Genomic DNA, 57,671 nt, shown 5'->3' with positions numbered 1-57,671 from the left:
TACCGAGGAGGATCAGGAGAGAGGGAAGGAGGCAGGCGAGCCAGAGCATCTTGCGATCAGTCGCCGGCTGCTCCCGGTAGGGTCGGGTCAGGTGGATGTAGTGCCCATCGCAGTAGAGGGCGTAGTGGAGCTGCCCATCCGCGGTGTCGCTCTCCTCTGTGGGGCTGAGGTGGTCGCCGCTGTGGTTGTAGTAGGCGAGCCTAAGCTCTGGGTCCTCCGTGAGGGTGAGCTGTCTCCCCACCCGTGTGGTGTCGGTGGCGGCGGTGATGCGGAGGGAGGAGTCGACCAGCTCAGCCTCTATCCCATCGGGGAGTAGGGCGAAGAGGTCATCGACGGGAAGGGTGTGGTGACTCTGCGCTATGAGGTCAGCATAGGTGGCGAGAGTGTTGCTGCTCTCCCTGAGGTGCTGCTTCTCCGCGAAGGAGGCATCTCTATACTTGCTCCAGCAGAGGAGGGTGAGGGCGAGACAGAGGAGGGTGAGGACAAAGTGGAGCCCATAGCTCCTCTTCGTAGGGAGGGATGTGGAGCCGCTCATGGTGTCTCTCTATTGCTTGGAGCGCTGCTCGGCCTCCTCGCTATCCTCGTCAGCGCCCTCGAGCTCTGCCTCGATCTCATCCAGGGTCATCGGTCGGAGACCGTAGCCAAAGCCGACTCGATTGTAGAGCATCGTGCCGTACTTGCCGAGCTTTTTCCGGAGGCGGGCGATGTGCACGTCCACCGTGCGGTCGAGGACTAAGCTCTCGCGGCTCCAGACGCGGTCAAGGATCTCCTGTCGGGTGAAGGTCCGGCCGGGAGCAGTGGCGAGCATCCTGAGGAGGTCGTACTCCGTCTTGGTGACGTCAAAGGGGTGACTGCCGTCGGAGACGGTCATAGCGATCTCATCGATGACGAGCGGTCCCACCTCGATCCGGTCGCTCTCTACTGGCTCATGCTCGGCAGCAGCGGTGCGGTGGAGGACGCTCTTGACACGGGCGACCAGCTCCTTGACTGAGAAGGGCTTGGTGAGGTAGTCGTCCCCGCCGACGGTGAAGCCGTGTAGCAGATCGTCCTCAGCACTCTTGGCAGTGAGGAAGATTATGGGGATCTCGCACCCCTCACTGCGGAGTTCCTCCGCCATCTCAAAGCCTGACATCCCCTCCATCATCACATCAAGGACAATGAGGCTAAAGTAGTGTGGGTCGTCCTCTGCCTGCATCAGCCGCAGCGCTTCCTCAGCACTCGAGGCGGAGGTGGTCCGGAGGCCTATCCGCTCGAGGTGAAAGGCGACGATCTCGCAGATATCGTCCTCGTCATCGACGATGAGGATCCGTGCCGGGCTGTCGGTCTCCGAGAGGGAGCGGGGCGTGTTGTCTCTCTTCATTTCACTCCTCAAACTCGTGTCGTACGTCCGTCCCCTCGACTAAGTAGATGGTCGACTCGGCGAGGTTGGTGGCGGAGTCCCCGATGCGCTCGAGGTTATGCGCCACGGTGTGGATCTGCAGGAGGGCCCGGATCTCCGCCTCGCTGTGCACCCTGTCGGCGCCCTCGGTGGTGATCAGCTGGATGATCTCGCGCTGCTGGCGGTCGATATTGTCGTCCGCATCGATCACCTGATGCGCCACCTCGGTGTCCATGGTGGAGAAGGAGATGATCGCCGACCGGATCATCTCGGTCGTGTCGTCGAGCATCTGCAGCAGCCGCCGAGAGTACTCGTGCATAAAGTCGGAGGTGAAGTCGAGGTCGCGGGCGATATAGACGCCATTCATCACCATATCGCCGACGCGCTCCAGATTGGTGGTGAGGTCGGGGTAGGCGATGATGCGCCGGAGGTCCTCCGCCTTGGGGGCAAACATATATATGGTGTACGCCACCTCCTCGCGGATGCGGATCTCGAGTCTGTCGATGACGTGCTCATTGGTGTCCGCTTCCTCGAAGAGCTCCTCGTCAAAGGGACCGGCAAAGAGCTTCCGCAGGATAGCCAGCTGCAGGAGGGTGACCTTAGAGATAAGCTCGTACTGGCTGTGGACGATCTCGAGCTTTCGGTCCTTAATGATACTGGTACTCATGGTGTGTGGTGCTTAGCTAAATACTCCGGTGAGGTAGTCCTCCGTGCGCTTGTCGCTCGGGGTGGTGAACATCTTCTGAGTGTCGTCGTACTCGATCAGCTCACCGAGGTACATAAAGGCAGACTTGTCGGAGATGCGGGCCGCCTGACCCATATTGTGTGTCACGATGATGATGCTGTAGTGCTCCTTCAGCTCGAGGATCAGCTCCTCGATGGTATTGGTGGATATGGGGTCGAGGGCGGAGGTGGGCTCGTCCATCAGCAGCACCTCGGGCCGGAGGGCGAGGGCGCGTGCGATGCAGAGTCGCTGCTGCTGTCCTCCAGAGAGGAAGGAGCCTCTCTGGTGGGTCACATCCTTCACCTCCTCCCAGAGGCCGACGCTCTCGAGGGAGGTCTGCACCACCTCCTCACGCTCATCCTTGGAGAGGTGGATGCCATTGAGCTTATACCCGGCGAGGACATTCTCCGCGATGGACATGGTGGGGAAGGGGTTGGGCCGCTGGAAGACCATCCCCACCATTCGCCTCGCCTCCATAGGGCTCATCTGCATCAGGTCGCGGTCGTGGAGGAGGATCTGACCCTCGGTACGGATCTCGGGGTAGAGGTCGTGCATGCGATTGATCGCCCTGAGGAGGGTACTCTTGCCGCACCCGCTCGGGCCCATGACGGCGGTGACGAGATGCTCATAGAAGGAGCAATTGATGCTCTTGATCGCCCGCTTCTCCGGCGTGTACGAGACGGAGAGGTCGCGCACCTCGATGATTGGGGTGAGGTCCTCCTCTTGGTTCGGCCGGTGGGTCGAGAGGATCTTGTCGGCTATGGGGATCTGACTCCCGGGCTGTCTCATGACCTTCGTGGAGCTATTGGTGGTAGTGGACATACAAATCTAAGATTATTTCATTTATCTCTTCACGCCCCGCTTTGCCGCAATCGTCTTGGCGGTCAGGTTGAGAGCCAGGATGAGGATCAGGAGGAAAAGGGCGGTGGACCAGATCAGGTCGACGAGATTGGGGTCGTTGTAAAACTCCCAGATCAGGAGGCTGACGGCGGAGGTGGGGCTGGTGACGTCGAGATTGACATACGTGGCGCCGAGGGCGGTGACCATCAGCGGTGCCGTCTCCCCCATCACGCGGGAGATGGAGAGGAGGATCCCGGTGATGATCGCTCCGATGGCGGAGGGGAGTAGCACGTGAAGCATGACGGAGGTGTAGGAGCTGCCGAGGGCGAGCCCCGACTCGAGGAGGGAGCCGGACAGCATATTGAGCGCCTCCTCAGTGCTACGGGTGATCATCGGGATCATCATCAGTGCGAGGGCGACCGCTCCAGCGACGGCACTGTAGCTGTGCATGGCGCGCACCACCCACATGTAGACGAGGATGCCGCAGATGATCGACGGCACGCCCTGGAGGATGTCGGCAAGCGTGCGGACGAGGGTCGCCATCTTTTTCCCCCTATGGAGGTGGAGGTAGATGCCACCGAGGAGTCCGAAGGGGATCGAGATGAGCGAGGCAAGACCCACCATAATGAGGGTGCCGACGATGCCATTGAGGATACCCCCGGGGATCGGCTGACCGCTCTGCTTGGCCAGCATCGCCTCGATAGAGGAGGGGACGACGCTGGTGAAGAAGTCGAGATTGAGCTGATGCCAGCCCTTGGTGATCAGTTCGATCAGGATTGCCAGGAGCGGGATCGCTGTGGCGATGCTGAGGAGGCAGACGAGGACAAAGGCGACCCGGCTTGCTACCCGGCGGCGCTGCTGGTGTGTCGGCCTCTGGGCGTAGCTCTCGAGGGAGTTGTGGCTGTTGCTCATGGCTTAAGTCTGGAGATGATGACCTTGGCGGCACAGTTGATCAGCGCCGTAATAAGGAAGAGGATCAGACCGATGGCGAAGAGGGCGCTGAGCTTCAGGCCTGTCGCTTCGCCAAATTGGTTGGCAATCACCGATGCCATCGTATTGCCGGTCTCGATCAGGTCGCCGCTCTCACTCAGGGTGAAGGGGATGTTGCTCGTATTCCCGATCAGCATCGTCACCGCCATCGTCTCACCGAGGGCGCGGCCAAAGGCGAGGGTGTAGGCGGCAAAGATGCCCGACGCAGCACCGGGGAGAGAGACGCTCTTGATCACCTCGAAGCGGGTCGCCCCGAGGCCATAGGCGGCCTCCTTCAGCTCTCCCGGCACCATGGAGATGAATTCGGTCGAGAGCGACGAGGCGTAGGGGATGATCATGATCGCGAGGACGATCGAGGCGAGGATGACACCGAAGCCCTGCTCGCTCCACCCCCAGACGATCATCAGGTGGCGGATGGTGTAGAAGCCCCAGAGACCATAGACGATCGAGGGGATCCCCGCCAGCATGTCCACGACGGAGCTGACGACGGCGGCGATCTTCTTTCCCCTAAAGTACTCGCCGGAGAAGAGCGCCACGGCGAGGGAGAAGGGGATGCAGAGGAGCAGTGCCAGGAGCGAGGTCTCCAGCGTGCCGACGATGAAGGGCCAGGCGCCGTAGCTCTGTGTCTTGTCGCTCCACTCGCTACCGGAGAGGAAGTCGAGGAAGCCGAAGTGGCTCACTGCGGGACCGCTCATCGAGGCGAGCGTGTAGATGATCGCGGCAGTCAGGAGGATGAACCCGATGCCGACGATCGTCAGCAGGGTGTTGAAGAAACGGTCTTTTTTCATGGTTCGCTCAGGGGCTTACCCTGGTAGGTCATGGAGGCGATGACGGCTCTCGCCTTCTCAAGGGCAAGGGGCGGGAGGGAGGCGTAGTGGGTCTTGCGCGCCGCCTCGTGGGTCTCCTCGCCGACGATGTAGTAGAGGAAGTCCTGCAGCAGTCGGGCGCTCTCGAGGCTCCTGTGACCGTAGGACTGCTCCTTGTAGACGATGAGCCAGGTCATCGTGCTGATGGGGTAGGCGTCAGGGTCGGGACTGTCAGCGATCATCACCCGCGTGTCATCGGGGAAGTCGCTTAGGTTGGCGGAGAGGGAGATGCTCTCCATCGTGGGGGCGATGAAGTGCCCCGAGCGGTTGCGGATCGCTGCTGCGGGGATGCCGAGAGCCATGGAATACTCCGAGCCGATATAGCCGATCGCACCGGGGGTGGAGGAGATCACGCCGGCGACGCCGGGATTGCCCTTGGCGGCATTGCCCACCTTGATATCCAGCGTCTTGGCAGCACCAAGCTCCTCGCGCCACACCGAGTCGACCTTGCTCATGTAGCTTGAGAAAACGAAGGTGGTGCCGCTGCCGTCCGTGCGGTAGATTGGGATCACCCTTTGGTCGGGCAGGGTGATATCGGGATTGAGCTCCCGGATCGCTGGGTCATTCCACTCCGTGATCCGCCCGGTGTATATCCCCGAGATCACCTCAGGCGTGAGCCGAAGCTCCTCGATGCCCTCGAGGTTGTAGGCGATGACGATGCCGCCGATGCAGGTGGGGATGTGGATGATCGGCATAGGCATGGCCTTGGCGATCTTTTCGTCGGAGAGGAACTCGTCGGTGCCGCCAAAGTCCACCGTCGTCTCGGCCAGATTGCGCTGACCGGCGCCGCTGCCGACACCGCCGTAGCTCACATGGATGCCCTCCGCATCGCCATACTGCTTCGCCACCTCGATGTAGAAGGGGGCAGGGAAAGTCGCTCCGGCACCGCTCAGGGTCTTCGAGCCGGCGCAACCGCTCAGCCACGGAAGAAGCGCCAGACCCAGCAAGGAGTAGATCAGAAATTGCTTTGCCACAATATATGATATATGAGTATCTGTCTCTTTGCGACAAAGGTACCGAGGCGGTTATACCTTGCCGTTACGCTCGTGTGACATTGCTGTTACGGAAGAGGGGTGATCCCACCGGGATCGGCAGGCGGAGAGGCGATTTTCGTTGCCCGGGTGTCGGAGGGGCTTATCCCATCCGACCACCTGCAAACGATAGCCCTCTTTATCCCCACGCCCCATCAGGGCGTCTCTCGTAATGGTGATCGTAAGAGGGACCGACACCCTATCGGGGTCGTATATATAGGGTATATCTCAAGTGACCCGGGGTCTTCGGCACTTCGTGCCTCGACCGCCGGGCTATGCAGAACGGACCCCTATCGGGGTCCCCTGCCGGGACAGCAGACGGGGCAGCATCTCTGGGCTGCACCCTTAGGGTGCTCTCTCCTTAGGCATCGGTCATCCGCGAAGCGGTGACCGATGTGCAGCGACCACCCCCAATACCACGACCCCGATAGGGTGTCGCCGAGCGGACATTTCCATCTCGGCGACCCGCAAGGGATCGAGGCATATATATGTTTGCTTAGGCATCGGTCGAGACACGAAGTGCCGATGACCGATGCCTATGGAAGGAGCATCCTCCGGATGCAGGCATGCCATCTATTGATGGTTATTCTTTGCGCCGTCCGACTCGTCCGACAGGTTGCGCATGGGGCTGAGACAACCCCCCCTTCAAGCAAATTTCTAATACCGATATTAGGCGACACTAATATCGGTATTAGGGAAATCTAATATCGGTAATAGGAAAACCTCTCATCGGGCGGGGTACACTGCATCTAAATCCGAGGGGGGCTCCTCGTCGTTGGTCCGACCGGTCGGTATGTCGGTGTGTCGGTATGTGAAGATCAATTATTAATGGTACCTTTGAGGCATCAAAAAAAGACATCAACCCGTGACACACGTGAGGGACTTACATCATCAGGATAAAGCATTCTTTGGCGCTGATCAGAATTCCGGATTGGTCGGTTCTTCGTGTGGTCAAAGCAGGGTCGTGAGGTCTTTCGTCTTATTAGACAATAGGTGGTTATGAAAGTATTAGTTACCGGGGGAGCAGGGTTTATCGGATCTAATCTGTGCGAGTTTCTCCTCGGAGAGGGGCATGAAGTTCGCTGTATGGACAACTTCTGCACCGGGAAGCCGGAGAACGTCATCCCCCTGCTTGAGAAGTTCCCTAACTCCTTTTCCCTCGTGGTTGGTGACATACGGAGTCTTGAGGATTGCCGCAAGGCGGTCGATGGTATGGAGTATGTCCTTCACGAGGCGGCCTTAGGGTCGGTTCCTCGGTCCATCAAGGATCCGATCACCACCAATGATACCAATATCGGAGGGTTCCTCAATATGCTTGTCGCCGCTCGAGATGCCGGTATTAAGCGCTTTGTCTTCGCCGCCAGCTCCTCTACCTATGGGGATAGTGAGTCTCTGCCTAAGGTGGAGGAGGTGATCGGTCGCCCTCTCTCCCCTTACGCCATTACCAAGTATGTAGACGAGCTCTATGCTGATGTCTTTGCGCGGACGTATGGTATTGAGTTCATCGGTCTCCGGTATTTCAATGTCTTTGGTCGTCGCCAGGACCCCCATGGGGCATACGCTGCGGTGATCCCGCTCTTCGTCAAGAAGCTGATGGCGCATGAGCAGCCTGTCATCAATGGCGATGGCGAGTACAGTCGTGACTTTACCTATGTCGACAATGTCATCCAGATGAATATGCGTGCACTCACCACGACCAATCCAGAGGCGGTTAATCAGATCTATAATACCGCCTACGGCGAGCGCACGACTCTCAATCAGCTGGTCTCTTACCTGAAGAAGAATCTCTCAAAGATGGATCCGGAGATCAAGTCCATCGATGCGATCCATGGACCTAATAGAGTCGGAGACATTCCTCACTCCCTTGCCTGCATAGATAAGGCAAAGCGCCTCCTTGGCTACGATCCCAAGTACTCTATGCGTCAGGGACTGGAGGAGTGCTGCAGGTGGTACTGGGAAAACCTCTAAGCGACAGTCGCAAAATGATCGAGAAGGTAGACCTCCTGGATTTTACAGCCTTTGGGGAGCTCCATGCGGAGCTTGCCCCCGGACTCAATGTCTTCATCGGTGAGAATAGCACAGGCAAGACCCACTTGATGAAGCTCCTCTACTCCGCTCTGATCTATGCTAACGACGTCGAGACAAGGAGCATCGAGCAGCTCCTTATGGAGTACTTCCTCCCTGATAGTATCGGTCGCCTCGTGAAGCGGTCTGTGGGTCGCGGATCCGGCTCCTTCAGCATCACGAGGCGTGATGGGGACGAGGTCTCACGATCGCTCAAGGTGCGGCTGACGACGCAGCAAGGCGTGACGGAGGAGGCAGAGGACTGGCGCACAAGCACGCCCCTACCGGCGGTCTACATCCCCGTCAAGGACATGCTGGCCAACGCCCCCGGCTTCCTCTCCCTCTACAGAGATCACACCATCCACTTCGAGGGGATTTACCCCGACATCATCAGTAAGGCTCTCTATCCCGCCACACGGGGGAGGAGAGGCGCGCTACAGAGGGAGCTTCTAGACTTCATCGAGCAGGAGATCGGAGGCACGATCGCCATAGAGGGGGAGGAGTTTTACCTCCGTTCTCGCGACGGCTCCGGCAACCTTGAGTTTACCCTCCTCTCAGAGGGCTACCGCAAGCTGGGGCTACTCTTCTGCCTGATCCAGAACGAGCGCCTCGCTGAGGGGTCAATCCTCTTCTGGGACGAGCCGGAGGCCAATCTCAACCCCAAGATAATGGGGCTCCTCGTGGAGATGCTCTACAAGCTGGTGGAGATGGGCGTGCAGATCTTCATCTCCACGCACAATAGCATGCTCACCTCACAGATACGTCTTCGCGAGGATGAGGGGGACACAAGGTATCACCTCTTCCAGAGGAGAGCGGACGGAGAGATCCACTACTCCGCACATGACCACCTGACAGATATGGAGGCGAATCCCATCCGACGGGCGTATGACGACCTGCTACTCCGTCAGATAGAGAGCGAGCTACAGCCATGAGAGCAGAGATAGAGGGATACAGTTACGACTTCCCTACGGCAGAGAGCATCGTCAAGTTTGACGGCCCGGAGCACCGTATGTCGAGTGCGATGAAGGCGGTCGATGTGGTGATCGAGATGCCGGGCCGCAGGCTCTATATCGAGGTGAAGGACTTCGATGCACACCGTACGGAGATGCAGAGGGAGGGACGGGATGTCTCCAACAAGGAGTGGCAGAGAGACCTGAGAGCCGAACTGGTATATAAGTTTCGCGACTCCCTCCTCTACCACTGGTGCCAGAAGAAGCCCGAGAAGAAGAGTATCTTCCTCTTCCTCACCGACTTGACCGACTCCGCACTACTCAATGCACTGAGCCAAGACCTCGATCAGAGATTTCCCCGCAAGAGACACGCTAAGACCTGGTCGACCGTGTGGCAAAGGACCTTTGTCGAGACGCTCCTTGTCCTCAACGAACATCTGTGGAATCAAAGTACCCTGCTCCGCGCAATGGGGACCATAAGTCGCATCAAATAAGCAAATCAAATAACATCTCATATACATTATGAACTCACTCAAAGACACTAAGATAGCCGTCATCGGCCTCGGCTACGTCGGTCTGCCCCTCGCACGCCTCTTCAGCACGAAGTACAAGACCATCGGCTACGACTACAACCCCGCTCGGGTAAAGGCTCTGATGGCGGGTCACGATGCCACCCTGGAGGTGTCGGATGAGCTCCTGCAGACCGCCATCAAGAATGGCTTCATCTGCACCTCGGATCTCGATGAGATCAGGGAGTGCAACTTCTATGTCGTGGCTGTCCCCACGCCCGTGGATGAGAATCACAACCCCGACCTCTCTCCGCTTATCTCTGCCAGTGAGGTGGTAGGTAAGGTCATCAGCAAGGGCGATGTGGTCGTCTATGAGAGTACCGTCTACCCGGGCGTGACGGAGGAGAGCTGTATCCCGGTCGTGGAGCGTGTCTCCGGGCTGAAGTTCAATGAGGACTTCTTCGGTGGCTACAGCCCTGAGCGCATCAATCCCGGCGATAAGCAGCATACCGTGGAGCATATCAAGAAGGTTACCTCCGGCTCCACGCCCGAGGTGGGCGAGTATGTCAATGCCGTCTACAGCTCCGTCATCACTGCCGGCACTCATCTCGCACCCTCTATCAAGGTGGCTGAGGCGGCCAAGGTGATCGAGAACTCCCAGAGGGATATCAACATTGCCTTTGTGAATGAGCTGGCTAAGATCTTCAATCGCATGGGCATCGATACTCAAGATGTGCTGGAGGCAGCGCAGACGAAGTGGAACTTTCTCCCCTTCCGTCCCGGTCTCGTAGGCGGTCACTGCATCGGCGTTGATCCTTACTACCTCGCACAGTGTGCCATGAGGTACGGGTACAATCCCGAGATCATCCTTGCCGGTAGGCGTATGAACGATGGCATGGGCGAGTATGTGGCGGATCAGGTGGTCAAGCTGATGCTTAAGCGGGGCATACAGGTGCTTAACTCCAGGATCCTCCTCCTCGGCTTTACCTTCAAGGAAAATTGCCCCGATGTGCGCAATACCAAGGTGATCGACATCGTGAAGACTCTTAAGTCTTACAACACCAACGTCACCATCTACGACCCGTGGGCCAACCCTGAGATCGTCCGGCGGGAGTATGGCGTGGAGGTGACCAATCAGCTCCCCTCAGAGAAGTATGATGCGGTCATCCTCGCTGTCGCCCACAGAGAGTTTGAGAAGCTCTCCGTCCGCGACCTGACAACCGACAAGGGAGTGGTCTACGATGTCAAGGGCTTCCTGAAGAGTAATGAGTGTGACGCCAAGCTCTAACCAACTGCTTTTTTTGAGGCTCCCCAGTAAGTCTCCTTAGCGATCGAATGGTCTTCCCATCACTTATGTACCTTGTAGTATGAGTAAATTGCAGATACAGATCTCGAATTTCCGAGCCATCCAAGAGGCGCGGATCGATCTCAATGGCATCACCGTACTGACAGGACTCAATGCCACAGGGAAGAGCACCATCGGCAGGATGATGTACTATACAGGGTATTATGCCAGCCACTACAGCCGACTGCTCGATGATTACCTTAATCGACGGATGGGTGGTATCTCGGAATACCTCAAGAATTACTTCAATAGTCTCCCAGAGCCGGTCAAGTTTGATCTTCTTTTTAAGGGTTACGTATTTAGCCATAAGCCCTATGCTGAGGCTGATGCTTATGTGATTATTGATGAGCTGAAAGCGTATTACGAGGGTGGTGCACAGGTCAAGTCCCTTGACAGAGAGCGGCTGGGAAAGGTATTAGGTCGCCAAATTAAGAGTAGAAGCTCTTTCTTTGTAGGACTTAGAGACCTGAGAGACTTAGTCGAAGTCATTTATAAGGAATACAATAGACTGATCCATGAACGCCCTCCCCTATATCTGAGAAATAGACTGAACGAACTCTTCAATACCTCTAATGAGACTCTGATGAAGAGCCTTATAGTAAAAGAGGGGACAGAGGAGATCATTAGTCCCAATCGAAAGAATATAGGTGTCTTCTCTACGTTTGACTCTGTATTCTATATTGACACCCCCATGATTGCCAATTTTCCCGGCGAGTTACCAAGTGGGATATTGGATCAGAATTGGGAGGAGCTGATACGGATTTTCTATGACGGAAGCACTCGGCCATTAGAGCCGAAAGAGGAGGAGGTCGTGGAGAAGCTCGTGCAGATCACTCACGGAACGATTGAGCTGCCGTCCAAGGATCAGGAGGGGACGATGCGGACACGCAAAATACTCTTTAGGGAAGCAGACGGACAGAGCTACCCGCTCAAGGAGGTGGCTACGGGGATCAAGAGCTTTGCGCTGATACAGTCACTCTTGCTTAAGGGGCGGTTGAGTAAGAATACACTCCTTATCATTGACGAGCCGGAGGCTCATCTCCACCCTCAGTGGGTGGTCGAGTATGCTCGCATGATCACGCTCCTGAATAGGGAGCTGGGGGTTCGCTTCTTGCTGGCCACCCATAGTCCTAAGCTTGTCCAGACCCTTTATCTTCTTGCTGAGGATGAGGATCAGGAGGAGCCTACTCTTAAGTATTACCTAAGTGAGAGATCGGACGCAGGTAATCCATCCGCCTATCGCTTTAGGGAACTGACGGACGAGGAGGGAATAGAGCCTATCTTTGCCTGCTTCAATACCGCTTACGACCTTATGGGTACCTATGTCGAGGAGTAAGGAATGAAGAGAAAGGCAGTATACTTCTTCACCGCTTACGACAAGTCTCTCACCGATCAGCTGATCGGCTCTGTGGGGCATAGGATGGGTCTTGGCGATCTCCTGCAGAGGGAGGGAGCCAAGGCGTGTGTCTCTATCCAGTCAGATGTGGTAGATATGGATGCGGTCGCAGTGGATAATGCCGGCTCTGAGATCCCGAGCAGCGTGGATATGGTCTTTGGTTGCGAGCGTAATCGGGTGCAGCTTGCGGAGTGTAAGTATCGTGTCGGTGGATCCGGTAAGCAAAGGAAGAAGCTCACCCCTCCCTCGCAGAGTGAATTCAAGTCTAAGGTGGCGGATACAAGGGCTCTCTTGCAGTCCGCTGAATACACCAGCCTTGCTCCTACTCTGGCAATCCTCTTCGCAGACAATCACATCGAGCAGGCTCGAGCCTGGGTAAACGATTACAATGCCGGGAAAAAGCAGCCGCTCTACAAAGAGATGACTACCGCTGAGTTTCTCAGCACCTTCTTTACAGAAGACATAAACTCAAGGGGGTAAGTGGTTTGTTTATGATTTGGCTTATATCAAATAGGTCTATGATTGAACATGAGTTGTTGTATTTATTTCATCCGTTATGCCGTCATTTCCTGATGTGGGTGAGAGCGATGTCTCTTTGATATTCTTAAATACTCCGACTCTTTGTAGTTGTTGTAATAATTACATCCTTTCAGGCAATGTATTGTGTCGTCACACTTTTTGAACTCTGATAGATTGTGAAGCAGCCATTTGTCTTTGTTCTTCATCACCTAGGAGTTGCCTGGGAGTTTGTTCGTGGAGCTATTTGGTCTGTTATTCTTACTAAGTCGTATAGAAAGCTTCGGGTTGGCAGGAATTTACAAACAATAGGCACTGTGCAAATTGATAGCTCCGTGGTAGTAGGTAGTAACGTGAAGCTGTTCGAAAATATTACTATTGGTGGTAATACAATTATAGGTGATAATGTAGAGTTGAGATGTAACAAGAATCAAAAAATAGTTGTAGGACAAAGGTGTACAGTTAATAGAGGGTCTGTAATTATTGGGAATGTATCAATAGGGGATGATTGTCTAATAGCTCCAAACAGTGTATTGGCTGGTGGAAATCATGTATTCTCAGATACATCTATACCTATAAACACGCAAGGTGTACATAGCAAGGGTATTATCATTGAGGAAAATGTATGGGTGGGCGCAGGCTCAGTAATTTTAGATGGCGTTACGATTGGTGCCGGGAGTGTTATTGGTGCGGGATCGGTCGTTACCAAAGATATTCCAAGGGGAGTTGTTGCTGTAGGTAATCCCTGTAAGACAATAAAGCAATTGCAGAGATGAATGATCTCAAGGCCAAAACTCTAAAAGGTGTGCTTTGGAACTCTTTTGGGACTATTGGTGCGGGTATTGCGAGCTTTCTCGTAACAATAGTTTTGGCTAGGTTGCTGTCCCCCTCACATTTTGGGGTTTTGGAATTGATGATGGTGTTTGTTTATATTGCTGACACCATTGTTGATAGTGGATTCAGTCAGGTGCTGATTGCAGACAAGAACGCCGGATCATGTGATTTTACGTCGGTTTTTTATGTAAATCTAATCATTGCAGTACTTGTCTATTTAATCCTATTCTTTATTGCCCCCACCCTATCCCGCTATTTTCTCATCCCTGATTTCCATCGTTATTCTAGAGTTGTATTCATAGCTATTATTTTGAATTCATTTACGCTGATACAGAATACACTTTATTCCAAGGAAATGAGGTTCCGCGAGCTCTCTATGGCAATCTTTCTATCAACTTTGATTGCTGGAGGTATTTCCATCTATTTAGCTTACATTGGTTTGGGTATTTGGTCTCTAGTGGCAAATTACGTCCTAATAGCCCTCTTTAAGACGATCTTCCTTTGGTCTAAAAGCAACTGGCGTCCCCAAGGCGGGGTAGTCTCGTATAGTATTCGTAAATACATCAAGAGTGGAGGCAATCTTCTTGTGCAGGGAATGACAGATAAGATTGTTACTAACTTGGAGTCGTTTTTCATTGGGAAAAAGTATAGTAGTGATGCCTTGGGATTCTTTTCCCAGGCTCGTAAAATAAATTCATACTCTACACAGACATTGGTTTCCATAGTACAGCGTGTGACTTTCCCTGCGCTGTCTACGATAGAATCGGACGAGCAATTGCTGTCAGCTTATAGAAAGGTATTAAGAATGACAATGTTTATAGTTGTACCTCTTGCATCATTTTTGGTGGTGGTTGCACCTTCTTTTATATATGTCTTATTGGGCGAAAAATGGATGGGGTCTGTTCCTTTTCTTCAACTATGGAGTATTTGCTCTCTTCTCGTGGCATTTTACTCCATCTTCGTCAATATCTTCTTAGTTAAGAACGAAACTAGGAGGCTATTGCATCTTTCGTTGATTCGTCAAGGATTGAGAGTCGTAGCCATTATCCTTCTTGTTCGTTTCAGCATTGAACTTTTGATTGTAGGGTTAATTGCAGTAACCTTGATTTCTGCCATTCAATATTGTATAGAGGGAGGGAAGCTTATTTCATATACTCCAAAGTTAGTTGTAGCGGATCTCTCCGCTACAGTTATGTCATCGATAGCTTCTTCCGTTGTCGTTTTCACCATCTCTACTGTGTTCCCGTCCTCGTCATATTCACTCCTTACCTTATGTCTTCAAACCACCATTCTTTTAGCTGTCTACCTGCTCGGCTGCTATTTGTTTCACAACAAGGCGTTATACGAGTTTAGGGAAATTGCGACTAGGGTTTTTCATTAATCCTGTAACAGATATGGCAAAAAGCAGCATCGAACTAAATAAGGCAATGGTTGGCGTATTATGCTTCTACCTATTGTCATTGCTTGTCTCACTTACAACACAAATAAGTGTGCAGGCTTTTTATTTGTATTCAGGGGGGTTCCTATTGTGTTCTCTTTTTTTTGTTCACATATTTGTAAGGCTCTCATATGAGATATCCCCGAACAAATTCCTCATATACCTGCAAGGATTTACACTAATCTACGGATTGTTGTGCGCCTTTTTTATCGGCCATATGCTCATTAATAGTTTTGGCGAACCATTTATTGGCTTAGATGATGCCAACTATCAAACCCAACAAGCGAATATTGCGAATAATCTTTTAGGTCATTATGGGGCTATGAATTCTCATACCCTAATGTCAGGTTTCTATTCCGGATATCCGAACTTTGGGGGAATTTTAATGTACTTGGTGGGTTCTACCCATTGGTATGTGCCGAGGGGGGCAACTGTATTTCTCCATGTTTGTACGATTATTCCTTTTTATCGAATTGTCTCTCGATACTCAACTGTTAGTTCATCACTTACTGCTACAGTCTTATATGCGATATCGCCTATGATACTGACAATGCAATTCTTACAACTAAAAGATGGACTATTAATCACACTGCTGGTATTCGCCACTTCCTCCCTTTTGAATCTAATAGAGGGTAAGAAAGTCATACTACATCTACTAGCTCTGATCATCTGCCTATTTGGGATGATTACTATTCGCGCTATGGTTATTGTCGCTTTTCTTGTCGCAGTCCTACTTTTCTACGTCTTTCGCAGACGTAAAGGGGACATCTTCGTTGGTTTAGGCTTAAGCATCCTTGTACTTGGTGGCATTTCATACCTTTGGAATTGGCTTTCAACTCAAGGACTGGTTCTTGATCCTCAGGAGTACTACTCCGTGCGTATGGAGCATTTAGGTGATTCGGAAAGAATGGCCGGAGAAGCTTCCCAACTCTCATCCACATGGTATGTAGCATTAGTTAGTGCCCCACTTTTCGTTGTCATGAGCCCTTTTGTACCTATACCGAGTGCGTTTGTCTTTGAAAATCCACTTTACCCTAGTACGAACTTCGAATTCTCAGCTAATATCTTTTTGTATGCGTTTCTTCCTCTTTTCTTCGTGTCCATATATCGCATTTTCAAAGAGAGACAGAATGCTCAAGCACCCATATTTATCTTACTCTTCTTTTTTGTCTATAAGGTTGGCTCTGCACTGTCTGGAATGACTATTTGGAGTTACAGGCAAACGCTTCCTGCGACCCTTGCTGTACTCTTACTCATACCTTTAGGGTTAGATACTACACCTACCAAATCGGTAAAAAGAGTCAGGCGAATTGCTAGTGTAATTTTAGTTGTTCTTTTATTTGCATGGACCTTTTTTAGAACATATATTCGTCAGTGAGTAAGATGAACTCTGAAAGTACTCTTGCAATTATGGCCTCTTGGGGGATCAAGATCATTCACGGATCCTATTATTGTCCCGCTTCTCATTTGCTTTATCTAAAGCAGATGACACATCTATTCAATGGGGTCTACCTAATATCGCCAGTGGACTATAGAGACCAAAATGCCAGTCGCTTATCGCCAATTGAACTAAAGAACTTGACCATTGTAAGCCTGCCTTGTTACTCGTCTCTGTTACAAGCTCAGCGGCATCAAGCGGAGTTCGCAAAAGCAATAGAACAATTAGAACCTATCGTAGATCTCTTCTACTGTAGGGTGCCAGATCCATTTTGCTGGATGCCTGCTCAGATGACAAATAAGCCTGTGATTATGCATTTTGTAGGAGACACTGTAGATGCAACGAAGCACAACATTCACTTTTCTTGGCTGAAGAAGCAGATTTTACTGGCTGGTTATTCTTTTGAATATAGACGAATCTTGCAAAGTGCTCGGAAATCAACCGTGTACACAAATGGATCACACCTAAGCGAAAAGCTCAGAAAGGAAGGGATAAATGCTACTCCAGTAGTTAGCTCAACCATCACTAAGGAAGACTTAGCACTTGAACCTTTGCGACCTCTGAGTAATAATCCTCTAAAGATCATCTATGTGGGTTACCTACGCTATGCTAAGGGAATAGATACCCTGATTGAAGTGATCAAGAGGCTTGAAGAGAGACACTTCAATTATCAATTTCATATCGTAGGCGATGGTGATATGTACTCCACGTTACATCAACTGATTGATGATTTGAAAATAGACAATCATATTTGCCTATATGGACATATTGATAATCGAGACAGACTTCTCTCTCTCCTTCGGTCTAGCGATCTCTTTTTCTTTCCGAGCTTGAGTGAGGGGTCTCCACGTGTGGTCATTGAGGCAATGAGTCAAGGGTGTCCAGTTTTGTCTACCCCAGTAGGATCTTTACCAGGTTGTTTTGAGGAAAACAAAGAAATACTCTTCTTCCCCTTTAAGGATGCTGAGATAGCCACGAGTAAGATCCTTCAAGTAGGCGATAATCTAGAAATGCCTACGCAACTACGAGATCGTGCCTATAAAAAGGTCTCTGAAAGGTTTACAATGGAGGAATTTATACGAACAATAACTACTTATAATCATGAAGCATAAACTACTTTTACTCTATAGCTGGTTAGTGCGAACCTTGCTAATCTGGTTACCAGATGTGCCATTTATTATGCGCTTTAGGGGATGGCTCTACGGGCTAGGTATGAGGAGTTGTGGTAAAAACTTTCAAGTTGCGCACGATGCTAATATCAAATGCCTTGACGGAATGTCTGTGGGGACTAATTGCTATGTAGCTAACAATAGCATAATACTTGGAAGTGGAACCATTGTGATTGAATGTGAGGTGCAAGTAGGACCTAATTGCGTGCTAGCCTCTGGAAATCATGTCTCAGTAAATGGGTCATACTATAATAATATGGGAGATATTGGAAATATTTATCTAGGCAAAGGTTCTTGGGTGGCTGCAAATTGTACCTTAGCAAAAGGTGCTGTACTCCCCAAGAATTCGGCTCTTGCTGCCAACAGCTTTTTAGGCACAGAGCTATCGGAATCTAACTCTATTTACGGAGGTGTTCCCGCAAAACTTATTAAAAGCAACGTTCCCTCATAAATGTATGATTGAGCGTATTGTGTTTACCGGAGATATTAATTTCTCTGATGCTTATTTTGATATGGGCTTCGGAGTTGGCTCTGCTATTCAGAAAGGAGAGAATCCTTTTAAGCACATCATGCACTTCCCGACGGATTATTGGGTGGGTAATTGTGAGTGCGTTGTTTCTGAAGATTCTTGCTATTCTGATTTGAGGAAGAATTTGTTCAGAATAGCTCCTTCTGTTATGAAGTCCGTAGATCACTTAGATTGCTATGCAATTGCTAATAACCACGTAATGCAACATGGGGAGGCTGCATACCAGTCTATGAAAGAGTATTTCGCTTGTGAAAAGATATCATACGTAGGTGCTATAGATGTTCCCTGCATAACACAGTCCATCCACGGGAAAAAAGTCGCTATTCTTGCTTTCTCTCAGCGTATAGAACAATTCACAGATGAAAGTAGCCCATATTACTATACCCCTGAGTATAGCCATATATTGGCTAAAATCAAAGAAGTCAAGCATGAAGTAGACTTCCTAATCGTGTACGTCCATTGGGGAAATGAGTTTATCAACTACCCCTATCAAGATCAAAAACTATTTGCGCATCTATTAGTTGATGAAGGAGCTGATCTTATTGTAGGTATGCATCCTCATGTTCTACAAGGATTTGAGGTGTATAGGGGGGTACACATATTCTATTCAATTGGTAACTTCGTCTTCAATATGCCAATACAAGATGCTAAATACGGAGCTGTCGTAACCTTTACCATTGATTCAGCTGGAAAGCCTTCTGTAGATTTTGAATATACTCAAATAGGTAAAGACTACTTCCCCAGCATCGTATCCAAAGAAGTCGTACTAAAAGAATTCCGCTTTGACTATCTCAATAAACTATTAGCAAAGAAAGAGAACAATGAAGAGTACTACGCTGAGACGAAAAAGAAGTATAGACGATATCGGATCCGAAACATTCTTGATATCCTACGTAACACTTCAAAGTTCAGGAAAGAAGATCTTCAATACATGTTATCTGACTTTGTAAAACGACGTTTTTAGCTATGCATATAACGACAAGCAAAACGGCTTCTAAGATACTTTATCCGTTGATAAAGTTTACGGAGTACCTAGGAATACATCATCCGGTATTTCTAATCAAACTCCGCTACTTGGTGCGCTTTGGACGACTGCCAAATCTGAAAAATCCGAAAGATCTAAATGAAAAGATTCTATATCTGAAACTCTATGCGGATACAAAAGAATGGACTCGCTTAGCTGACAAGTATAGAGTACGTGAATACATCAAAGATTGTGGACTAGAAGATATTCTCGTTCCCTTGTATGGGGTGTGGGATAAGTCATCTGACATTTCATTGTCGAATTTGCCAAAGAGCTTTATCCTCAAAGCAAACAATGGTGACGGGAAAGGGAGTTTCCTCGTTGTAAAAGATAAGGAGTCTGCAAATCTTGAAGAGATTAAGCAGCGGTCTGAAAAATGGCTCTCTGAAAGAAACATCGGAGCTTTAGCTGCAGAGCCTCAGTATCGAGATATTCCACCCAGAGTCCTTGCTGAAAAATTGTTGGAGTCTAATTCAGGTGGTCTTGTTGACTATAAGATTTGGTGTTTCAATGGTAGGCCTCACTCCATTCTGACCTGCTCGGATCGCTCTAACAATTCCGTGGCCTTAGGCGCTTACGACTTGAATTGGAATAGACTAGAGGACGCTTTAATCCCTTCAAGAGACTATCCGGCAGGAGAGCTGTTACCTCGTCCTGAAAATCTCACCGAGATGATAGAAATTGCAGAGAAGCTCTCTAAACCTTTCCCGGAAGTGAGAGTGGACTTGTACGATATAAACGGGCAAGTCTATTTCGGAGAATTGACTTTTACTTCTCTAGGAGGAATGATGCTCTATTATACACCAAAGGCTTTGCAAGATATGGGCTCTCGAGTTAATCTCAACTACCCCAGTATATGAAGCAGATATCCATAGTCATCCCCGCATACAACGAAGAGCGTTTCATAGAGGATTGTCTCAACTCAGTCTATCAGCAGGATTACCCTCAGGAGCTATTAGAGGTAATCGTGGTAGATGGCAATAGCCAAGATCGCACTGCAGAGATCATCCGAGAGAAGTTCCCTCAAGTAAAGCTCCTGCATAATCCTCGGAAGATAGTGCCCGTCTCTATGAATATCGGGATCGAGGCGGCTCAAGGAGTCTATATCATCCGGCTGGATGTACACTGCGTTTATCCGAATGACTACTTCAGCCGGCTTGTCCAATTTATGGAGGCTCATCCTGAGGCCGATAATGTGGGAGGTGTCTGTAAGACGCTTCCGGCCAATGATACCCCCAAGGCGGAGGCTATCGCTATCGCCCTCAGCTCTAAGTTCGGTATGGGCAACTCAGAGTTTCGTGTGGGAGCCAAAGAAATTAAGGAGGTAGACACAGTCCCCTTCGGGTGCTATCGTCGAGAGGTCTTTGATAAGATAGGGGGCTATGACGAGGAGTTGATACGTAATCAAGACAACGAGCTGAATTCTCGCCTCAAGCAGCATGGGGGGCGTATCTTCTTGCTCCCCGACCTGCTAATTGACTACTATGCACGCCCCACGGTGAAGAAGTGTGGGCGGATGTTTTATCAGTATGGGCTCTTCAATCCATTGGTAGATAAAAAATTAGTACAGTTCTCCTCTCTGAGGCGTATGGTACCTCTCTTTTTTGTGCTCTACCTAATCCTCTTTGTGGTTCTGAGTGTCATCCTGCCGAAGTTAACCCTTTGGTTCGCTATCCCGTTGCTCCTCTACTTGCTGATAGATATTGTGGCTTCCCTCCAATATATATCCAAGCCAAAGGTCGCCCTGTGGCTACTCTGCATCTATCCCGTCATCCATATCAACTATGGTATTGGCTACATAGATGGTATCCTGCGCCTCCTCTTCGCCCGATCTTTCGTCGCCGAAGCTAATAGGTAAAAGCGTTTTTTCTATGAGAGTAAATCGTACATATAAGGCTATGATTGATAAGTCTATCAGTAGTATGATATCAGCCATTGAACTGTATAATAAGCCAGACTTTCATTATAGAGAAGAGACATTTGCGATCCTAGCTGTAAATAGTTGGGAGTTGCTTCTCAAGGCACAAATTCTGAAGCAGAACAACTACAGGATGAATTCAATATATTGTTTGAAGTACGACAAGAAAAAAGATGGCTCTTCGTCAAAGCGAAAAAGCATAGAGCGTAACAGGACGGGCAATCCTATGGTTATTTCCATTGTGGAGGCGATGAATAAACTATCTTCAAACGGTCAATTTCCAAATCCTATCAAGTCAAATATTGAAGCCCTAATTGAATTAAGAGACAATGCAATTCACTTTGTCAATGAATCCTCTCTGACAAAGCAGATTCAAGAACTGGGGTTTGCCTGTATCAAGAATTACATCGATTTGCTCAAAGAATGGAATGTGAATGCCCGACTTGATCGTTATAACCTCTACTTAATGCCTTTAGCTTACGTAGATGGAAATAAACTGGTAGATACTCAATTCACCCAAGAAGAAACCAATTTTATAGACTTTATCCAGCAACAACTCAGGAAGACAGACGACTCTGGTTATAAGGTAGCGATGTCTATCGATGTAAGCTTCAAAAAAGGGAATTCTTTTGATGCCATAAAGGTCGTTAGATCAAAGGATGGACTCCCTATAACCTTATCCCCAGAAAATATAAAGATCACATATCCTTGGAGCTACAAGGCTGTGGTGGAAGGGTGCAAGAAGAGATATTCAAATTACAAACAAGGCAAGACGTTCAATAGTGCGATGAAAGTAGTGAAGCAGTCTCCTCAATTATGCTATAAGCGTTTCTTAGACCCTGATAACCCGAAATCGTCCAAAAAAGAGTTTTATTCGACTTCCGTCTGGAGTGTACTGGATAAATACTTTCAGAAGGTAAAGCGGTAACAACTATGTGGGCGAAGTGGTTATTTGATCGTGTAATGTCGCTTGTGGGGCTGATTGTGCTGAGTCCCGTGCTACTTGTCGTGGCGATCTTGATTCGGCTAAAGATGCCAGGAGGACCGGTACTCTTTAGACAGAAGAGAGTAGGGAAGGATGGCAAGCTCTTCACGATGGTGAAGTTTCGCAGTATGAGTGTGACTCATGGTGGTAGTAGTGTCTCTGTTGCCGGGGAATCTCGCATTACCCCGCTTGGAGCCAAACTCCGTAAGTACAAGCTGGATGAGCTTCCGGAGCTGTGGAATGTGCTGGTAGGAGACATGAGCTTCGTGGGTCCCCGACCAGATGTGCCCGGATATGCAGACAAACTTGTGGGTGAGGATCGGGTGATACTGAAGCTACGTCCGGGAATCACCGGCCCGGCATCCCTAAAGTATCGCAACGAAGAGGAGCTCCTTGCCGGGGTTGATGACCCTCAGGCCTACAACGACACCGTGATCTTCCCGGACAAGGTTCGCATCAATAAGGAGTACTACTACAACTGGTCTTTCCGGAAGGACATCCGGTATATCCTTCAGACCATCTTTGGTTGAGCAACTCAGCGATGGAGATGAGTCATAGTCGTGGTACTACTACCCCCGTTGATTCCACTTTCTATGCATTACCTTGCCTGTGTGAGAAGACACACCATATTAACAATCAGTGGCTGTATTAGCACTGAATTTGCCCCTAAGTGCAGATAAGAGACAACCGGGGTGTGCGGGGGTGGTATCTTTGCAGTCGGTATATGGATCGAGCTGCTGATGCGCTAAGATTTGTCTATAACCTCAGTAAGTCTACCCAACGAATTTGGTGTTAGCCTCGGTTCTTCAGTGCCATCAATTCAAGAATGGGGTCTATCTTGTGTCAAGCTGATCAGCATCACTCTTATCAGTAAAGCGCTTATTAGCACAATAGGCTCTGACTCCTACTTTTGAAGCTACGTCAAGTAGCAGGACTACGGCTGGAACAATGATGACGTGACTAATGCCGACAGATGCAGCAATTTCACTCGAAATAATAGGGATTGCTATTAATCCAATACTTCCTGCTTGTTGGCTTGCTTTCTTGCGTGCTTCTGAGTAGTCCGGATGACCACATATGAACTTATCAAACTCTATTTTAAATCTTCGCCAATAATCCTTTCGGTCTCCATATGAATCATTTTCTCCACCGAATCTTGCTGTTTGAAGCGATCCCCCTGTGGTCAACCATATCTCGGCTGTTTTTTCTTCCCCGTAGGTTTGAACCAACTGCTCAATGTATTTTCTCTGGTATGGCTTTAAGATACTAAACCACACGTCTTGAGATAATGTCTCAACTTCCATTATATCATCTCCCGTATATATTGTGCCGAAATGCAATAGGATGTCTGATTCAGTTCCTGAGGATTGATGCCCCCGATATCTATCCCTGAGGCAGCGGCATACGTGCCGATGAGCAAGCCAACTATTGTACCGGATAATCTATTGATTACAACGGACCCCGATTGTCCTGGTCTTGTCTGGATATTGAGTATTGCATGCTTTATTTTTACAGAATTCGTCTCCATAAGTATCTTCGCACCAACATCCGCCTCTTGATAGGTGAGTACTCTCATCCCTAAGACGCAGTGTGGAAATCCGTATATTCCTACTCTCTCTCCTATGCATACGTTATCCAATGATACTAGTGAAGGTAAAGGACCTATAACACGGAGGTCAATCTTTAGGATGCAAAGATCTGTTAGGGGGTTGACTTCGACAACAGTAGCAATATCACACTGGCACTTAAGTTCAGTCATGTCCTGATAACTATTTATGTCCCACAAGTGAGGATTCATAATGACTATGTCGTTGGTGTGATTGCCAATGACATGCCTGGCGGTCGCGAGTTTTCCATCGTTAGAGACAATAAAACCAGTTCCTAACATGATAACAATATCTCGACTTCTGTCATAGTACCCTACTACTCGGGTTAATTGGGTATAGTCGGCTATCATATTTTCTGGAGAAATTCGCTATTGTTGTAGTTTGCTTCACAAATATAATCATAATTCCGGGGGATCTCTTAAGTGGTGCCTATAGCCAAAAGAAAAATAAAAGAATAAGGGCGGTAGCATAGAGAATAAGGGCGGTAGCATAGAGAATAAGGGCGATAGCTTAGAGAATAAGAGCGGTAGCTTAGAGAATAAGAGCGATAGCTTAGAGAATAAGGGCGATAGCTTAGAGAATAAGCTTCCTGAAGAAATCTTGACGCTGGTGACTAACTTGGGACGAAGGTCATCCAGAAGGCAGTTGCTCTTTGCTGTTCTAAAACTCTGTTCTGTAGAGGCGATGACTATTGAGCGTATAGCTCTGCTGACGAAAAGATCAGAGCAGCATATTCGCCAGAATAACATCCGAATTCTACTCAGGGATGGGTTGTTAGAGCCTATATATGAAAGCCCGACCAATCCCAGTCAGGCGTATCGTGCCACTGAGAAGGGTAGGATAATGCTTGCAAATTATGAGATGGGTGTGGACCAAGTGGTTCTGTGAGCGAGCTGCTGTCCCTTCCGGGATCAGCGACCGGGAGCATCGAGAGAGGGATCAGGCTATGGGATTGTACAGAGAGAGGGCTAGTCACATCTTAGCTGTAAAGCTCAAAACCTCACGCATATAGTATAAAAGCTTACTGAGTACTCCTCTGTTTTTTGACCATAAAGACGCAGTAATTACACCTAAGTGCAGATACGAGACAATCGGGGCGTGCGGGGGTGATATCTTTGCAGCCGGAAGAGAAAGCTTGATAGAGTTAGTAGCTCTCACATAGGGGGGCATGGTTTCTCCTATTCTTAACATAGGAGTCAATCTCTTGTAGCATTGATTATGACGTGGGGCATGACCCCTGATTTCATTATATTTGTGGTGATATCAGAGTAGACAAACCATCAGATAAGATAACGATATGAGTGAGGAGAGAGCACAGATCAGTATGTCCAATACGAAGAAGGAGATGCTGGAGGCCTATCAGGCGTTGCTGGCAGAGGTGCAGACGAAGAGCTTAGAGAACCCGAGGGAGGAGCAGAAGCGGATTGAGCAAAATAAGGTCGTCGCTCAGGCTGAGGCTCTCTCCGCTGAGGAGATGGATAAGTTTGCCCGGGATATTATGGGTGGCTTTGAGCGCTCTGTAGCTCTCCTCCAGTCTCAGCTTAGGGAGGGCTTTGATAAGCTTAGGACGCTTGATGAGACGATCAAGATCAAGGAGGCTTGGATAGAGGATCTCTATGCCATTCAGAGCAATGCCGACTCGCTCTCGACACTCATCCTGGCGCAGAAAAAGCAGAAGGAAGAGGCTCTGCGAGAGCTGGATGAGATCCGGACCAAGCTGGAGCGAGAGATCGATGAGACACGCGAGGCGTGGCAGCGTGAGCAAGAGCAGTACAAGGACTCCGTCAAGCAGGAGAAGGCGACTGCTGCACTTCTCCGAAAGCGTGAGGAGGATGAGTATGAGTACACCACGAGTCAGAGGCGACGTAAGGAGGAGGATGCCTTCAGGGAGCAACTGGACGCTGATGAGCGAGAGCTGGCGGAGCGTCGCCAAGACTTTGAGCGGACTGCTGCTGAGCGGGAGCGGGTGCTTGCAGAGGCTGAGGGAGAGCTGGAGGGGCTGCGCCGTCTGTCAGAGAGCTTAGATACCCGTATGCAAGAGGTGGAGAGTAGGGCGATCAAGGCCACTGAGGAGCGCCTCGAGAGGGAGCATCGCTTTGCTTTTGACTTAGCCAAGAAGGAGACTGAGGGTCAGCTACGGCTGAAGGATCAGCAGATCGAATTACTGCAGCAGAAGATCGGGGAGATGGAGGCACAGCTCCGGGAGGCGGGACTAAAGGTCTCTACCTCGGAGGAGACGGTCCGAGACATTGCGCTCCGTGCCATAGACTCCTCTGCGCTGACTGGAAGAGCGCTATCGCGTGAGTCTCGCCCCACAGCCGGGCGTGAGACAACGGATGAGGCTTAAGCACTTCGGTAGTGGGGCTGCAACATTCATATGCTAACGGCTTATGATACACTTAACAATTAAAAACCTTGGTCCGGTCAAGAATACAGGCATAATGGTGATCACTCCTGTGACCGTTTTTTGCGGTCCTCAAGGGAGTGGAAAGAGCACTATTGCGAAGGTACTCTCCTCTTGTATTTGGCTTGAAAAGTCAATCGTAAAACAAGAGGTGTCGGAAAAGTTTTACACTCAAAACAGAATGTTCCGTAAAATGCTCTGTGCCTATCATCAGATAGAAGACTTCTTCAGAGCAGATACCTATATCAACTATGATGGAGATGCTTACACCCTCGAGTATGTGGATGAGAGGCTCCACGTAAGCAGAAAAAGTGGCCATACGGAGTACCTGCTTCCTAAAGTAATGTACTTCCCTGCAGAGCGTAACTTTATGGTTTCCATTGAGCAAGCGGACAGGGTTAGAAACCTTCCTCCCGCTCTTGTGACTTTACAGGAAGAGTATATAAAAGCTCTCGGAGGCTTGAAGAGCCCCTTCCCGCTCTTGGATGGATTTGCTATAGAGTATAGCAAGCAGAATAAGATAACCTACATTGTTAAGGGTACGAGTAGGGTTAGGGTCCATAAGGCAGCTAGTGGGTTTCAGTCATTATTACCATTGCTCTTGGTCTCAAACTCTCTCTCCGCCGGTATTTCAAAAAATAAAACAGAGACCTTGAGTGCAGAGGAGCGCACCTCCTTGCGGAAGAGGATTGACCGCATCCAAAATGATAACACTATCTCTGAGCACCTGAAGACGATCATAATAGAGGATCTATCTAAAATTATTGCGCCTAGATGTCTTTGGAGTGTCGTAGAAGAGCCTGAGCAAAACCTGTACCCACACTCACAGAAGGAAATCCTTCTATCGCTGCTTAAGGACAGGAAGCGTAACAAAGGTAGCGGACTGGTGATGACTACACACAGCCCTTACGTCATCAATTATCTCTCAATATGCGTGAAGGCGTATCAGGTGGCTGAGAGTCTCTCTGCATATGACGATGTCTCAAAGGTTGATGACATCATCCCTGCAGAGAGTCGCCTTGCCTCTCAAGATCTGTCTATCTATGAGATTACAAAGGATGGTGACATAAGGAATCTAGAGACCTATGATGGGATACCAACAGACAGCAACTTCCTGAATCTCGCTCTGTCAGAGACAAATGACTTATATGATGACTTAATGGATATCGAAGATGAAACAGGACGGAGCAATTGATATCTTTGATCCTGAGCTACTGGTGGAAGAACCTCGCTCGGAGGATCTCTTTGGCGTTAATGATGGTGACTCTAATGCCCCTGCAAAGGAACTCCGTAGAGCTTATACGACAACAGTGGGGGATGACAGCTGGAATGCGATCGTTCATAATGCCTCACGCAAGACCCTGCAATTCGTACCGGTGGATCACAATGTTGAGATGGATGCTCTATGCGATGGTATACTCTATGAGCACCTCGCTAATGCTCAGCTCGTTTTTATAGAGCTTAAAGGGGGGAGAAAAGATTGGATCCAACAGGGTATCGAGCAACTGAAGCGGACGATTAATGCATCTATGGCTAGCATTAAATCTATAGGGTTCACTCGATGCGAAGCTTACCTCTGCAATAATCGCCATCCACATTTTGCATACTCTCATAAAGAGGTTATGCAAAGGTTTAGAAATGAAACGTCAGTCCGATTGTATATACAGCAAGCCATCACGGTTGTTTGACTTAACAGTCTTGTTTTGTATGTCAATGAAGTAAACGGATGTGAGTTAGAGGAGAATAATTGAGACTTAAGTGTAGAATATAGTATGACGGAAGAGAGAAAGATGATCTACCTCTGCCTCGCTCACATGAGTGAGGAGGGGCTGGAGCAGAAGTATGTGAAGGAGGCCTTTGACACCAATTGGGTGGTGCCGATGGGCCCGAATGTGAATGCCTTTGAGAAGGACTTAGAGGCGTTTGTCAACAGCAAGTCGGACGACTCGGCTCCACTGGATCGGCATGTGGTCTGCCTGTCTGCAGGTACAGCAGCGGTTCACCTGGCGCTGATCGGCTGCGGTGTGGGTCCCGGCGACGAGGTGCTGGTGCAGAGCTTCACCTTCTGCGCCTCCTCGCACCCGATCACCTACCTGGGTGCCAAGCCTATCTTTGTCGGCTCGGAGCGGGAGACCTGGAATATGGATCCGGCTCTGCTGGAGAGGGCGATCCTTGACCGTAAGGAGCAGACCGGGCGTTACCCTAAGGCGATCGTCCCCGTAGCGCTCTATGGTATGCCCTACCGGATCGATGAGATCATGGCGATAGCGGATAAGTACGGTATCCCCGTGGTGGAGGATGCTGCTGAGGGTATGGGCTCCCGCTTTGATGGCCAGGTGCTGGGAACCTTCGGGAAATTTGGCGTCCTCTCCTTCAATGGAAATAAGATGATCACCACCTCGGGCGGAGGAGCACTGATCTGCCGCTCGGAGGCAGATGCGACGGAAATCATGTGGTATGCCACCCAGGCGCGTGATGCCTATCCCTACTACCACCATACCGCCATCGGGTACAACTATCGCCTCTCCAATGTGTGTGCCGGTATCGGTCGCGGACAGATGACGGTGCTGGGTGACCACCTCGCTCATCACAAGCACGTGCAGGCGCTCTATGAGGAGCTACTCGCAGACGTGCCGGGGATTGTGATGCACCGTCAGCCGGAGGACAAGCGGTATGATGCCAACTTCTGGCTCTGCGCTGCCACGATCGAGCCTGAGGTTCGGGTCAAGGGACAGGAGAATGCGTACCAGCAGGTGATCAAAACCGCTGTTGGTGGCGCTGCTGGGGTGATCCATCAGGTGGAGTCGGCAACGACCGACTGCCAGCCTAATGCCAATGTGGAGGCTCTCCGTGCCTTTATGCTGGAGAAGAAGGTGGAGTGCCGCCCCCTCTGGAAGCCGATGCATAAGCAACCTGTCTATGAGGATGCTCCCGTCTACACCGATGGGGTGGAGGAGGAACTCTTCCGGGTCGGCTTCTGTCTCCCGGCAGGTCCGTATGTCTCAGACGATGATGTCCACTATATCGTCGACTGTATCCGCGAGGCGATCAAGGCGTAAGTAACGCCTCTGACGTCCTAATATAATACACCGCACTCGAGCCTCAGAGGAGGAGCTTGGGTGCGGTGTATTGTACAGAGAAGAGTGGGACTGGTGCGAGAGCGCTGCAGTAATCCACCCTGTGGAAACAAAAAGGGCTTAGCCTGTGCCGAATGGTCTCACCGCGGCCCATAGGGACTAGACTGGCTGGGGGCCTTAATTAGGCGCTGGGGCTGCCCTTCATACGCTCAAGGTTGTCCTCCGTGGTGAGGGCCTGGATGAATGGATCGATACCGCCATCGAGGACGCTGTCTATGTCGTGGATCGATAGTCCGATGCGGTGGTCCGTGACGCGGCTCTGGGGAAAGTTGTAGGTCCGGATCTTCTCGGATCGGTCACCGGTGGAGATGAGGGAGCGCCGCTCGGAGGCGCGCTCTGCCTCTTGTCGCTCCCGCTCCTGATTGTAGATGCGGGTGCGGAGCTCCTCCATCGCCTTAGCCATATTCTGCCGCTGGGAGCGCTCGTCCTGCGACTGCACCACGATGCCTGTGGGGAGATGGGTCAGCCGGACGGCGGAGTAGGTGGTATTGACCCCCTGGCCACCGGGACCGGAGGCGCAGAAGATGTCGGTGCGTATGTCCTCACTCCTCAGCTCCACGTCCACCTCGTCTGCTTGTGGCAGTACGGCGACGGTAGCAGCGGAGGTCTGTATGCGTCCCTGCGACTCGGTCACCGGTATTCGCTGGACGCGGTGGACGCCGCTCTCGTACTTGAGCCGGCTGTAGACTTTCTCTCCCTCGACGGTGAAGATGACTGACTTGAAGCCGCCCATCGTCCCCTCGTTCATCGACGTGACGTGGCAGCTCCAGCCCTGCTCAGCGCAGTATTTCTGATACATCTTGAAGAGATCCCCGGCGAAGAGTGCCGCCTCGTCACCACCGGTGCCGGCGCGGATCTCCATGATCACGTCGCGCGAGTCGTCCTCATCCTTAGGGAGGAGGAGCATCCTCAGCTCCTGCTCCAGCTCGGGCAGCTGCTCCTCGATTGCCTGGAGATCCTCCCGGGCGAGATCGGTCAGCTCGGCATCCTCCCCGGCGGTGATGAGCTTCTCGTCCTCATCTCGCTGCCCGAGGAGCGACTCATACTGCTCCGCCTTGTCGTCGATCTCCTTGAGGTCCTTGTACTCCAAACTCAGCTTGCGGAAGAGCTTCTGATCCCCGATTACCTCGGGGTCGGTCATACGGATGGTTACCTCGCGAAACTTCGCACGCAGAGGAGCCAACTGCTCCGACAGGCCCATCATCGGTACTCGAAGTTGCCGAGACTGCTCTCGATCACCACCTCGCTCTCAGCGGCATCCTCAACCCGTCCGATGACCTGTGCGTCAATATTGAAGTGGCGGGCTACGTCGATCACCTCGGCCGCGTACTGCTCAGGCAGGTAGACCTCCATCCGGTGTCCCATATTGAAGACCTTATACATCTCCCTCGCGGGGGTCTTGCCATCGCGGAGGATGGTGTCGAAGAGTGGGGGCAGGTCGAAGAGGTTGTCCTTGATGATCTTTTTCCCCTCCACAAAATGCAGCACCTTGGTCTGCGCCCCCCCGGTGCAGTGGATGAGCCCGTGGATCTGCGGACGTAGCTCACGAAGCAGTTCCACCAGCACCGGTGCGTAGGTGCGTGTGGGTGCAAGAACTAAGTGTCCGTAGTCAATGTCAAGCCCCTCGACGCGGTCGGTGAGGCTGCGCGAGCCGACGTAGACCACGTCGTCGGGAAGGCAGTCATCGTAGGACTCGGGATACTTCTCTGCATAGTGATGGGCAAAGACATCATGCCGGGCGGATGTGAGACCATTGCTCCCCATGCCACCATTGTAAGCGGTCTCGTAGGTCGCCTGCCCAAATGAGGCGAGCCCCACGATGACATCTCCGGCAGAGATGCGGGCAGCATCGATGACCTCATCGCGCCTCATACGGCAGGAGACGGTGCTGTCGACGATCACCGTGCGGACGAGGTCGCCCACATCAGCGGTCTCGCCACCGGTATTGTAGATCCCGACGCCGAGGTCACGGAGTTGCTCGAGGAGCTCGTCCGTGCCATTGATCAGCGCGCTGATCACCTCGCCGGGGATGAGCCGGCTATTGCGCCCGATGGTGGAGGAGTGGAGGAGCCCCTGCGTGGCACCGACGCAGAGGAGGTCATCGAGATTCATCACGATGGAGTCCTGCGAGATGCCACGCCAGACAGAGAGGTCGCCCGTCTCGCGCCAGTAGAGGTAGGCGAGAGAGCTCTTCGTCCCGGCACCATCAGCGTGCATGAGATTGCAGTAGTCCGGGTCACCGCCCATGATGTCGGGCATGATCTTGCAGAAGGCCTGTGGGTAAAGCCCTTTGTCTATATTCTTGATCGCTGCGTGGACATCTTCCTTATCGGCGGAGACGCCCCGGCGGCGGTAGAGTTCGTTGGGATTGACGTTGGTCATGCTCATGATTTCCTTATTACTTCTTACTGTCTTTATGGCGAAGGAGATGCCCCGCGTGGTAGTAGTACCGGATGCAGAGGATCAGGCTGTGTAGCCGGGCGACGAGGATAGCCATCCTCGCGAGGCTCTGACCTGCTCCGTGACCTCTCCTGGGTCGGTGGTGTCACCGGTCACACAGGGATGGGTGATCTCATCGCCACCTACGGACTCCCTGCACAGGGGGATACTTTGCCATTATGGGTAAAGAGTAGGTATGGGTGCAATGGAAGACTCTCTTGACTCTTCCTCCCACAAAGGTAACTCTTTAGCGGATGAAATCAAATCATCACGCCACAGAGCAGGGGTACGCTGTCGCGCGAGGGTGGGGGAGAGGGGATAGGCAGGTGAGGATTAGGGAATACGACAAAAAGGGGGTACCTTTGCACCGCTTTGCGTAGCCTCTGGTGAGAGATATATGTGGCTCACGAATGCTGCGTTTAGTGATTTGACTAATTCATAAAGCTACATTTTCTGACATGGACTTAATTAAGGCAGTCGAGCAGGAGTTTGCTACCGAGAGGGAGCTTCCCGCATTCAAGAGCGGTGATACGATCTCCGTCAACTATCGCATTACCGAGGGTGACAAGACGCGTATCCAGGTCTTCAAGGGTGACGTGATCCGCATCTCCGGTGAGGGCGCCAATAAGCGCTTCACCGTGCGTAAGATCTCCAATGGCATCGGTGTAGAGCGTATCTTCCCGATGAACTCTCCCTTCATCGACAGCATCGAGGTACATCGCGTGGGTCACGTCCGCCGTGCCAAGCTGTACTACCTCCGCAATCGTCGCGGTAAGAGTGCTCGTATCAAGGAGCGTCGTTCCTTCTGATATAAAGTTTACTGTACACGAAAAAAAGAGCTATCGATCAGCATTTAGATGCCGGTCGGTAGCTCTTTCCGTATCGTAGGAGTGTGAGGTGGGATAGACTTAGGCGCTACGTGCTGGCGGGGCTTGCTCTCCTGACTTTCCTCTCTTTGGGGTTCGCTCAGGAAGGCTGGAGTGGTGACATAGACCTATTCTCCCTTGAGAATGGTCGGCTCACGCTTACTCCGCTTGCTCAGGAAGGCGAGGAGGCGGAGATCCACCGATCCTATGAGCTGAGGAGCGGTGTACCGGTGGCGTGGACGATGGAGTGCCACTACGACCGGCGACCATCGAGGTACAATACTTTTGCGCTGGATCTCTTCAGCACACAGACGGAGGCGGGGCTTGAGACCTATACCCTCTGTCCGGATCCTAAGGGACTAGAGGTGCGGCTTGTCCGCACACTCTCTCCTGCGAATGGAACAGGGAAGGAGGAGGTGCTGCTGCGCCATCCGCTGATATCTCCGGACGAGGCGTGGCAGAGGGTGGCTCTGAGGGTAGTCTATGATGGCGAACGGCAGATGACGCTGAGTATGCTCTCGCCGGAGGGAGGCGTGCGGCATGCCGATGTTGCGGTGCAGCTTGACGGCCGACCGCAGGGAGTGCTCTCGCTCAGGGTGAAATTCACCTCCGGGCGGATGAGCTCGACCTTCTGGACCGAGCCGACCTTTCACTCCCCCTATCGGAGCCTTGGACAGATACGTCTCCTGCGGTCTGCCCGGAGGAGTGATGGTACCCTTGTCCTCTACCTGAGTCAACCGGTAGACCTCTCACGAGCGGTGGCTCTGGTCGGAGGGAGGGAGACTCGGGTCGCCTATGGCGAGACGCTGAGTGAGGTGATCCTGCCGGTCACCTCGCCCTCCGACAGTGGTCCCATGGATGTCAGGATCTCCGGTATGGAGACGCTGGATGGTCCTGTGGGTGAGTGGCAGACCTCCATTGAGCGTCCATCGGCAGAGGACAGAAGCGGGCTGATCATCTCAGAGATCATGATCGATCCTCCGACGGTGGGTCCTCTAGCGCGGGTCCCCTATGTGGAGATCGCCAATAGGGGTACAGCTCCTGTGGATCTCGGGCGGGTGATCGTCCGCTGCCGGACTACCGCCTACGACCTGCCTCCGGTTACGCTGTCTCCGGGAGACTATGTGGTCCTCCACTCCTCACAGCATAAGCTACTGCAGGAGATTGCCCACACACTGCCGATGGATCACTTCCCCTCGATGAGCGGCTCCTTTGTCCTCAGCCTGGAGGGGCGGGATGGGCAATCCATCGACAGGGTGGTGGTGGACGACCGACTCTATGAGCCGGGACTGCAGCGAGAGGGACACTCCATGGAGCGGGTAGAGTCAGATCCGCCGCAGTGGCGCTACTCCACAGCCCCGATGGGCGGTACACCGGGCGCCCCATCACTTATGAGACCCTACGGTACGCTCGCAATGGGTGCGCTGGTGGTGAGCGAACTGATGCTCTCCCCAGAGAGTGTCGGGGAGAAGTACATCGAGCTCTACAACACCTCCTCTCATCCGATCGAGCTGGAGGGGGTCTATATGAGCTTCCGAAACAGTCCCGATGGCTCCTACTCTGCATGGCCCTTAGTGGTCTCGCCCTACACACTGCCGGCGAAGAGCTATGCCGTGCTGACCCCTTATCCGCCCGCCCTGGTGCGCCTCTACCCCCTCTGCGACCCCTCCACGCTTGTGGAGCGGATAGACTTTCCCTCCATTAGTTCCACCTACAGCGAGATCAGTCTCGTGGCCCGAGCGGATCGTACCACCATAGATCAGGTCGTCTATCGCCGTCAATGGCTGGGCGACACTGCTGCTGACCGGACTCGCCACTCACTTGAGCGCGTCTCTCCACACGCTGACGGGACGAAGAAGAGCGCTTGGCAGCGTGCCTCCGATGCCTCCCGTGGAGGTACTCCGGGACGTCCCAATAGTTCGTCAACGGAGAACGGATCGGCGGGCACTTGGCCGGACGACCCACGTCTCTCCTATGAGCAGATGATGGCACTCCTGCCACTGTATGGGGAATTGGCGACGCTGGAGCTCTTCACCCTTGATGGGCAGCAGATCTACCGGAAGGAGGGTGGGGAGGTGAGACCTTTTATCGAAAAACTGCAGGACGGAAAGGCCCCTCTGCCGACACTGATCGTCGTGGTGCGTGTGACTTTCACCCCTCCCGATCCGGACTTTCTTCCGCTCACCTACTCAGGTAAGTGGGTCCATGCCGGCGCCATGTGACTTCCCGTGGGAAGGGCAGTCGGTATGTTTTTCAGCAGTTGGGTCCTATGGGTGCATAGAGAAAGCAGAACAATTTGTACCTTTGGGACTGACTTAACAGAATACATAACACTTTAATCTTGCATTATGGCAAAGTACGACTTTGACAAGGTCATCGACCGTAGGGGGACCAGCTGTATGAAGTATGACGGCTATGGTCACTTCGAGAGCGACTACGAGGATATCCTTCCTCTCTGGATCGCAGATATGGACTTCGCGACGCCCTCCTTCGTGGGCGATGCTGTCCGTAAGCGTCTTGAGCATCCGGTACTGGGGTATACCTGCCCTCCGGATCGCTATTTTGAGGCGATTCAGAGTTGGTTTGAGAAGCGCTACGGCTTTCGCCCCGAAAAGGAGGAGATCTCCTATACACCGGGTGTGGTGTCCGGCTACTACAAGCTGATCCAGTGCTTCTCGCACGAGGGTGACGGGATCACGATCCTTCCCCCGGTCTACTATCCCTTTGCCAACGTCATCCGCGGCAGCAACCGCAAGTTAGTCGAGGCGCCTCTGCTTGTCCGTGATGAGCGCTTCTACATCGACTGGGACAGACTCGACGAGGCTCTCTCGGAGTCCAAGATGTTGCTCTTCTGCCACCCGCATAATCCCGGTGGTCGGGTATGGAGCGACGAGGAGCTACGCCGCGTGGCGCACATGGCTCACGAGCATGGAGTGCTCATCATGAGTGATGAGATCCACGCTGACCTGAGCTACAGGGGCGTGCAGCACCATCCCTTCCCCTCCATCTCAGAGGAGGCTCGCGAGATTACTATGTCGCTGATGGCCCCGTCTAAGGTCTTCAATATGCCCGGTGTGATCGGCTCACACTTCTACATTCCGAATAAGGAACTGCGGGAGAAGGCTTTTGCCTACATGCTGCAGTGTGGACTGGAGGCAGCCTCTTGCTGGACCTATGACGCCATTGCCACCGCCTATGAGCAGGGGGATGAGTGGTCACGCGACTGTATGGACTACATCGCTGCGAATGTCGACTTCGTACAAGACTACCTCCGGCGGGAGATGCCTGGTGTGAAGATGATCCGCCCCGAGGCTTCCTTCCTTATCTTCCTGGACTTCACCGATGCCGGCTTTAATGACCCGGATGAGCTGGTCGACTTCCTGATCCGGAAGTGTGGCGTCTTCATGAATGACGGTCGGATGTTTGGCACCGGCGGAGACTACTTCATGCGACTCAATGTCGGCGAGCCCCGCTCTATCATCGAGGAGGCCATGAAGCGTATGGCGAAGGGTCTCCGCGAGCGGAAAGCCTGATTGCTCGAGCTGATACAAAGAGAGAGGGCCGGCCCGTACAATCGTACGAGCCGGCCCTCTCTCTTGTTTGGATCTATGATATACTTCGCCATCCCTGATGTAATGGCGGAGCAATAAGTCAAGTGATCTGATTTTTCATCTGTGTGTTTCTTGGCGACAGCCCCATCTCAGTAATACATGACAGAGACATAGGGAAGAGAGTTCTCAGAACCACACCTCGCACCTACTTTAGAGCTGCAAGGGTCATTACTTGGGGAGTGAACAGAGGTTAAGTGAACCACAGGACCCTATTGACAGAGGTACCTATCGGTCATGAGAGAAAGAAAAAGCGGGAGAGCGCCTATTGTCAAGATGGGCACTCTCCCGCTTGTCAATTGATTTTAGCCGTTGGTAAACCCTATACTCCTACGGAACAGACGTTGGGCTTAGTGGCGTCAGTATGCGCGACGGACGATCCAGGCATCGCTGAAGGCGGGCGCGTACTTCTGCATAATTGCATCACGCGAGCGGACAGCGGCCTCCTTGGTGTCGTGACCGGTGACGAGGACACGGTACATGCCGGACTCGTTCTGAGCCAGGATCGCCTCGCTATATCCCTCACTGATCATACGCTCGCGGAGTGAGCGGGCGTTGGTGATGTTCTTGAAGCTACCGATACAGACGCTGAAGGTGCGGATGCCATTGGGGGCACTCTCGCCCTCGGGGACGGAGAGCTTCTCCTCCCGGACGTCCGAGTTGTCGGCTACGACGATCGGCTCATCCTGAGGATAGGTGCTCTGCTGGGCGATCTCATGCTGCTTAGCCTTCTCATACATTGAGCGATAAGCGCTCTTCTTGGGCTTGCAGGAGGTCATGCAGCTACCTACGAGCAGGAGCCCGAGAGCTGCTACGAGTACATTCTTTTTCATGATAATGATAGTGTCTAAAGTTATTGTTCGTATTTGGTGTGTACAAAAGTAGCGATTATTGATCAAGTTAGCGAATGGATCCAGCAGGTAGTCATAGGTGCCCTACCATCGAGAGGTGGTGCTGCCCCTCTATCATCGATATACGTCAGAGGGCAGCGACGGATCGCTGTGGATCGGTCGCTGCCCTCAGGTAGGGACAACCTCTAGACAGAGATCTACTTAGTCCTTATCGCTAAGCAGACCTCCGACGACAAAGGCGATGGAGGTGATGGCGGCCCCGCCAAGGGCGCCCATCAGGACGAGGGCCTTGCAGCCTCCCTCCATGGACTCATCACCGATGTATCTTCCGAGGCGGCAGAGGCCGCTACTGATCTCATTTGCTCTCATAATGGTTTGTTTCTAATTGGTTACTAAGGTTCTCAGCAAAGTTAACCATTTACCTGCTCTTTCCTCATCACTTGTCGAGGGACTTGTCAAGCCGGCCGAGGAGGAGTCGGTAGTGAGCGCGGAGGTTGGCATCCCTCGTCCGAGGGATGGTCCGCTTGAGCAGGTCCCGTACCTTCAGAGCGTAGCTCAGAGTGTAGTCGCTGGTCATATTGACGGTCTGCGCCCAGAGGTGCTCCGGGAAGCCGTTGCCGTTGCCGAAGCCAAGCAGCCCATTCTCCTCTCCGGCGTGATTGCAGACGGTCTTGTCAGCCTTATAGCTCAGGCTGAGGGCGTCAGACTTAAGCCCGACAGGATAGACGTTCTGCAGCCCATACTGGAGCGAGGCATTGAGGTAGCGGACAAAGGCCTCCTGCAGGGCGATCTCTGTCTCGCTGAGGTGCGAGGCGCCACGTAGAGTCGGGCCAAAGATATGGCTATAGACATCCTCCAGATACTCCATAGGGGAGTAGGAGTCGGAGTCGAAGTAATAGGAGATGGCGAGCTTGCCGGTATTGAGCATCGTCATCTTGAGGAGATCCTGCTGCACGAGGTCAAAGGGGCGGAGGGAGGCGTAGGGGATGTGACCCACCAGCTTCTCAAGCCCGAGCTTGCGGAAGTCCTCCGCATGCTCTATGAGCCAGAGGGCTGCCTCGCGCTGCCGCTCCTTGGGGAGCACCTGATGCCTCGGTATCCCGGAGGACTCACTCGTCTGCCGGAGGATGATGCCGGGGACCATCATAAAGATATTGTGGTAGTACCCATAGGCCTGTGCCAGGATCTGCTCATAGAGCTCTCCTCGGTGCTCAGCTCCCGGGTCGTTGGTGATCCACTCATCGAGGTGCTCGGTGATGTACATGAGGTTGCGCATTCCCAGCTCACCGGCGCGTATGGGATCATCACTCAGATCCTCCTCGATGGCGGTCGGGTCGAGACGGCTCTCCACCTGCTGCACGCCATAGCGGTAGATCGGATTGCCCTCATGGCGGGAGACATACTTCTGGAGCTCCTTGCTCTCGGCAAAGAAATTGTCCTCCAGCTCCGGGAAGACCTTATACCCCCACTCGATGGCGTAGTAGTCAAAGGCACCAAGGTAGGGCGGGTCGAGGGAGACCCCTTTGTCCTCCCGCTGTGCCACATAATTCCACCGCGCATAGTCCATGATACTGGGCGTGGTGCCGTACTTATGGGTAAAGGAGGGCGACCGGAGCGAGTCGACGGAGTAGGCGGCTGAGGCGGCCATATTGTGCATCAGCCCGAGGGTGTGACCCACCTCGTGGGCAATCACATACTCCAGCGACTCGGTGAGGAGGGAGTCGGAGAGTACCTTGCTACGGACTGCGGGGTCGAGCTGTGCCGTCTGGATGAAGCGCCAGTTATTGAGCGTCTTGATTACATTGCTGTAGACCATGACGGAGGCATTGATGATCTCTCCCGTGCGTGGATCGTACCAGGAGGGGCCCATGGCATTCTCGATGCCGACCGGGACGTAGCGGATGCAGGAGTACTTCAGGTTGTCGGGGTCAAACTCCGGGTCGTCCTTGGGGAAGTCTCTCACCTGCACGACGTCCTTGAGTCCGATGCGCTCAAAGGCCTTATTCCACCTCAGCACACCGGCCTTGATCCCGGCTCTCCAGCGCTCGGGGAAGTTGTCGTCGACATAGTAGACGATGGGCTTCTTGACCTCGGTCAGTTCACCCCTCTTAAGGGCCTCCATATCGACCGGCTCGAGCCGCCAGCGACGGATGAAATTGACCGTCTCTATCTGGTGATTGTCGCTCCGGAGGATGTCCTTCTCCGTGAGGAAGAAATTGACCCTCGTGTCGCTCAGTCTCGGTGTCATCGGCACGGCTGGCAGGCGGAGGAGGGAGTAGGTGACACTGTATGTGGTCGGGTAGTCCTCCAGTCCCTTGCCCCTGCTATTGGTGAGCGTGACGTAGGAGGTGCGCTCGACGCCTACGGTGGCATTGGTCTCAAAGGACTTCACGGAGGTGAAGCTCGAGAGGTCGGGTCGCGGGCTGCTGGAGAGTCGGTAGGAGCCCACCTCGGAGACCAGCGCGTCGAAGAAGCGCTGCTCATTGAGGAAGAAGTCGGTGACGTCAAAGAGGACAGACTTGCCGTCGTTACTGAGTCCCGTGATGGGGAACTTGTGCAGCGAGACATTAGTATAGCTCTTCCGGATATTCTTGACCAATGCCGACTTGTCGGTCGGGTCATAGAGGAGGTCATTATTTACCACCTCCATGACGACGACACTGTCTTTCTGGATGAAGCGGATCGGGATCGGTCCGCTATTCTTGAAGCCGGGGAGTCCGAGCTGGGGGTTGGAAATGTCCGATACCGTGGCTGCGATCAGCATCTCCTCACCGAAGGACTCACTCGGGAGCTCCATATAGAGCTGCTTCTCCTTGAGGTGAAGGGATAAGAAGGGTCCCTGAGCGGACCTCATCGAGGTGGTGTCCGTCGTGAAGAAGCGCTCGTAGGGGGACTTGGTCTGCTCCCGCATACGCTGCTCCTGTCGCTCACGAGCCACAGCGCGCTTGGACCGGAGGATCTGCGCCTGGGTCGTAGGGCCGCTAAGCATGCCGGTGAGGATGAGGAGTAGTATTAGGATGGGATGATGTCGTCTCATGGGTTACTCTCCTTTCAGTGCTTTATTGGTCTTGAAGAGCAGCACGCTGTAGTGGGCCTTGGCCTCGGGGCTCTTGGCCCACTTCTCCGCTTTCTCCAGCTCGGGACGCAGTCTCTCGAGTGCGGCGAAGAAGTAGATGCTCGACCGGTCGATGTCCTCCAGACGGATCTGAGGGTAGGGGCTTCGGGTCGGGTCACCGAAGGAGACCTCGGAGCGGTACCCCTTGAGTGCAGTGGGGACCATCACTGTAGGGACCTTGGTGTCGGTGACTACCGCCCGACCGAGGTTGATGAACCCTCTCTGCAGAAGGATCTCTGCTCGGGTGGGGTCGCGATGCTCGGTGAGCGAGGCAAAGACCTCCTTCGTCAGGTCCTCAAAGTACTCCTGCTGAGAGTAGCTGCCGGGGACGAGGTGCTCGGCTGTGAGGACGCGCATACGGGTGTTGTAGAGGTCATTGATCAGAAACTCGTAGAGCTGATCGTAGTAGCTGATACGGATCTGACTCCTGCACTCGAGCTCTCGATTGGCATACTTGTCAAAGTCCTTGATCTGGTCCACCACCCACTTGAGTGAGGCTCTCTGAGTCTCGCGGGGGAGCACGGTGTAGATGGGGTGCTCCGCGTCGGGGATCGAGGGATTGACGTAGATGCCACCGATCTGGTGCATAACGTTCTTCACGAGGGAGTGGAAGGTCTGTGAGATGGCGAGGTCCAGCTTATCCTTCTTGCGGGTGTCCTCGTCATCGGTGATCCACTTGGGGAAGTCGTGAGAGATGCGGGCGAGATTTTTCATCCCATAGTCGCTGCTCTTGATCGGGTCGTCGCCGAGGTCGCCCGAGATAACCCGCGGATCGTAGACATTGGTCTGCTCCGGGAGGTAGCGGTAGATCGGGTCATTTGCCTTGGAGGAGACAAACTTCTCCAGCACCTCTGCCTGAGCGTAGATGTCCTGTGAGAAGAGGGGGAAGTAGCGGTAGAGCCACTCGACCACATAATCATCGTAAGGACCGATCTCGGGGAGGGTCATCGGGACATTGTCCCCCGGCTGTGCCACATAATTGAGCCGGACATAGTCCATGATGCTCGGGGTGACACCGTGAGCTCGTACGTAGGAGGCGCTCCGGAGGGAGTCGGTCGGGACAGCCGCCGTGGCGATCATATTGTGCGACAGACCGAGGATGTGCCCCATCTCGTGCTTGACGGAGAAGGTGAGCATCGCATCCCGCTTCTCCTTAGGGAGCGGGAAGTTGCGGATCGAGGGGTCTACGAGGGCGCTCTGGGTGAAGTACCACTTGTAGAAGAGCTGCTCGATGTTATTGAAGATGAAGAGTGTCGAGCTGATGATCTCTCCCGTCCTCGGGTCGACCCACGAGGGGGCGTAGGCATTCTCTCCCTGATTGGGGATGTAGCGGATGCAGGAGTACTTGAGATTGTCCGGATCGAAGCCGGTGGAGGGGTCGGGGAAATCCCTTACCTCGATGGCGTCCTTAAATCCGATCTTCTCAAAGGATGTATTCCACGCCAGGATACCGTCTCGGATTGGCTGTTTCCACTCCTCGGGGAATGCGGGATCGAGATAGAGGACGATCGGCTCCTTGGGCTTGGAGAGTCCACCGGAGGCGTAGGTGGCGGAGTCTGCCGGCTCAAGCCGCTGTCGGTGGGCGATGTAGATGTTGTCGGTCTTGTCCTTGAGGGTGGAGAAATTAAGCCGCCCGGTGGTGAAGGTCCCGACGCGGGTGTCGGCGATGCGTATCGGCATCGTCTCCTCCGGCAGTCGGAGCAGGGTAAAGGTCGCCTCGACCGTCGTCGGCACATCGCTCGCCACGGAGACCATGCCGAGGAAGGTGGCGGAGAGCTTGTAGTTAAGCTCCACACGCACCTGAGCATTGTCCTCATAGGACTTCATGCCCTTGATGAAGGAGAGGGAGGATACCGGTGAGGCGCTCAGCTTGAGGTCACCGGACTCCTTCGGGATCACCCGCACGAGTGTGCTCTCGCGCGCCATCAGAGAGGTGGCGTCGAAGACCACTGCGCTGCTGTCCGGTGTGAAGGCGAGGACGGAGTAGGCCGCTACGGAGGGGTCGCGGTAGCTGAGGGCGAGCGCCTGCTTCATCGGCTCGTCTGCCTCCTTGGAGTAGACGATCGTGTTATTTTTTTTGACCACCACGGTGCTGTCTTGCAGCTCGAAGCGCATCAGCAGGGGCTCCTCGCTGCGGTCGCCTATCGTGAGGATCGATCCGTCAGAGACACTGGAGAGCGTCGCTCCGAGGAGCATATCCCGCCCGATCTCCGAGATGGGCAGCTCCATGTAGAGCTTGTCCTCCACTTTGTGGAGGGTGACGAGGCCACCCTTGACGGTCTCGACCTTCTTGTCTCTGAAGAGCTGACTATACTTATCCTTGCTTGTCTTGGCGTAAGACTCGTGGATGGGTGCCAGTCCCAGCATCGGTAGGAGCGTGAGTAGTAGTAGTCTCCGCATCCATCCCTCCACCGGGATCTTAGGGGTTGAGTGCATGTCTGTTCCTTTGCAGTCTTGTATTAGTTATTGATCGGGTAATCCTCGCGGAGTGCGATGGCAGTGATGGGGAGGCGAAGGTCCTTCCACTCGTGTACGACGGGGTAGCTGTCCTTGGTCAGGTCTATCTGCCGGATGCTCGCAGTGGAGCCCGACCGACTATTCAGGGCAATGTAGAGGAAGCGGTCATCCTTGTCCACCACCACATCGACTACCACCTCGTCCTTGCTGAGTGAGATGAGGGGTGTGGTGGGGAAGTTGCCCTGCGACATGGTGTTGTAGGCATAGATGCCGCTGCCGTCGGCGCCACTGTAGAGGACTAAGCTACGCGTCGGGGCGGAGGTCATCACGGAGGAGGCATCGAGGTGAGCCTCAGTAGGCACCTCCTTGGAGAGGAGGACCTCCTCCGGGACTCGCTTAGCCTTTGCTACATTGTGAGTCCCCGGATTGATCAGTAGATGCTTGATCGTCTCATCGCTCTTGCTCTTGAGGAAGAGTGCCACCCGCAGCCGGTCCCCGGTAAGGACCATGTGGGTCAGGCTGTAACCCTTTGTCTCGTCGGGAAACCAGACACTGTACTTGGTCAGCGCCTCCTTGTATTTCGCCACGATCTTCTCAGCTCCGTTATCGTAGGCGAGATAGCCGTCGATCTTCTTCGGGTCATCCTTGTCGGTGAGCCAAGAGGCGGTCATAGGAGCCAGGCTGAGCTTCTCTCGTGCGATGCCCAGCTTCGACGCGATTGACTTAAGGTCGCTGTTGAAAGCATCTTGTGTACTGATATTGAAGTCTCCGAACCTGCCGTTGTAGAAAAATTGTCCCTTGGAGTCCGCCCATGTACCCTGTAGGGTGGTGATCTCCGACTTTAGGGGCAGAGTCGTGGCAAGCTCCATCTGATCAGGCTCGATCATATAGAGGTTGCTGCCACAGGCGAGTAGGAAGCCCTTATAGCCATAAGTGACATTGGTCACAAAGGCGAGATCGTGGGGTGTCCCTACAAAAGTGCCGGCAGGATTATTGAGCGTCAGCACATCGTAGTCCACTTCCTTGTCGGGCTGCGAGGGCTCCACAAAGCCGATCGTGGCAGCATCGCTCTCCTCAGCGAGGAGGTAGAGCCCCTGGCGGAAGCGATACTGTACGTTGATCGTGGATCGCTGGACGAGAGTTGTCTCGCCATTGGAGATCAGGAGGCGCACCGGATAGAGACCCGGCTTGGAGCAGTGATACTTGAGCGTTGGCTCCGTCGATACCTCCTCATAGCCCACCTCCCAAGAGTACTTGACATCCTTGGATGGACCATTGAGTGTCAGCTTGGGTGCCGGTATCTCCAGCAGTCGCCCCTCATCGGCAGTGTAGACCTCCTTGAGTTGCTCAGAGGTTGTGATCTCGGTGACAGGCTGCTCCGGGTCGGTCGAGTGGTCCTTGAAGCACGAGGTGAGCAGCGAGCAGGTCAGTAGTCCCGGCAGGATTATCCGGGAGATCCTATATAAAGTGTGTGTCATAATTAATTACTCCTCGAAGCTAATGGATGTAGATGGATCAAGGTCCGGTAGTGGCACCTCCAGCTCGGGGTGGGCCTTGAAGTAATCATACACCTTCTTGAAATTGACAAAAAGCTTGACGCTCTTTTTTGGATCACTGAGTGCTGCCTCCAGTACTGCCGGGTCGCTGTCGTAGTACTCCAGCAGCTTGAGGTACTTAAGGCGGTGGTAGGGACCAAAATAATAGGTGTAGTAGACCCACCAGTAGGGCTCCGCAACATAGTTGTCGAAGGTGATCACCTGGAGGTTGTCTGACTCAAAGGCGATCTTCAGATCCTCACTGGACTTGAGTCTCAGCACAAGTCGTAGAGCCTCTGACTCCTCCGGCGATATGCCACTTCGGAGTAGCTCGACTCGGAGTGTATCAGTCACCGCACCGGAGCGGAAGTGGTAGGACGTCTCTAAGGGCGTATAGTGTGCCCCTGACCGGGCGGTAGATGCCTCAGGGTCTGCCTCGACGTGATAGGTAAGGTCCTTGGTGGGGATATCACCGACGATGCGTAGAGGAATCTTGACTATATGCGTCTCCACCTCTGCAGGAAGTGGTCCGAAGGAATAAGCTTGCAGCGTGTCAGCCTGTTGCTTGTGGTCAAAGTAAATGGCTGAGGAGCCGATGAACTGACCATCGGGGGTGAAGTCCCCCTCGTATGTGATCCTATTGCAGCTCGTGCTAAGCAGCCCGAGGAGGGCGAGTGGGGTGAGCAGTCGTATGGCGCTTCTCATAAGATAATCCTTTTGTCTCATTTCTTATTGGTCTCAGCGGTGAAGCCAAATTCTCTCTCCTTCTCCGGCCACGGGAGGATGTAGATCTCATTAGAGGCCGGGATGGACTCCTTTCCTCTACGGTCGAGGATCGGGAGGTTGTAGTGCTTGTAGGCAAAGAAGATCTGTCCCTCGCCCGGCATCTCGCGCATACGCTCTCGCATCATCTCGCTGATGTACTTCTCCTTGGTGTCCACCTTGGCCGGATCGATCTCGGCGAGGCCGCGGCTCTTGCGGACGGCATTGAGCAGCTCGAGAGACTGGGTGCGGTCGCTGTCGTAGAGACACTCGGAGAGTATGTAGTACATCTCCGGCAGGCGGATCAGGGTCAGACCCTCAAAGTCTCCCTTATTCAGCTCAGCCTCATTGGACAGCAGGCGGGTAAATGCAGTGAGTCCACCAGAGAGCTCCTTGTAGTAAAGCCCATACCGCAGGTCTACGCTGGTGGCGGTAAACTTGTCCGTCTCGTAGAGCTCCTTGAGATCCGTCCTCGCCTCGGTGAAGCTGCCGGAGGAGGTATTCTGGAGGAATGTGTCGTAGACGGTCTTTGCTATACGAGGCGCATAGAGACCGAAGAGCAGCTCTCCATGAGCCGGATAGCGCTTCACTCTCTCGAAGTCGCCCTTCTCGGCCAGCCCGAGCTTCATCGTCCCCTCCGGTGCATCGGCAGTGGTGGCGGTGGCGTCGATGACCATGCGGGCGTAGGCGGCTGCCTCCGTGAGGTCTCCCATCGTGTAGTAGATTCGCGCCTTGAGTGCCAAGACGGCGTACTTATTGAGGTGCGCATACCGCTCGTCTAAGTAGACATCGACGGAGGTGCCCATCGGAAGGTAGAGGCTGACATCCGACGCGAGGAGCTTCTCTGCCTTGTCGAGATCGGCAAGGATATTCTTATAGCTGTCCTCGATGGAGTAGAGCTGCTTATTCTGCAGGTCGGCCTTGTAGGCATAGGGGATACCGCTCTGTCCCGCACGCTGAGCATAGTCGGCTGTATAGAGACGGAGTAGGTCAAAGTGGAGGAATGCCCGCAGCGCGTACGCTTCGCCCCCGATCATGTCAAGCGTGGTGCCCTTGAGGTCGGTAGTCTCATAGGCATCGATCAGCTCATTGACATACGAGATCACTGCGTACTGATTGGTCCAGATCTGGTCGATCGTCGGGCGTACCTTCAGATTCATGTAATCATACCGGAGGATATAGGTATCCTCATTCTCGGTATTATTGTACATAAACATCTGCCCCAGCTTGTCGACAAAGCCGTAGGTGAGGTTGCCCCCATAGAGAGTCGCATCCGCCATGGAGGCGTAGATGCCGTAGAGCGCATCCTTAAATCCCTGCTCATCCCGGAAGAGCACCTCCTTGGGCATCGTGCCCTTGGGCTGTATGTCGAGGAATTTATCGCAGCTGGTCGTCAGGAGTGTCACCGGCACGAGGGTGAGCATCGTCGCCAGCGCCTTAGATAGGATATTCTGTGTAGTCATGATTTCAGAGTGTAAAGCGGATGGTCATCTCGATGGATCGCGCGTAAGGGTAGGAGAGCCCTCGCTCCCTACGGATGGTGGAGAAGTGGTAGAGGTCGTTGGCGAGTAGCTCGAGCCTCATATTCTTCAGACTAAAGTACTTCAGGTCTATCGGCTTGAAGTCGTACGCCAGTGAGACAGAGCTCAGGTCGAGGAAGTTATTGACTGCCACGAAGCGGCTTGTCTGCATCGGCACGGAGGCATCGGCGATGTTCTTGTAGGAAGCATGATTTCCAGGCTGAGTCCAGCGGTCGGAGAAGACTCGCTCGTCGGCATTTTTCCTCGGATCAGCTCCCTCAACACGACTGGCGAGCGTCAGGTTGTAGTCCATGGCACCGAGCTGGTAGCGCAGTCCGGTGGTAAGGGTAAAGCCCTTGTAGGTGAGGTAAGAGCTGACCATACCGGTAGCGAGAGGGCTCGTGTCGCCAAAGGTGACCTTATCCCTCGGGTCGTAGTCAAAGGTGTAGCTCCCGTCACGCTTGATATAGATCTCCCGACCTGTCGCCGGGTCGATACCGGCGGAGGGGACCACCTTTAGCGTCGTGAGCGACTCGCCCTCCACGTAGATCGGCAGAGGCATACGGCTGTCCTTATCTGCGAGGCTCTTCTCATTCTGTGCCTTGAGAGCGTCGCTGATCTTGCGGATCTTATTCTTATTATAGGAGTAGGTCATGGCGACGGTCCAGTTCCAGTCCTTGGTCCTCACCGGCACGATCCGCGTGCTGAGCTCGATACCCTTATTCTCGATCTCTCCGACGTTCTCCTTAGCGGTTGCGACACCGACAGAGGGCGCCTTGGTGACGTCGAGGAGGAGGTTGTCGGTGATCTTCAGGTAGAGGTCGAGTGAAAGGTCCCATCGGTTGTCGAGGACATTGAGGTCGAGACCGATGTTATTATTCTGAGTCCGCTCCCAGCGCAGATCAGGGTTCCCGATCGTGATCGGCACGGCGCCGGCGCCCTTGACGTACGTGAGGTCTTCGCCGTAGCGGTAGGTGGTCAATGCCTGATAGGGAGAGAAGGAGACATTACCCAGGTAGCCGGTGCTGAATCGGAGCTTGAGGAGATTGACATTCAGGTCCTTCATGAAGGGCTCCTTGTGGATGTTCCATCCGATACCGGCACTCCAGAAGGGGGCGAAGCGGGAGTTTTTACCGAAGAGAGAGGACCCCTCGTAGCGGTAGATGAAGTCGAGGAAGTACTTCTCCTTGTAGATCGCATTGAGATTGGCAAAGAAGCCCACTCCGGCGATGATCCTATCCTCACTCACCGGACGACCACCGGCAGGGTAGCCGGAGGAGAAGCCGGGGTTGGGCAGCTTGTCTGAGTAGTACCCGACAGAGCTGTAGCGTGACATCTGGTAGGTGCGATACTCGATGTTGCTCCCCGCCATGGCGCTGAGGAAGAGGTCCTCGAGGACATTTTTATTGTACGACAGCATCAGCTTGCCAGAGAAGTCGCTCGACTTGGAGAAGGTCTCCGAGAGGCTTCCTCGCTGACTTAGCTTAGCCTTCTCGAGCTCCTTACCGGAGCGAGGGGAGACGAAGTTGATCCGCTCCGACTTCCCTCTCTGGAGAGTGGCGTCGGCATCGATGCGGAAGTCTGCCAGCCACATACGGAAGGTGAGGGTGTCGAAGAAGTCAAAGTCGCTCGACCGGCTGACGTTGCCCGCCGTTGCCTCGTAGAGTGGGTTGATCAGCTTGTGAGTCAGCAGATGGCGGAGGTTGCCGTCCTTGTCGTAGGGGCTGTCGTAGGGATTGGCATCGACAAAGCTCTTGAAGTCTCCGTAGGGAGAGTCCTGGCCATTGACGAAGCTCACGCGAGCGAGGTTGGAGATGAAGAAGAGCTCGTCCTTGCTGTAGGAGAGCTTGAAGGTCGTATTGAGGCGATCACGACCGGAGCCGCGCATGACTCCCTGATCCTTGCCGTACCGCAGTCCGAGGCTGTATCGGGCGTAGTTGTCGCCTCCGTCGATATTGATGTTATGGTTTTGAGACAGTCCGACGCGAAGCGGCTTGGCCATCCAGTCGGTATTTACCCCGCGGGCGATCTGCTCGCGGATGGCGGCATACTCCAGCTCCTTCTTGTACCGCTCCTCGGGATTGTCGTCCGAGAAGACCCCGGCAAGGCGCTCATACTCCAGCTTCTGCTCCGCATCCAGCAGGTGGTAGTCGGAGAGGTCCGGTATGGAGCTCCGGATGGTCCCATTGTACCTCAGCTTGAGCTTACCGCCCTCCATCGGGCGTGTCGTGATGACAACGACACCGGCAGAGCCCTTGGCTCCGTAGAGTGCGGTGGCGGAGGCGTCGCGGAGGACGGTGACGGACTGGATGTCGTTCATATCCATATCGAAGACGAAGTCCGAGGTGACGATCGACCCATCGACCACGAAGACAGGCATATTGGCCTTGCCCTCAAAGGTGGCTCGCCCGCGGATATTCAGCTCCGGCTTGGCATTGGGGTTGGAGCCCATCAGGGAGTTGTCTATCGAGACGACACCGGGGACGAAGGCCTCGATGCCCTGCATGATGCTCTGGGTCCCCATGGCCATCATCTTCTCCTTATCGATCGTGGTGGAGGAGCCGGTGAAGCTATTCTTGCTCTTTGTCTGAAATCCGGTCACCACCACCTCCTCGAGGAGCTCGGTGTCTTCCTTCATCACCACGGTGATGTTATCCCCCGCCTTGACCTTCACTTCCTGAGTCTTGAAGCTGATGTAGGAGAAGACCAGGGTGGCAGTCCGGGACTTGATGTTGATCTCAAACTTTCCCTCTCCATTGGTGCCGAAGGCTCCCTCCTGTCCCTTGATGTGGATCCCGACACCGGGCAGTGTCTCACCGGAGGCATCCTTTACCACACCGGTGACGATAAACTTCTCTGCCTGGACCTCGCTGCCGGACGAGGAGGTCTCTGCCACCTCCGCTCGCAGGGGAGTGCTGCCGAGCATCAGGGTGGCGCAGAGAGCTGATAGAGTCAGCGACATACGGGCTGTCGCTCTGAGTGAATTGGTCATATCTCTATTACGTTGGTGACTGTATGGGTGTGAGTAGACGGGTGATGAGTAAGCGCAGCGGGGGAGCGTCTCAGGTCGGTCCTACGACGCTTCCCCGCTATTGCTGTGGTCCTACTCTACTGAAGCAGCAGATCAGTAGGCGCGACGGACGATCCAGGCGTCGCTGAAGGCGGGCGCGTACTTCTGCATGATCGCATCACGCGAGCGGACAGCGGCCTCCTTGGTGTCGTGACCGGTGACGAGGACACGATACATGCCGGACTCGTTCTGAGCCAGGATTGCCTCGCCATATCCCTCACTGATCATACGCTCGCGGAGTGAGCGGGCGTTGGTGATGTTCTTGAAGCTGCCGATGCAGACGCTGAAGGTGCGGATGCCATTGGGGGCACTCTCGCCCTCGGGGACGGAGAGCTTCTCTTCCCGGACGTCCGAGTTGTCGGCTACGACGATCGGCTCCTCCTGAGGATAGGTGCTCTGCTGGGCCACCTCACGCTGCTTCGCTTTCTCATACATAGAGCGGTAAGCGCTCTTCTTGGGCTTGCAGGAGGTCATACAACTGCCGATGAGCAGGAGCCCGAGGGCTGCTACGAGTACATTCTTTTTCATCATGATTCTTATTTCTTTCTATTACTTGTTTCTTAAGCAGTCTACAAATGTACCTATTCTCAGGAAAGTTCACCAATTATTTTAGCTTCACTCGCTCATTTCTAATACCGATATTAGTACGTACTAATACCGGTATTAGTTCGAGGGCTGGTCCTGAGGGCGCTTCTCTGAAGAGGGCTATTTGGGCTTATTTGAGAATTAAAACAATTGGTATCTTTGCCGTTACCAATGGCATAGCCTTGGCGTGCTTTCACACTACTACTTACGCATGAGACAGCTTAAGATCCAAAAGTCTATCACTAACCGCAACTCGGATTCTTTGGAGCGGTACCTTACTGAAATCGGTCGGGAGAAGTTGATCACCCCGGACGAGGAGGTGCAGTTGGCCCAGCTTATTCATCGAGGTGGGCGAGAGGGGAGTCGTGCACTGGATAAGCTGGTAAGGGCTAACCTTCGCTTTGTCGTGTCTGTCGCTAAGCAGTACCAAAATCAAGGGATGGAGCTGCCGGACCTCATCAATGAGGGCAATATTGGTCTCATCAAGGCTGCCGAGAAGTTTGATGAGACTAAGGGCTTCAAATTCATCTCCTACGCTGTCTGGTGGATCCGCCAGAGCATCCTGTCGGCTCTTGCCGAGCAGTCGAGGATGGTACGCATCCCTCAGAATCAGGTCGGTAACCTCTCTAAGGTGATCAAGGCGCGTAATGCCTTTGAGGCAGATAATCAGCGTAAGCCATCCGTCTCAGAGCTGGCTGCTGCCACCGGGATGGATGAGGATAAGGTCCGGGAGGTGCTGGAGCTGGATAGTCGCGATGTCAGCGTGGATGCCCCCTTTGAGCAGGGCGAGACAAGCAGTCTGCTGGACGTGCTGCCGGATGATGACTCGCCTGTCGCCGACCACTCGCTGATGCATGAGTCACTGGCGACAGAGATCGAGAGCGCCCTCACCATGATCCCTGATAGGGAGGCTGAGGTGCTGAAGATGTTCTTCGGACTTGCCGGTCAGACCGAGATGACCCTCGAGGAGATCGGCATGAGGCTCAATGTCTCACGTGAGCGCGCTCGACAGATCAAGGAAAAAGGCCTCCGGCACCTCCGAGAGGCCAGTGAGGAAACTCACCTTAAGACCTACTTGGGTTGAAGTCTATCTGCACCATTGCCAACCTTTCGGGGACGGACTCTGGAGAGCCTGCCTCCAAGCTTAGTATGGTGAGAAAATATGTCAGCACAAGAGCTTTGGCTCGCTATTTGTCGAGACTTAGTGCGTGGAGAGATGTAGATAACACTGGGAGAATGAGTCAATAATGAGACAGCTTAAGATAGAGAAGTCCATAACCAGCCGTGACGATGCGGTCATGAATCGTTACATGAAGGAGGTGGCTAAGGAAGAAATGATCACTGCCGATGAGGAGGCTGAGCTCGCAATGCGGATTCAGCGCCACGATGAGCACTCTCACGAGGCTGTGGATAAGCTAGTCCGAGCAAACCTTCGCTTCGTCATCAGTGTGGCTAAGCAATACCAGGATCTTGGCTTGCCTCTCATTGACCTGATCAACGAGGGAAACTTGGGTATGATCCGCGCTGCACAGGGCTTTGATGGATCGAGGGGCTTCAAGTTCATCACCTATGCTGTCTGGTGGATCCGCCAGAGCATCCTCAAGGCCCTCGGGGACCAAGGGCGCATCGTGCGATTGCCCCAAAACCAGGTAGGTAATGTCACCAAGCTGAAGAATGCCCGCGATCGATTTGAGCAGATCTACCAGCGTCAGCCCTCCCCTGAGGAGCTAGCTGACGAGCTGGATATGGACCTGGATAAGGTGATCGACATCATCCAGATCGACAAGGGAGAGATCAGTGTGGACAAGACCTTTGAGGATGGGGAGACCAATACCCTCCTCGATGTGATGACCGATGACGAGGCCCCCGAGGTCGATCATCGGCTCATCGACGAGTCCCTCTCCGATGAGATCAGTGTGGCGATGAATTGCCTCAATGAGCGTGAGCGCTTTGTGCTGGTGCACACCTTCGGCCTCGGAGGGCAGCCGGAGATGAGCTTGGATGAGATCGGGGCTGCCATCGACCTCAGCCGGGAGCGAGTCCGTCAGATACGGGAGAAAGCCATCCGTCAGCTCCGCACCGATTGCGACAAGACCAATCTCAGGAGCTACTTAGGCTGACAGCCAGCAAATCTTCTTGTGGGATAGATAATATTTTGTACCTTTGCGCCACGATTGAGGGGGCAAGGGAAACATACTGGAGAGGTGGCAGAGTGGTCGATTGCGGCGGTCTTGAAAACCGTTGAAGTGCGAGCTTCCGGGGGTTCGAATCCCTCCCTCTCCGCTTTAAGTACTCTGGCAACACCGCCAGAGAGTACTACTGAAAAAGTGTAAGTGTCGTAACTCCAACGAGTTGCGATACTTTTTTTAGTCCTCTACCTCTTCAGAGTAGTTACTGAGATAGCCGAAACGCCCAAAATACGCTACAATGGCTGCAATCTGGCTACACTTTTTTCTCGCAAAAAATAATTGTAGCCAAGAGTACGTAGAGAGTCTGTTTGGAGTACTTGTACATTGCTGTAGTTCAAACAATTATGTGCAGCTTTGTAGGCGAGTTGTAGAGAGTTATTAGCACCGTAAATTTGTAGCTTTTCCGGTCGCAAACTTTCTATGCTTGGCTACAATAAAAACAGACAATGTATGCAATCAATTTTCAGAACAGCATTCTACCTACGCAGCAAATATGTGAACAAGGAAGGAAAAACGCCAGTAATGCTACGCATCTATCTCAACAATGAGCGGATGTCACTAGGCTCCACTGGCATCACCATCGTGCAGTCCCAATGGGAACACGGGGAAGAGCGAGTAAAAGGGCGTCACACCGAAGCTCTGAATATGAACTTGCAACTGGATAACATCCAAAGTGGTTTACAAGCCATCTTTCGCAAGTTAGAAATGACAGATGAGCTTTCGTTAGAGCGTATCAAGTCAGAACATCTTAGCAAAAACAAGATATAGATACCATCATGCAACTCTTCGACAAACACAATGAAGATGTTGCAGCTCGAGTTGGCATCTCAGTCTCTGCGCCCACTCTTCAAAAGTATAAGGTCTGCAAAAGACGCTTTTCTGAGTTCCTAAAAGATAAACTCAGACGTAGAGACCTCAAGCTCAAGGAGCTAACCTATATGATTATACATGATTTTGACCTATACCTACGCACGGTGGTGGGGCAAAATCCTAATACAGCCACTAAGACGATGAAGACCTTCAAGACTATCGTCATTTTGGGGCAAATGTTAGGCGTACTACATCACGACCCTTTTGTCAACTTCCGATTTCACTTAGAGCCAGTGAATAGAGGGTTCTTGACTGATGAAGAGGTCTTACAGATTGTCAACAAGGAGTTGAATATCCCGAGATTGGAGCTGGTACGAGACATCTTCATCTTTTCCTGCTTTACAGGTTTAGCTTACATTGATGTGGCTAATCTTACACCCGACAATATCGTGATGCTTGGTGGCAAAGAGTGGATTATGACTAAGCGACAGAAGACAAGCGTGGAGACCAATGTGCTGCTCCTCGACATCCCTAAGCGCATCATCAGTAAATATAGCCACCAAACTGATCGTGATGGCAAGCTCTTCCCTATCCTTAGTAATCAGAAGACCAATTCATACCCCAAAGAGATTGCAGATATATGTGGTATCAAGAAGAACTTGACTTTCCACCTAGCAAGGCATAGAGAATTTTATAAACATCAAATAATCAACAGATTAAATTGATTGTCAAGGGAGGTAGGTAACGATAAGGAAACCAGTGAGTGTCTATACTCCACCTTATTTTGCCTCATATTAAAAGAACGCCTTTTTACAGTGCAAAGATAGTGATTAGAATTGGATTATAATAGATTTCAGTCTTCAAAAATGTAGATTCCAGAACGAAGTGCAAAATTACTTTATAGATTTCATTTCTTTCTGGGGAATGTGAGTGATTTCGGATTGGGGATGGGGCTTCATCAAGCCCCGGCCCCATTCCCAATCCGAAATCCCCCCCCCCGCAACAGGCGACTTTCAGCAAGCAATGATAAGCAATAAAAAAGGAGACCGAAGTCTCCCCAAGATTAATTACCTTTGTATTGCAATGTACAGTCAACTAACCTCGGAGCAAAGGTCGCAAATTTTAGTCTTACTCCAAAAACAGATGCAGAAAAAAGTAATTGCCCGATTAGTGGGCATCAGTCAATCAACACTCAGTCGGGAGCTTAAGCGCAATATGACCGAGCAGGGCCATTACCTTTGGGACAAGGCCCATGCCAAGGCCATGGAACGGAGGCGGCGCACGACCACCAACAGCAAGAAAGACCCTTTGATTGTATGGGAGGCTTTAGACCTGTTGAAGCAGAAGGATTGGTCACCCGAACAAATTTCGGGATACATGCGGGCGCATGGGAAATCGATCTCGCATGAACTGATATACCAGCACATACGGGCCGACCTGACGGGAGAGTTAAGTTCCCATTGCCGGCACAAAATGAAGTATAGCCGCCACGGGAGGCCCAAACGCACGACCAAGGTCAAGAACATTCCCCAGAGAGTGAGCATTCATCAACGCCCCGCAGAGGCAAACGGAAAGCGGTTTGGGGACTGGGAAATGGACACTATCGTAGGGAAGGGCAGAAAAGGGGCGATACTTACCCTGACAGAAAGAAGCACCAACATGCTGCTGATGGCCCTGCTACTACAAGGAAAAAATCCAACAGCCCTTGCAAAGGTGGCTATTCGACTGCTATTCCCATATCGACAATCCATCAAGACCATCACCACCGACAACGGCTCCGAGTTCTGCTCTCACAAGCTCATCTCGACGGCATTGAGCCCTAAGGGAAGGAAAGACAACAATCTGGTGTATTTTCCCGATTCTTACGCCTCATGGCAAAAAGGGGCAATTGAAAATGCCAATAAACTCATTAGGCAATATATACCAAAAGGAACGGACTTCAACATGATTACAGACAAATTTATCAAACATGTGCAATACAAAATCAATGACAGACCCAGAAAAAATTAAATTTCAAAAGCCCCAAAAATGCTTTCTTCAAAGAAATTCTTAATTTTGCACTTGCTAATTGAGAGTATCTCAGTCTTCAAAAAGAGAAATCCATACATTTTTCATTGCTCAATTGCTGATAAATTCACTGAAATTGAGTAACTTTGTGGATTAAAAAGTATGAGAGTTGCTATGGTTGTAAAAACAATAAAATTGACATCGTTATTTGTCAATACTGAAAATTACAGATTTGAGCCTCTAACTTCGCAAAAGGAAGCTATAGATAAAATGGTAGAGGATCAAGGAGACAAACTATATTCTCTTGTAGATGATATTGTAATCAACGGTCTTAGTCCCGTTGATTTAATCATTGTAACGCCTAACGAAGATAACAACAAATATATAGTACTCGAAGGTAATAGGCGAATAACGTCATTAAAACTATTAAATAATCCAACACTAGTTGATGACAAGTATATTTCTTTAAGGAAGAAATTTCAGAAATTGCAAAAAGAAAATCCTAATGCTATTTCTGAATTGAAGAATATTACTTGCGCTGTTTTTGAAAACCCAACTGAAGCTGATATTTGGATAAAACGTAAACACTCGGGAGAGTTAAATGGCATCGGTACTGTTACTTGGAATGCTCAACAAAAGCAAAGATTCGAGGAGACGACAGAAGGGAAATCATCGATTCCATTGCAAATTATTACTTTGTTGAAATCGCAAGAAAATGTTTCTGATGCGATTAAGGATTCGTTATCTAAACTAAATATCACCAACTTGCAACGTTTGGTGTCAGACCCATATGTTAGAGAACATCTTGGTTTGGGAATTAACAATGGAACTTTAGTTTCAAAGGTTGAAGTGTCAGAAGTCGTCAAAGGACTTGTAAAAGTTGTTACGGATATTCTTAATCCAGAATTCAAAGTTTCAGAAATCTACAATAGAGAAAAAAGGAAGCAGTATATTGACAATTTTGATACGAGTCAAAAGCCAGACCTGTCTATTGAAGCGTTAGAACTATGGAGCGTTCAAGATATTGTAAACAATAAAGAGCAGGTATTAGTAAATAGTGAGCATAGAGAAATAAAAAAGACTAATAACAAGAAAATAGGAAACAGAGGTGGCTTAGTTCCTAAGACTTTGACTTTGCATATCAACAACCCCAAAATCAATAAAATCTTTGAGGAGTTAAAACAAGTCCAAGTCAAAACATGCCCTAATGCATCTTCTGTACTGCTGAGAGTGTTTTTAGAATTGTCAGTTGATGCTTATTTGGAAAGATATGATTTGGTAAAAAACAATGCTATAACTGCGTGTTCTTCCAAAGAGAACTTGAATGGGAAAGTTTGTAAAGTACTGAATCATATGAACCAGTTAGGAACAATGAGTAATGATTTATCTAAAGGTATAAGGGCTGAAATAAATGATAAAAATTCAGTCCTGTCCATTGAATCATTGAATGCATATGTTCATAATGAGTTTTTCTATCCTAAAGCAGACAATTTGATTACAGGATGGGATAACATAGAAAAGTTTTTTATCCAATTGTGGGATTCTATAGACAAAGAGTAACATTATGGATTTTTTATCACCCCTAAGGTATCCCGGCGGAAAGGCAAAAGTTGCTGATTTCGTACAATGTTTAATCAAAGAAAATGCATTGCTCGATGGCACTTATGTTGAGCCATATGTAGGAGGTGGTTCCGTTGCTTTATCTTTGCTTTTTAATGAATATGTTAGTGATGTATATATAAACGATAAAGACATGTCTATTTACGCTTTTTGGCATAGTGTTCTTAATAATACGGATGCTCTTTGTCAATTAATTAAGGATACTCCCATAAATGTCGAAACATGGTTCACGCAAAAGGAGTTTCAGCATAATAAAGAGTACGAGGATATTGATTTGTTAAATTTAGGATTCTCCACGTTCTTCCTAAATAGAACAAATCGTTCTGGAATCTTAAAGGCCGGAATCATAGGTGGATACGATCAAACAGGGAATTACAAGATTGATGCAAGGTTTAACAAAGAAGATTTGATAAAAAGGATTCAGCGTATAGCAGACTATGCGGAGAGAATTCATCTAACAAATGACGATGCTGTTGCTTTAGTCCAACGATTAGAAAACGAATTACCTCACAACACTCTATTGTATTTAGATCCACCTTACTATATAAAAGGGAAAGGGCTTTATCTGAACTACTATAATGACACAGATCATCAAAATATTGCAAATGCGATAAGTGAGATAGTAAATTGTAAGTGGATTGTCTCTTATGATAACGTGTCATTCATAACCCATCTATATTCAAAATATAGACAACAATGTTTTGAGTTGAATTATAGTGTGAGCAACTCCCGGAAAGGTGAAGAAATAATGATTTTTTGTGATGATATAGTCATTCCCAAACACAAATTATTTAATCATTCAATAAAGTAAAAATAACTCATATTCATATCAAAAAGTTTCGAGACTTCCAGAATGAAGACTTTGGCTAATTCGCATTTTGATGGGCTAATTCGCATTTTGATATGCTGGGAGGGGGAGGATGATGAAAGGGGGTTTGTTGATGTGAGGGATTTAGGAGAAGTGGAGGGCGACTCGGTAGAGAAAGAAGTCGGTGTTTCTAGCACCGTAATTGACGCTGATGAAGCGCTGGAGGTTTTGGTTAAGAGCCTCTGCCTTGGCGTTACTCTCTCTCTGCGGTAGAAGTACCTCAGAATGGGGGTGGAGTTTGATCTGAGGAAGTTGGCGATATTGCGTATCTCCTCCA

The 57,671-nt window shown here is 51.9% G+C and carries 48 protein-coding genes, 1 tRNA gene and 3 pseudogenes (1 of these 52 running past the window's edge); 30 read left to right on the top strand and 22 right to left on the bottom strand.

Going from position 1 to position 57,671, the window contains the following annotated elements; genetic code table 11:
• From AC1EKE_RS05630 to AC1EKE_RS05595, 8 genes are all read right to left on the bottom strand, one after another.
• On the bottom strand, positions 1-535 hold the beginning of the coding sequence (locus AC1EKE_RS05630; RefSeq protein WP_297129472.1) for a sensor histidine kinase. Its footprint begins 1,214 nt before the window's first position; only the first 535 of its 1,749 coding nucleotides appear in the window; its start codon is at positions 533-535; its stop codon lies off the left edge, out of view.
• Positions 536-544: 9 nt separating this feature from the next.
• Positions 545-1,360, bottom strand: coding sequence for a response regulator transcription factor (locus AC1EKE_RS05625; RefSeq protein ID WP_480308615.1), 816 nt, complete (start codon positions 1,358-1,360; stop codon positions 545-547).
• A 1-nt stretch (position 1,361) separates the two neighbouring features.
• Entirely contained in the window at positions 1,362-2,045 is a 684-nt protein-coding gene (locus AC1EKE_RS05620) for a phosphate signaling complex PhoU family protein (RefSeq protein WP_070463891.1), read from the bottom strand.
• Positions 2,046-2,057: 12 nt separating this feature from the next.
• On the bottom strand, positions 2,058-2,924 hold the full coding sequence (gene pstB, locus AC1EKE_RS05615; RefSeq protein WP_480308614.1) for a phosphate ABC transporter ATP-binding protein PstB: 867 nt from the start codon (positions 2,922-2,924) through the stop codon (positions 2,058-2,060).
• 21 nt (positions 2,925-2,945) lie between these two features.
• Positions 2,946-3,854 (bottom strand): phosphate ABC transporter permease PstA, encoded by a 909-nt coding sequence (gene pstA / locus AC1EKE_RS05610; RefSeq protein ID WP_480308613.1) that lies wholly within the window; start codon positions 3,852-3,854, stop codon positions 2,946-2,948.
• The gene (pstC, locus tag AC1EKE_RS05605; protein ID WP_296158673.1) at positions 3,851-4,720 is read right to left on the bottom strand and encodes a phosphate ABC transporter permease subunit PstC; all 870 of its coding nucleotides are present in this window, start codon (positions 4,718-4,720) and stop codon (positions 3,851-3,853) included. Before pstC ends, pstA begins: the two co-directional genes overlap by 4 nt.
• The gene (gene pstS / locus AC1EKE_RS05600; RefSeq protein WP_480308612.1) at positions 4,717-5,772 is read right to left on the bottom strand and encodes a phosphate ABC transporter substrate-binding protein PstS; all 1,056 of its coding nucleotides are present in this window, start codon (positions 5,770-5,772) and stop codon (positions 4,717-4,719) included. Before pstS ends, pstC begins: the two co-directional genes overlap by 4 nt.
• A 418-nt stretch (positions 5,773-6,190) precedes the next feature.
• Positions 6,191-6,313, bottom strand: a complete 123-nt coding sequence (locus AC1EKE_RS05595; protein ID WP_480308611.1) for a hypothetical protein — start codon at positions 6,311-6,313, stop codon at positions 6,191-6,193.
• A gap of 515 nt (positions 6,314-6,828) precedes the next feature.
• Here AC1EKE_RS05595 and AC1EKE_RS05590 point away from each other — a divergent pair.
• The 16 genes from AC1EKE_RS05590 to AC1EKE_RS05515 all read left to right on the top strand — a co-directional run bounded on the left by AC1EKE_RS05590 (position 6,829) and on the right by AC1EKE_RS05515 (position 22,474).
• On the top strand, positions 6,829-7,797 hold the full coding sequence (locus AC1EKE_RS05590) for an SDR family oxidoreductase (protein WP_480308610.1): 969 nt from the start codon (positions 6,829-6,831) through the stop codon (positions 7,795-7,797).
• Positions 7,798-7,811: 14 nt separating this feature from the next.
• Entirely contained in the window at positions 7,812-8,825 is a 1,014-nt protein-coding gene (locus AC1EKE_RS05585; protein WP_480308609.1) for an AAA family ATPase, read from the top strand.
• On the top strand, positions 8,822-9,337 hold the full coding sequence (locus AC1EKE_RS05580) for a hypothetical protein (protein ID WP_480308608.1): 516 nt from the start codon (positions 8,822-8,824) through the stop codon (positions 9,335-9,337). Before AC1EKE_RS05585 ends, AC1EKE_RS05580 begins: the two co-directional genes overlap by 4 nt.
• 28 nt (positions 9,338-9,365) lie before the next feature.
• Positions 9,366-10,640, top strand: a complete 1,275-nt coding sequence (locus AC1EKE_RS05575; protein WP_480308607.1) for a nucleotide sugar dehydrogenase — start codon at positions 9,366-9,368, stop codon at positions 10,638-10,640.
• Positions 10,641-10,719: 79 nt separating this feature from the next.
• Entirely contained in the window at positions 10,720-12,033 is a 1,314-nt protein-coding gene (locus tag AC1EKE_RS05570; RefSeq protein WP_480308606.1) for an AAA family ATPase, read from the top strand.
• A gap of 3 nt (positions 12,034-12,036) precedes the next feature.
• Positions 12,037-12,573 (top strand): hypothetical protein, encoded by a 537-nt coding sequence (locus AC1EKE_RS05565; RefSeq protein ID WP_480308605.1) that lies wholly within the window; start codon positions 12,037-12,039, stop codon positions 12,571-12,573.
• 215 nt (positions 12,574-12,788) lie between these two features.
• The gene (locus AC1EKE_RS05560) at positions 12,789-13,385 is read left to right on the top strand and encodes an acyltransferase (protein WP_480308604.1); all 597 of its coding nucleotides are present in this window, start codon (positions 12,789-12,791) and stop codon (positions 13,383-13,385) included.
• Entirely contained in the window at positions 13,382-14,824 is a 1,443-nt protein-coding gene (locus AC1EKE_RS05555; protein WP_480308603.1) for a lipopolysaccharide biosynthesis protein, read from the top strand. Before AC1EKE_RS05560 ends, AC1EKE_RS05555 begins: the two co-directional genes overlap by 4 nt.
• Positions 14,825-14,837: 13 nt before the next feature.
• Positions 14,838-16,259 carry a hypothetical protein gene (locus tag AC1EKE_RS05550; RefSeq protein WP_480308602.1) on the top strand — a complete coding sequence of 474 codons (1,422 nt, stop codon included), beginning with the start codon at positions 14,838-14,840 and terminating at the stop codon, positions 16,257-16,259.
• 5 nt (positions 16,260-16,264) lie between these two features.
• On the top strand, positions 16,265-17,431 hold the full coding sequence (locus AC1EKE_RS05545; protein WP_480308601.1) for a glycosyltransferase: 1,167 nt from the start codon (positions 16,265-16,267) through the stop codon (positions 17,429-17,431).
• Entirely contained in the window at positions 17,421-17,939 is a 519-nt protein-coding gene (locus AC1EKE_RS05540; RefSeq protein ID WP_480308600.1) for an acyltransferase, read from the top strand. The genes AC1EKE_RS05545 and AC1EKE_RS05540 overlap by 11 nt, the downstream gene beginning before the upstream one ends.
• 4 nt (positions 17,940-17,943) lie before the next feature.
• Positions 17,944-18,981, top strand: a complete 1,038-nt coding sequence (locus tag AC1EKE_RS05535) for a CapA family protein (RefSeq protein WP_480308599.1) — start codon at positions 17,944-17,946, stop codon at positions 18,979-18,981.
• A gap of 2 nt (positions 18,982-18,983) precedes the next feature.
• On the top strand, positions 18,984-19,901 hold the full coding sequence (locus tag AC1EKE_RS05530) for an ATP-grasp fold amidoligase family protein (RefSeq protein WP_480308598.1): 918 nt from the start codon (positions 18,984-18,986) through the stop codon (positions 19,899-19,901).
• Positions 19,898-20,899 carry a glycosyltransferase family 2 protein gene (locus AC1EKE_RS05525; protein ID WP_480308597.1) on the top strand — a complete coding sequence of 334 codons (1,002 nt, stop codon included), beginning with the start codon at positions 19,898-19,900 and terminating at the stop codon, positions 20,897-20,899. Before AC1EKE_RS05530 ends, AC1EKE_RS05525 begins: the two co-directional genes overlap by 4 nt.
• 40 nt (positions 20,900-20,939) lie before the next feature.
• Positions 20,940-21,887, top strand: a complete 948-nt coding sequence (locus tag AC1EKE_RS05520; RefSeq protein WP_480308596.1) for a DUF3644 domain-containing protein — start codon at positions 20,940-20,942, stop codon at positions 21,885-21,887.
• Positions 21,888-21,892: 5 nt separating this feature from the next.
• The gene (locus tag AC1EKE_RS05515) at positions 21,893-22,474 is read left to right on the top strand and encodes a sugar transferase (protein ID WP_480308595.1); all 582 of its coding nucleotides are present in this window, start codon (positions 21,893-21,895) and stop codon (positions 22,472-22,474) included.
• A gap of 303 nt (positions 22,475-22,777) precedes the next feature.
• Here AC1EKE_RS05515 and AC1EKE_RS05510 read toward each other — a convergent pair whose 3' ends face one another.
• A complete protein-coding gene (locus tag AC1EKE_RS05510) occupies positions 22,778-23,248 on the bottom strand; it encodes a hypothetical protein (RefSeq protein ID WP_480308594.1) in 471 nt (156 codons plus the stop codon).
• Positions 23,248-23,832, bottom strand: a complete 585-nt coding sequence (locus tag AC1EKE_RS05505; protein WP_480308593.1) for a S1 family peptidase — start codon at positions 23,830-23,832, stop codon at positions 23,248-23,250. Before AC1EKE_RS05505 ends, AC1EKE_RS05510 begins: the two co-directional genes overlap by 1 nt.
• Before the next feature lie 1,016 nt (positions 23,833-24,848).
• On the opposite strand from AC1EKE_RS05505, the gene AC1EKE_RS05500 reads away from it, so the two are divergent.
• The 4 genes from AC1EKE_RS05500 to AC1EKE_RS05485 all read left to right on the top strand — a co-directional run bounded on the left by AC1EKE_RS05500 (position 24,849) and on the right by AC1EKE_RS05485 (position 29,014).
• Positions 24,849-25,898 (top strand): hypothetical protein, encoded by a 1,050-nt coding sequence (locus tag AC1EKE_RS05500; protein WP_480308592.1) that lies wholly within the window; start codon positions 24,849-24,851, stop codon positions 25,896-25,898.
• Between the two features lie 43 nt (positions 25,899-25,941).
• A complete protein-coding gene (locus tag AC1EKE_RS05495) occupies positions 25,942-27,150 on the top strand; it encodes an AAA family ATPase (RefSeq protein WP_480308591.1) in 1,209 nt (402 codons plus the stop codon).
• Positions 27,128-27,643, top strand: a complete 516-nt coding sequence (locus tag AC1EKE_RS05490) for a hypothetical protein (RefSeq protein ID WP_480308590.1) — start codon at positions 27,128-27,130, stop codon at positions 27,641-27,643. Before AC1EKE_RS05495 ends, AC1EKE_RS05490 begins: the two co-directional genes overlap by 23 nt.
• 84 nt (positions 27,644-27,727) lie before the next feature.
• Positions 27,728-29,014: a DegT/DnrJ/EryC1/StrS family aminotransferase gene (locus AC1EKE_RS05485; protein WP_480308589.1), complete on the top strand. Its 1,287-nt coding sequence runs from the start codon at positions 27,728-27,730 to the stop codon at positions 29,012-29,014.
• 199 nt (positions 29,015-29,213) lie between these two features.
• On the opposite strand, the gene prfA is transcribed toward AC1EKE_RS05485, so the two are convergent.
• Both prfA and AC1EKE_RS05475 read right to left on the bottom strand, forming a co-directional pair.
• Entirely contained in the window at positions 29,214-30,296 is a 1,083-nt protein-coding gene (gene prfA / locus AC1EKE_RS05480; RefSeq protein ID WP_480308588.1) for a peptide chain release factor 1, read from the bottom strand.
• Complete coding sequence (locus AC1EKE_RS05475; protein WP_480308587.1) at positions 30,293-31,480, bottom strand: AIR synthase-related protein; 1,188 nt, start codon at positions 31,478-31,480, stop codon at positions 30,293-30,295. Before AC1EKE_RS05475 ends, prfA begins: the two co-directional genes overlap by 4 nt.
• Before the next feature lie 509 nt (positions 31,481-31,989).
• Here AC1EKE_RS05475 and rplS point away from each other — a divergent pair.
• The 3 genes from rplS (at position 31,990) to AC1EKE_RS05460 (ending at position 35,930) form a co-directional block, all read left to right on the top strand.
• Entirely contained in the window at positions 31,990-32,340 is a 351-nt protein-coding gene (rplS, locus tag AC1EKE_RS05470; protein WP_296164266.1) for a 50S ribosomal protein L19, read from the top strand.
• Between the two features lie 83 nt (positions 32,341-32,423).
• Positions 32,424-34,619: a lamin tail domain-containing protein gene (locus AC1EKE_RS05465; RefSeq protein ID WP_480308586.1), complete on the top strand. Its 2,196-nt coding sequence runs from the start codon at positions 32,424-32,426 to the stop codon at positions 34,617-34,619.
• 126 nt (positions 34,620-34,745) lie between these two features.
• Positions 34,746-35,930, top strand: a complete 1,185-nt coding sequence (locus tag AC1EKE_RS05460; protein WP_480308585.1) for a MalY/PatB family protein — start codon at positions 34,746-34,748, stop codon at positions 35,928-35,930.
• A 434-nt stretch (positions 35,931-36,364) separates the two neighbouring features.
• On the opposite strand, the gene AC1EKE_RS05455 is transcribed toward AC1EKE_RS05460, so the two are convergent.
• From AC1EKE_RS05455 to AC1EKE_RS05415, 9 genes are all read right to left on the bottom strand, one after another.
• Positions 36,365-36,838, bottom strand: a complete 474-nt coding sequence (locus tag AC1EKE_RS05455; RefSeq protein ID WP_480308584.1) for an SPOR domain-containing protein — start codon at positions 36,836-36,838, stop codon at positions 36,365-36,367.
• Between the two features lie 219 nt (positions 36,839-37,057).
• On the bottom strand, positions 37,058-37,225 hold the full coding sequence (locus AC1EKE_RS05450; protein WP_296164388.1) for a hypothetical protein: 168 nt from the start codon (positions 37,223-37,225) through the stop codon (positions 37,058-37,060).
• A gap of 67 nt (positions 37,226-37,292) precedes the next feature.
• Positions 37,293-39,893, bottom strand: coding sequence for a zinc-dependent metalloprotease (locus tag AC1EKE_RS05445; protein WP_480308583.1), 2,601 nt, complete (start codon positions 39,891-39,893; stop codon positions 37,293-37,295).
• A 3-nt stretch (positions 39,894-39,896) separates the two neighbouring features.
• On the bottom strand, positions 39,897-42,371 hold the full coding sequence (locus tag AC1EKE_RS05440; RefSeq protein ID WP_480308582.1) for a zinc-dependent metalloprotease: 2,475 nt from the start codon (positions 42,369-42,371) through the stop codon (positions 39,897-39,899).
• Positions 42,372-42,430: 59 nt separating this feature from the next.
• The gene (locus AC1EKE_RS05435) at positions 42,431-43,906 is read right to left on the bottom strand and encodes a hypothetical protein (RefSeq protein ID WP_480308581.1); all 1,476 of its coding nucleotides are present in this window, start codon (positions 43,904-43,906) and stop codon (positions 42,431-42,433) included.
• 6 nt (positions 43,907-43,912) lie between these two features.
• Positions 43,913-44,689 carry a DUF4843 domain-containing protein gene (locus tag AC1EKE_RS05430; protein WP_480308580.1) on the bottom strand — a complete coding sequence of 259 codons (777 nt, stop codon included), beginning with the start codon at positions 44,687-44,689 and terminating at the stop codon, positions 43,913-43,915.
• Positions 44,686-46,188 (bottom strand): RagB/SusD family nutrient uptake outer membrane protein, encoded by a 1,503-nt coding sequence (locus AC1EKE_RS05425; protein ID WP_480308579.1) that lies wholly within the window; start codon positions 46,186-46,188, stop codon positions 44,686-44,688. The genes AC1EKE_RS05430 and AC1EKE_RS05425 overlap by 4 nt, the downstream gene beginning before the upstream one ends.
• Before the next feature lie 4 nt (positions 46,189-46,192).
• Positions 46,193-49,237 (bottom strand): SusC/RagA family TonB-linked outer membrane protein, encoded by a 3,045-nt coding sequence (locus AC1EKE_RS05420; protein ID WP_480308578.1) that lies wholly within the window; start codon positions 49,235-49,237, stop codon positions 46,193-46,195.
• Between the two features lie 132 nt (positions 49,238-49,369).
• Positions 49,370-49,843, bottom strand: coding sequence for an SPOR domain-containing protein (locus tag AC1EKE_RS05415; protein ID WP_297128578.1), 474 nt, complete (start codon positions 49,841-49,843; stop codon positions 49,370-49,372).
• A 268-nt stretch (positions 49,844-50,111) separates the two neighbouring features.
• Here AC1EKE_RS05415 and AC1EKE_RS05410 point away from each other — a divergent pair, with 268 nt between their 5' ends.
• The 7 genes and pseudogenes from AC1EKE_RS05410 to AC1EKE_RS05380 all read left to right on the top strand — a co-directional run bounded on the left by AC1EKE_RS05410 (position 50,112) and on the right by AC1EKE_RS05380 (position 57,337).
• Positions 50,112-50,984 carry a sigma-70 family RNA polymerase sigma factor gene (locus AC1EKE_RS05410; RefSeq protein ID WP_297128539.1) on the top strand — a complete coding sequence of 291 codons (873 nt, stop codon included), beginning with the start codon at positions 50,112-50,114 and terminating at the stop codon, positions 50,982-50,984.
• A 163-nt stretch (positions 50,985-51,147) separates the two neighbouring features.
• Positions 51,148-52,020 carry a sigma-70 family RNA polymerase sigma factor gene (locus tag AC1EKE_RS05405; protein WP_480308577.1) on the top strand — a complete coding sequence of 291 codons (873 nt, stop codon included), beginning with the start codon at positions 51,148-51,150 and terminating at the stop codon, positions 52,018-52,020.
• Positions 52,021-52,098: 78 nt separating this feature from the next.
• Positions 52,099-52,183, top strand: a tRNA-Ser gene (locus tag AC1EKE_RS05400).
• 356 nt (positions 52,184-52,539) lie between these two features.
• Positions 52,540-53,726 (top strand): annotated as a pseudogene (locus AC1EKE_RS05395) (site-specific integrase).
• 256 nt (positions 53,727-53,982) lie between these two features.
• Positions 53,983-54,971: pseudogene (locus AC1EKE_RS05390) on the top strand (IS30 family transposase).
• Positions 54,972-55,080: 109 nt separating this feature from the next.
• Positions 55,081-56,466: a hypothetical protein gene (locus tag AC1EKE_RS05385; protein WP_480308576.1), complete on the top strand. Its 1,386-nt coding sequence runs from the start codon at positions 55,081-55,083 to the stop codon at positions 56,464-56,466.
• Positions 56,467-56,470: 4 nt separating this feature from the next.
• Entirely contained in the window at positions 56,471-57,337 is an 867-nt protein-coding gene (locus tag AC1EKE_RS05380; protein WP_480308575.1) for a DNA adenine methylase, read from the top strand.
• Between the two features lie 141 nt (positions 57,338-57,478).
• Here AC1EKE_RS05380 and AC1EKE_RS05375 read toward each other — a convergent pair.
• Positions 57,479-57,671 (bottom strand): annotated as a pseudogene (locus AC1EKE_RS05375) (hypothetical protein); the annotation flags it as partial.

Source organism: Porphyromonas sp. C0041D3 (assembly GCF_056590575.1).
The sequence above is the reverse complement of the archived record's forward strand: the minus strand, read 5'-3'. Positions and strand labels throughout refer to the sequence as shown.

Bases quoted from the DNA above. Each gene is read 5' to 3' on its own strand.
- AC1EKE_RS05580 (WP_480308608.1), top strand. From the start codon at position 8,822: ATGAGAGCAGAGATAGAGGGATACAGTTACGACTTCCCTACGGCAGAG.
- AC1EKE_RS05495 (WP_480308591.1), top strand. From the start codon at position 25,942: ATGATACACTTAACAATTAAAAACCTTGGTCCGGTCAAGAATACAGGC.
- AC1EKE_RS05420 (WP_480308578.1), bottom strand. From the start codon at position 49,237: ATGACCAATTCACTCAGAGCGACAGCCCGTATGTCGCTGACTCTATCA.
- AC1EKE_RS05430 (WP_480308580.1), bottom strand. From the start codon at position 44,689: ATGAGACAAAAGGATTATCTTATGAGAAGCGCCATACGACTGCTCACC.
- AC1EKE_RS05455 (WP_480308584.1), bottom strand. From the start codon at position 36,838: ATGAAAAAGAATGTACTCGTAGCAGCTCTCGGGCTCCTGCTCGTAGGT.
- AC1EKE_RS05510 (WP_480308594.1), bottom strand. From the start codon at position 23,248: ATGGAAGTTGAGACATTATCTCAAGACGTGTGGTTTAGTATCTTAAAG.
- AC1EKE_RS05595 (WP_480308611.1), bottom strand. From the start codon at position 6,313: ATGCCTCGATCCCTTGCGGGTCGCCGAGATGGAAATGTCCGCTCGGCG.
- AC1EKE_RS05445 (WP_480308583.1), bottom strand. From the start codon at position 39,893: ATGAGACGACATCATCCCATCCTAATACTACTCCTCATCCTCACCGGC.
- pstA (WP_480308613.1), bottom strand. From the start codon at position 3,854: ATGAGCAACAGCCACAACTCCCTCGAGAGCTACGCCCAGAGGCCGACA.
- AC1EKE_RS05565 (WP_480308605.1), top strand. From the start codon at position 12,037: ATGAAGAGAAAGGCAGTATACTTCTTCACCGCTTACGACAAGTCTCTC.
- AC1EKE_RS05485 (WP_480308589.1), top strand. From the start codon at position 27,728: ATGACGGAAGAGAGAAAGATGATCTACCTCTGCCTCGCTCACATGAGT.
- AC1EKE_RS05535 (WP_480308599.1), top strand. From the start codon at position 17,944: ATGATTGAGCGTATTGTGTTTACCGGAGATATTAATTTCTCTGATGCT.
- AC1EKE_RS05450 (WP_296164388.1), bottom strand. From the start codon at position 37,225: ATGAGAGCAAATGAGATCAGTAGCGGCCTCTGCCGCCTCGGAAGATAC.
- AC1EKE_RS05475 (WP_480308587.1), bottom strand. From the start codon at position 31,480: ATGAGCATGACCAACGTCAATCCCAACGAACTCTACCGCCGCCGGGGC.
- AC1EKE_RS05525 (WP_480308597.1), top strand. From the start codon at position 19,898: ATGAAGCAGATATCCATAGTCATCCCCGCATACAACGAAGAGCGTTTC.
- AC1EKE_RS05545 (WP_480308601.1), top strand. From the start codon at position 16,265: ATGAACTCTGAAAGTACTCTTGCAATTATGGCCTCTTGGGGGATCAAG.
- AC1EKE_RS05410 (WP_297128539.1), top strand. From the start codon at position 50,112: ATGAGACAGCTTAAGATCCAAAAGTCTATCACTAACCGCAACTCGGAT.
- AC1EKE_RS05460 (WP_480308585.1), top strand. From the start codon at position 34,746: ATGGCAAAGTACGACTTTGACAAGGTCATCGACCGTAGGGGGACCAGC.
- AC1EKE_RS05620 (WP_070463891.1), bottom strand. From the start codon at position 2,045: ATGAGTACCAGTATCATTAAGGACCGAAAGCTCGAGATCGTCCACAGC.
- AC1EKE_RS05385 (WP_480308576.1), top strand. From the start codon at position 55,081: ATGGTTGTAAAAACAATAAAATTGACATCGTTATTTGTCAATACTGAA.
- AC1EKE_RS05505 (WP_480308593.1), bottom strand. From the start codon at position 23,832: ATGTTAGGAACTGGTTTTATTGTCTCTAACGATGGAAAACTCGCGACC.
- AC1EKE_RS05555 (WP_480308603.1), top strand. From the start codon at position 13,382: ATGAATGATCTCAAGGCCAAAACTCTAAAAGGTGTGCTTTGGAACTCT.
- AC1EKE_RS05585 (WP_480308609.1), top strand. From the start codon at position 7,812: ATGATCGAGAAGGTAGACCTCCTGGATTTTACAGCCTTTGGGGAGCTC.
- AC1EKE_RS05435 (WP_480308581.1), bottom strand. From the start codon at position 43,906: ATGACACACACTTTATATAGGATCTCCCGGATAATCCTGCCGGGACTA.
- AC1EKE_RS05625 (WP_480308615.1), bottom strand. From the start codon at position 1,360: ATGAAGAGAGACAACACGCCCCGCTCCCTCTCGGAGACCGACAGCCCG.
- AC1EKE_RS05440 (WP_480308582.1), bottom strand. From the start codon at position 42,371: ATGCGGAGACTACTACTACTCACGCTCCTACCGATGCTGGGACTGGCA.
- AC1EKE_RS05415 (WP_297128578.1), bottom strand. From the start codon at position 49,843: ATGAAAAAGAATGTACTCGTAGCAGCCCTCGGGCTCCTGCTCATCGGC.
- AC1EKE_RS05500 (WP_480308592.1), top strand. From the start codon at position 24,849: ATGAGTGAGGAGAGAGCACAGATCAGTATGTCCAATACGAAGAAGGAG.
- AC1EKE_RS05575 (WP_480308607.1), top strand. From the start codon at position 9,366: ATGAACTCACTCAAAGACACTAAGATAGCCGTCATCGGCCTCGGCTAC.
- AC1EKE_RS05515 (WP_480308595.1), top strand. From the start codon at position 21,893: ATGTGGGCGAAGTGGTTATTTGATCGTGTAATGTCGCTTGTGGGGCTG.
- AC1EKE_RS05530 (WP_480308598.1), top strand. From the start codon at position 18,984: ATGCATATAACGACAAGCAAAACGGCTTCTAAGATACTTTATCCGTTG.
- AC1EKE_RS05520 (WP_480308596.1), top strand. From the start codon at position 20,940: ATGATTGATAAGTCTATCAGTAGTATGATATCAGCCATTGAACTGTAT.
- pstC (WP_296158673.1), bottom strand. From the start codon at position 4,720: ATGAAAAAAGACCGTTTCTTCAACACCCTGCTGACGATCGTCGGCATC.
- AC1EKE_RS05490 (WP_480308590.1), top strand. From the start codon at position 27,128: ATGAAACAGGACGGAGCAATTGATATCTTTGATCCTGAGCTACTGGTG.
- AC1EKE_RS05425 (WP_480308579.1), bottom strand. From the start codon at position 46,188: ATGACTACACAGAATATCCTATCTAAGGCGCTGGCGACGATGCTCACC.
- AC1EKE_RS05590 (WP_480308610.1), top strand. From the start codon at position 6,829: ATGAAAGTATTAGTTACCGGGGGAGCAGGGTTTATCGGATCTAATCTG.
- AC1EKE_RS05570 (WP_480308606.1), top strand. From the start codon at position 10,720: ATGAGTAAATTGCAGATACAGATCTCGAATTTCCGAGCCATCCAAGAG.
- AC1EKE_RS05550 (WP_480308602.1), top strand. From the start codon at position 14,838: ATGGCAAAAAGCAGCATCGAACTAAATAAGGCAATGGTTGGCGTATTA.
- AC1EKE_RS05380 (WP_480308575.1), top strand. From the start codon at position 56,471: ATGGATTTTTTATCACCCCTAAGGTATCCCGGCGGAAAGGCAAAAGTT.
- pstB (WP_480308614.1), bottom strand. From the start codon at position 2,924: ATGTCCACTACCACCAATAGCTCCACGAAGGTCATGAGACAGCCCGGG.
- prfA (WP_480308588.1), bottom strand. From the start codon at position 30,296: ATGATGGGCCTGTCGGAGCAGTTGGCTCCTCTGCGTGCGAAGTTTCGC.
- AC1EKE_RS05540 (WP_480308600.1), top strand. From the start codon at position 17,421: ATGAAGCATAAACTACTTTTACTCTATAGCTGGTTAGTGCGAACCTTG.
- AC1EKE_RS05405 (WP_480308577.1), top strand. From the start codon at position 51,148: ATGAGACAGCTTAAGATAGAGAAGTCCATAACCAGCCGTGACGATGCG.
- rplS (WP_296164266.1), top strand. From the start codon at position 31,990: ATGGACTTAATTAAGGCAGTCGAGCAGGAGTTTGCTACCGAGAGGGAG.